This is a genomic window from Paenibacillus glycanilyticus NBRC 16618 (assembly GCF_004000805.1).
In the GTDB taxonomy this organism is placed as follows: Bacteria; Bacillota; Bacilli; order Paenibacillales; family Paenibacillaceae; genus Pristimantibacillus; species Pristimantibacillus glycanilyticus.
The window spans coordinates 1-57,125 of the sequence record NZ_BILY01000041.1 but is presented as its reverse complement, the minus strand read 5'-3'; the positions used below and the strand labels follow the sequence as shown (position 1 = coordinate 57,125).

Sequence of the window (57,125 nt, the reverse complement as noted above, 5' to 3'; positions counted from 1 at the left end):
TGCAGGCTCCTTGCCGTAACTCCCGCTATCCTGCCCTTGGGAGTAGGTTTTCTGCGGACTGTCGCCCGTTGGGTAAGTATCCGATGAATGCTCGGCCAGCTGCACGCTTGAAGGGGCTTCCGAGTTCAACGCGTTCGAACAGCCTGTTGCCGCTATAAGGGAAAGGGCCATAACAGCCGTCCATTTTGCTGCATGGTAGGTTCTCTTTGTCTTGTTCATGCGATTGCGCTCCTTTTGGGTCGCTTTTTGTGCTGAAATCTTCTCTTTATTTACGTCCATATCTGGAAGAAGTTGCTTTGGATTATATATCTCTTCTATATAAAATGATTCCTCTCCTGCTTCGATAAAAAATTTGAAAGAGCCGGGTTGCGTTGTTTGCCTATCCTATGGTAAGTTATCGAAAAGAGATTTTGGTGGAGGGAAATGACGATGGATATTTTAAAAGAACGAATTTTAGAGCAAGCATCGGTACTTTCAAGCGATGTGTTGCGGCTGGATTCTATACTTAACCACCAGGTCGATCCTGCTCTTACGATGGAAATGGGACATGAATTCGCAAAACGGTTTGCTGACGAGAAAATTACGAAAGTTGTTACGATCGAATCCTCTGGTATTCCCGTTGCTTATGCTACGGCGTACGTACTAGGAGTACCACTTGTATTTGCACGTCGCAAGAAAACTTTAATCGCGGATCCGGATGCTTATTCGGAGCGTGTTCCGTCCTTTACAAAAGGGATGGTGACCGATATTATGGTGTCGAAGCAGTTTTTGTCGGCTGAAGATAAAGTGCTCTTCATCGACGATATTATCGCTAACGGCGATGCAGCCCGCGGACTGATCAAGATCATTGAGAGATCCGGCGCAGAGCTGGTGGGCATGGGGATTGTTCTCGAGAAATCGTTCCAGGCCGGTTCAAGAACGCTTCGCGAGCAAGGTGTACGGGTTGAGTCGCTAGTAAATGTTACTTCTTTGAAAAACGGGCAAATTCAGTTCGACTAAGTTATAATGAGGGTGAAGGAACCGAGGGGAGGCAGCGGCAATGATAACTTCTGAATTTTTGACTGCGAAACTGGGTGACGCGAAAGTTCACTTCGAACGCGCGTTAGATTGCAAGCATACGGAATTTGATGATTTGTATCCTTATATGATTGAGCATCCGCAATTTTTCTGGTACAAGCGTTATGTTGCATGGTCGGAGCTTCTTACGATTGTGAAGCTTTGCGAAGAGCTCGGTGAGGAATGGAAAGGTCAATTCACGGAACGTCAGGCAGAATATATCGCAAAGCGCGTCATGTCTTCAAGAGTGCTTGATGAATGGTATGAAACCAATGATTCCAAGGAGCATGTCGGTTAGTCCGCACGGAGGTATAAGCGGTGATTAGTGAAGAGCAGTTGGATCAGTTTCGCCAAAGCGGCGAGAAGATCCGTGTCGTTCGGGACGAGATGGAAGTAAACGACGTGATTGGAATCGTTGTTGCTTGGGATGACGCATCGGTTGTCATCCGTCGTCACAACAGACGGGTCGTCAAGCTGAGCCGCAATTACCGCTTTGAGCTTGCCTCAAGCGAACGCGGTTCTGCAGAATAGCAAGTACAGCATACAGCAGGAAACTCTGGTACGCAGGGTTTCCTGCTTTTATTGCGTCGAGGTATACAAAAAAGGTTTTGGTTGTCTATCGCTAGACTAACCAAAACCTTTGACTGTTTATGTATGGTGCGGTCGAGAGGACTCGAACCTCCACGGCTGTTACACCACTAGAACCTGAATCTAGCGCGTCTGCCAATTCCGCCACGACCGCAAATGTTGTTGCCAACGAAAGATATCATACCATTAAGTAAAGAGAAGAGTCAAGCTGTTTATTAAGAAATAGTTAAGACAAAAGAAAAAGGCTCCAGCTCATGCGCTGGAACCCTTTATGCATGGTGCGGTCGAGAGGACTCGAACCTCCACGGCTGTTACACCACTAGAACCTGAATCTAGCGCGTCTGCCAATTCCGCCACGACCGCATGCCTTATTACGTCCCTTATGGTAGCATGTACGGGTTTCATTCGTCAACCCATCCAATAAAGTTGCAAAATTCAGCATATTTTTCCTCCGTTGGACAAACAATGAAGGGGATAAAAGGGAAAGGGTGTATGACGTGAACAAACGAAAAAGAGCAGCTGTCATTTGGATCATTGCACTCGTGTTATTCATGCCGGCAGGCGCGGGACAAGCGATGGCCGCAGAGGAAGAACAAGCGAAGTCGGCAAGACAGTTTGCGATTGTAATCGATGATTTCGGCAACGGAATGAACGGCACGGAAGAGATGCTGCAGCTGCCCGTTAAATTTACGGTAGCGATTATGCCGTTTATGCCAACCACCAAGAAGGATGCCGAAGAAGCGCATCGCCTTGGACACGATGTTATTGTGCATATGCCGATGGAGCCTAATAAAGGGCAAAAAAATTGGCTGGGTCCAGGGGCAATTACCGCTGATCTCAGCGATGCCGAAATTAAGAAGCGGGTAGAGGATGCCATTGATAACGTTCCGTATGCGGTAGGCATGAACAATCACATGGGCTCCAAAATTACGGCTGACGAACGGATTATGCGTATCGTCCTTTCGGTCTGCAAGGAACGGGGATTATTTTTCCTCGACAGCCGTACGACTTTCAAAACGGTTGTACCCAAAGTAACGGAGGAGCTTGGCGTACCGGCACTCGCAAACAACGTATTTCTTGATGACGTCTATACGGAGCAGCATGTATCGAAACAAATGACGATTGCGAAGAAGCATCTGGAATCCCATGCTACTTGCATCGTTATCGGCCATGTTGGGCCTCCGGGCAAAAAAACGGCAGCCGTCCTTAAGGCATCCATTCCAGGGATGCAATCAGACGGCCAAGTTCAATTCGTCAAGCTGTCGGATCTGGTTCCTTCGTTATCGGGTGATCCATTTATACTGCCGAATCCCTGAGGCGATTGCCGAGGCAACGCGAAGCTGCTCGCGTGGGTCGGTGAGCATCGTACGGTCGCCTTCATGGCTGATAAAGCCCATCTCTACAATGACGGCCGGCTGGTCGACCTTGCGCAGCAAATAAAAAGGCTTGCCTTCTCTCGGGTAAAAAGCGGTTTGTTGTTGTCTATTCAGCGTGTCCTGTATGCAAAAAGCAAGAAGGGCGCTTTCCCCAGTAGACTGATGCAGTACAAGCGGACCATGCTTGGATCTGTCCTTGGTCCAGTTCACGTGAAGGCTGACCAGCATGGTTGTCTCGATCTCGTCGGTTAACTGGCGGCGTTGCGACAAATCGCGCTTGTGACGAGATCTGCTCACATGCCACCGGTTCTCTTCGCTAAGCGCATAATCACCGGTGCGATTCAGCACGGCCGGAATGCCTTGACTATTAAGCAGCAGGTACAGCTTTTGGGCGATGGCCAGATTTATATCCTTTTCCAAGGTATTTCCGGCTGTTGCGCCTCCGTCAATCCCGCCATGTCCGGCATCAATCAACACGATAGCCGAAGGCATCGTCCAACCGTCCTCGGGAGCGTGCGCAATTTGCTGTTTGTTTTCCGGAACGGCAGCTGACAGCTGGGGTGCAAGACTAAGCAATCCGATAAGCACAAAAACGGTAACCCGAATGACAAACAATTTGAATTCCTCCTTCAATATGCCAAGACTTGCGTGTAAAGCAGCTATCGATAGCGTGGCTAATTGAAGGAAAACTCATGCATGTTTACGATCTGGACAATCCGGGCAAACTTCTAGTAACAAATAAACCGAAGAGGTGATCGGGCAGTGGCAAATGGACATGATCTTATTAAATACGTGACCGTGGAATTTGTGAACTACATCGAGACGCCGAGGGATGAACGAAAAGCAGCCAAAGCGACAGCCAAGGCTGCAAGGGAGCATTGGCTGTCGCGCTGGTTCGGATGGGGCGGGGCAAGCGTATTGCTATGGTGGAAAGGCCGTACGGAACGTTAACGATAGAAATGACCGAGCTCGGCAAGAAGCTTGAGGGGAATGTACCTTGTGCTGCTGCCGAGCTCATCCGTTTCCAGAGCGGCATAGACATTGCCATCCCCCCAGCTGTGATACCCGGTTACCGACCATACATAGAGCATCTCTTTATTAAAGCGTTCTACCGTAAAACGGAGAGGCGTCTTGGAGCTTAACGCTTTGAGCACGATGCTGGTATCCTCGGCGGAAGCTGGTATAGGTTTCTTAGTCAGCCACGGCATTTCGCTGTACGGATCGAAAGAACGGCTTTTCACGGCTCTTTGAATCAAGGTGTTCCCTTGCAGGGCGTAACGTGCGGCAAGTCCTTCTTCCGCCTTGGCTGTCTTCTCCAACGTTGCTTTTTGCAGGGGCAGCCATTCACCGCTCATTCCGTCCAAATACGTATTTTCCGCTGAACCGTTCACGTCCCAGACGGCCAGTAACGGATGAATATATAAAGCTTGGTTCGTATTAGGCAGAGAGGAGAGAAGCTCCAGCTGCGCAAGGGATTGATGCAGCGTTGTCTGGTCAAACAAGTATTCCCCCGTTCCGTATTCCCCAAGCGCAAACCCGCCATTTTCCTTCGCCTGAACAACCAGATATCCGGCCGGTTGACCTTTATCCTTAACAATCGCTATCCAGCTATGCGTGCCGGGTCCAAGAGGCGACACGGTAAATTCGGCATGACTCCACGCTTTGAACTCCGGTAATTTCGCAAGCTCGTCCATCCAGCCTCGTACGGCGGATTGAAGCTCCGTTTCCTGTTGAGCCATTACGGACGGCATTGATTCCGCCTGAAGGCTTTGAGCCGTGACAAGGAATGTTGACACCACCAATGCGGCTATAACCGTTTGTCGAATCCACTTTTTCACCCTGGCACATCCTTTCTTTCTTTTGCATCTGTTTCTGACATGGTCTCATTATATTGGACAAGCCCGCAGAAGGCTGTTGGAACCTGTCGCGGGCGTACGTCAATCGGTTGTTCTATTTTTGGCGTATTGCTGCGAATGCCGTCTGATTGTCTCTATTCAATGCCTTCCAAGTGGAAAATACCGCAGTTAATGGCGGAAGCCGTCACCCGCGGCTCATACTGCCATTTGATCTCGGTCTGGCGTTGGTTGAATTGCTCCTCGATGGCTGCCTTGGCATCTTCCTCGGCGTGTTTGATCATCGGATCGTAATAATGCCGGATCCTATCGAGCTCTTCCTCCAGCCTTGCCGCGGCATCGGAAGCCCAGGTATAGTCGTAATTTCTGAGCTTGCGTTCAAGCGAAGTTTCGATAACGCCTAACGCCTTGGCATGGGAAAGACCGTTGCGGGTCAAATGGATATTCGATGGCAGCCGCGGCGTAAGCTTCATATTTTTAAGGCGGTCATAGAAATTCTCAATCACGAGTCCCGTTGCGAGAGAGACGCCGTAGCTGTGAATTTCCTCGCGTTTCCTGTCGCAGGCGAATTCGACACGCATATTGACCCCGAGCCATGCGGTGTAAGGTGTCGATTGGAACGGAGTGCTGGACCTCCGTTCCGGCTCCTGGAACAGGTTCACGTAGCTGCCGGAGTTTTTGGCTGCGCCAAACAGCTGCTCAAGCTTGCGGGAGCCGAAATAAAGATCTTCCCTTGGCGTGCGGATACCGCCGGCCATATTGTTGTTTACGAATCCGAATGAGCGGTTTAAAGCCGCATCCACGGCGTTTGTTACGGGGCCTGGTGTTGGCGGCGGGGCAGCAAGCTCCTCCTCGTATTTCTCCTTGTCCGTTACGAACAGGTAAGTCATCGTCTCCGGATCGGAGCCCGTGCGGTCAACAAAGCTCCAGTAGAAGGGACGGTTCGTAAGCTCACGGTCGGCAGCAGGGGAAAGCTTAACCGTGAAATGAGCAGGCGACTTCTCCAATATCGAGCATTGAGTGGCTTCAAGAAACCGTTGTACGTATTTGTGGACCTGCTTCGAATTCACGGTCTCACCTCGACTTTCTGGCCTAGCGCGGTCATTTGTGCCAGGATGGTTGGTCCTTGCGGCGTATCCGGCGTATCCGTCTCCTTCTCTTCACGAAGCTTGGATATCGTGGAGCCCAGATGATTCAGCCTTTGCTCCAGATGAACAGCGTCTCCTTCGGATTCGAGCAGCATCCGCGCCAGCTGCTGTTCGATGGAGCCGGCATCCGATTCGAACCGTTCGAGAATATGATCGAGTTCCCCGATGACAAGCTCGAACAGATTGATTTTTTCATGCAGCAGGTTCACGATATGCTCTTCGATGGTCCCGAGCGTACACAGATTATAGATCTTGACGTCTTCCTTCTGACCAAGCCGGTGAACGCGGCCGATCCGCTGCTCGACGCGCATGGGATTCCACGGGAGATCGAAGTTGATCATGTTGTGGCAGAACTGCAGGTTGATTCCTTCGCCGCCGGCTTCGGTTGCGATAAGCACTTGGGCGCGGCCGCGGAACAGATCCATCATCCAGTCCTTTTTCCCGCGGTTCATGCCGCCCCGGTAAGGTACGGCCAAAATGTTATGCGAGCGGAAGAACTGAAGCAGATATTCCTGCGATGCCCGGTACTCGGTGAAAATGATGACCTTGTCGTTAATCTGCTGAATAAGCTCCATCACTTTCTCGGCTTTGGTATTGGCTTTGATCTGTTTAATGAATTCAACCAGCTCCCAGATTTTCGGGCGGATCGGGGAATCCTCGGCCGTTTTCTTGAACAGATTAACAAGCGTAATAAATACCGCATCCCGGCTGCTGCATACTTCGCGCTGCAGCGTAACCAGCGGAAGCATACTCATCATATCGACGCCGTCTTCCTTGTAACGGTCCCTAACGAATGCCGTAACCGCGTCATAGAGAGCCTTTTCTTCGGAAGAAAGCTCCAGCGGGATATTTTTCACGACGCGCTTGGTGAACGATATGCCGCCATCTCCGCGCCGGTTGCGAATCATGACGGTGGACAGCGCATCCTGCAGCTGATCTTCGTTTTTCGGCAGACGCTTGTCGACAACGAAGTTGGCTGCGAACTCGCTTTGACCACCTAACTGGCCGGGCTTAAGCAGCGTAATAAGGTTATATAACTCGTCCAGATCGTTCTGAATCGGGGTAGCCGTAAGAAGAAGACAATATTTTTTGCGGAGCTGGAGCGCAAATTGGTAGTTTGTCGTCTTTTTGTTCTTGAGCTTATGCGCTTCGTCAATAATGATCATGTCGTAATCCTGGCCCAGAATAATCTCGCGGTGCGGATCGCGCTTGGCCGTATCTATAGAGGCAACCACAACGTCGTATTGCCAGGTATGCTCTTTCTTTTGAGCGACGGCCGAGATGCCAAACTTTGAATTCAGCTCTCTCACCCATTGCAAGACGAGGGAAGCGGGAACAAGAATCAGAGCCTTTCGGACGAGTCCGCGCACCATGTATTCCTTGATGACGAGTCCGGCTTCAATCGTTTTGCCAAGTCCAACTTCATCGGCGAGAATAGCGCGGCCGCCCATCTCGTGAACAACCTTGCGTGCCGTGTCCACTTGATGGGGCATCGGCTCGAAGGAGGGGAGCGTTCGCAAGCATTGCAGCTGTTCGAAGCTGTCGACCCGCTTGGCCTGCTCGGCTTCCATCGTCAGCTGATAGAGCGTCCAATCGTCCCAAGGACCATTTTTGGCGACCCGGTTCTGAAGCTCGTCGAACCAGGTGCGGTCGCATTGCAGGTCTACAAGCGGATGAAGCTTGCGCCGGACCATATTAGATTCCGTTGAGGCGGGTTTCACATTCGCCTGATCATTCATAGTATAGGTCACGATAGGCAGCTCCTTTTGCGAATAGAGATAGTTGACACTAGTATGGCCTTTTTCATCAAATCTTAGTAAATAAGCAGCAAAATTAGCGAAAGGACAAGCAATAGAAAGAGAATAGCCAATGTAAGCGGAGAAAAGCGGCGAAATAGGTAAAAACAACTGTGGATACCGATATGTAGTATAGTATAATAAGCAATACACACAATATATGGTGCCCGACACATGCGATAAGAGGTGTGTATGCGATATAAGGGACATGGGAGGAAGGACCAATCGGATGGCAATGACTCAGAAATTGGAAGGCCTTAGCGAAAAAATATTTTTGGACCGCTATGCTTGGAAAAACGCGGACACAAAGAATACCGCAGTAGGGGATGTCGTACTGGTCCTGACGAAAGATGATCCGAAATTCCCGGCCAAAGAGGTTGGGGAAGTCATCGGACGCAGCGGCGACGAAGTGACCGTCAAGCTTAGAAGCGGGGATACCGTGACATCCAGCGTGGAGAAACTCACGCTTACTATAGAAAAGACTCCGGAAGAGATGTGGGACCGTCTGGCCGGTGCGATGGCTGGCGTCGAGCAAGGCGAAGAGAAGCGGCGTGCCTGGACGGAAAGATTCCGTTACATTCTGGATGACTGGAAGCTGGTTCCTGGCGGCCGCATTGCTGCCGGCGCCGGCGCGAGCGAAGAATTGACGTTGTTCAACTGCTACGTTATTCCTTCGCCAAAGGACAGTCGCGGCGGCATTATGACGACTCTGTCGGAGATGACGGAAATTATGGCGCGCGGCGGCGGCGTGGGGATCAACCTGTCTTCGCTGCGTCCTAGACGCGCCATTGTCGCTGGCGTTAACGGATCCTCCAGTGGTGCCGTATCCTGGGGGGGCTTATTCAGCTATACAACCGGCCTGATTGAACAGGGCGGAAGCCGTAGAGGCGCGCTTATGCTTATGATTAACGACTGGCATCCGGATGTGCTCGATTTCATTACCGTCAAGCAAACGATGGGGCAAGTGACGAATGCGAACCTGTCGGTATGCGTAAGCAATGCGTTTATGAAAGCCGTGAAGGAAGACCTGGATTGGGAGCTTGTATTCCCGGATACCAAGGAAACCGATTACGACGAGCTGTGGAACGGCGATCTGGAAGCATGGAAGAAGCTTGGCAAGAGGGTTATCCATTATAAAACGGTTCGGGCGCGCGACGTATGGCATACGATTATCGAATCGGCATGGAAGTCGGCGGAGCCTGGCGTCGTCTTTATGGAATACTACAACCAAATGTCGAACAGCTGGTATTTCAACCCGATTATTTGCACGAATCCTTGCGGCGAGCAAGGGCTGCCGGGCTGGGGCGTCTGCAACCTGTCCGCGATTAATCTGTCCAAATTTTACGATGAAAGCAAGCATGACGTGAACTGGGAAGAGCTGGCGAAGGTAACCCAATGGTCCGTTCGCTTCCTGGATAACGTTATCGATACAACTCCTTATCATTTCGAAGAGAATGAGAAGAATCAGAAGAAGGAGCGCCGCGTAGGCCTTGGCACGATGGGGCTTGCCGAGCTTATGATAAAGCTTGGCGTCCGTTACGGCAGCCCTGAATCTCTTCTGTTCCTCGATAAAATATACGGTTTTATGGCACGGGAGGCTTACCTCGCTTCGGCTGAGATCGCTTCGGAGAAAGGCTCGTTCGAAGCGTTCGACGCGGAGAAGTTTCTGCAAAGCGGCTTTATGAAAAACATGGTGACCGAATTCCCGGAGGTAGGCGAAGCGGTTCTGGCCAAAGGCATACGTAACGTGACTGTTATTACGCAGGCTCCGACGGGCAGCACCGGTACGATGGTTGGTACGTCGACCGGCATCGAGCCGTATTTTGCCTTCGAATACTTCCGTCAAAGCCGTCTAGGCTACGACAAACAGCTGGTGCCGATCGCGCAGGCATGGAAGGATGCGCATCCGGGTGAAGAATTGCCGGATTACTTCGTAACGGCAATGAATTTGTCGGCGAAGGATCATATCCGCGTGCAAGCGGCGATTCAGCGCTGGGTCGACAGCTCGATCTCGAAGACGGCGAACTGTCCGAGCGACTTTACGGTTGAAGAGACGAAAGAGCTGTACGAGATGGCGTTTGATCTGGGCTGTAAAGGCGTTACGATCTACCGCGACGGCAGCCGCGACGTTCAAGTATTGTCGACGAAGAAGGAAGATGCGAAGCCGGATGCGGCGGTCGAAGCGGCTGCAGCTGCGGAAGCGGTAAAAGAAGAAGATAAACTCGAGACGCTGAATACGGCGCTTAACGCGAAGGTATCGCCGCAGGCGGAGCAGGAATTCGACAAGCAGTACAAGCGCCGTCCGCAAATTCTTCGCGGGGCAACGTACAAAGTAAACACGCCGTTCGGCATGGCCTATATTACCATTAACGATCTGAACGGCATTCCGGGCGAGATCTTCCTGAATGTAGGCAAAGCCGGCTCCGACGTATTCGCGATGGCGGAAGCGCTTGGCCGCGTATGCTCTTTGTTCCTTCGTTACGGGGATCACGGCAACAAAGCGAAGCTGCTGATCAAGCATCTTAAAGGCATTGGCGGAACCGGTGCCATCGGCTTCGGAGCCAACCGCGTAGAATCCATCGCTGACGCGGTTGCGAAGGCGCTTGAAATTCATATCGAGAGCACGAATGAGCAGGCGGCTGCGTATGAACCTGTAAAAGAGGCTCCAGACTTGGCTTTCGCCGCAGCACCTGCCGTAGAGGATTCGCATAAGCACGGCGAGGTCACCTCGCGCGATTTATGCCCCTCCTGCGGATCGGCTTCGCTGATTAACGTCGAAGGCTGCAAGCAATGCAGCAACTGCGGCTATAGCAAGTGTAATTAATAGATAAAGAATTGAAGACCAGAAAGCGGGGGTTTGTCCGCTGTAATATCACTTGTCACATCCTGTAATACAAAATATCACTAAAAATTGATTATGATGTCAAAGTCCGAATCCCTAGTGGATTCGGGCTTTTTTGTATAATAGGCTTTGATTGCGCTCAATCGGGAACGGGGGAGACGGCCACATTTGCCGTACCGATTCTCCAACTGTATGAAGAAATACGAAGTTTGAGAAACGAAAAGACTCCTTGATATGATGTATACGGGTCCCAGTGCTGGCGAGCGACCGGATCCGAATACAAATCAAGGAGACTACAAGATGAATTTCTTCTATCTTAATTGTTGGTGTAGATATAGCTAAATTTAAACATGTGGCTAGAGCCCAAGACTACCGCGGAGTCGAGTTTGGGAAGTCAATCACGTTTGAAAACAACCACGAAGGATTTGGGCTGTTTGTCAGCTGGTGTTATTGTAGGCATGGAACAAACTCACGTCAAGAAAAGCAAAGAATGACCACCTAAGTAAGAAGATAGATAACAAGAAGCACGGATGATGATATTATCGATAATCCCTGGAATAAAGAAAAGCCGCTGCTCCTCCGCTCATCGTGCCGCATGTACTACAAGAGAGAACATGGAGAGATTTGCTACAGTTGTCGAAACTGACGGAAAAGCTGCGGGTTTGAAATTCGGGAATCCATCAAACAAGTCTAATCTGCGGGAACTTTCATGTGAAGACTTTCTTATATAATGTCGAGCGGAGCCTTTCTTGTCGGTGTAGGGAACGCCAAATCCAACATCCCCAAGTCTTCCTCGGTAAGCTTAATCCGTTCTGCCTCCGCATTCTCTTCGGCATGCGCTGCTGTCGACGCTTTAGGAATGGCAATCACGTCACCGCTTCTAATGCACCAAGCCAAGAGAATCTGAAGCGGGTTCACGCCATGTCGATCGGCAATCTCCTTAACCGCTGGATGCTCAACCAACCCTCTTCGTAAAGTGCCTCCCTGAGCGAGTGGACTGTAGGCCATCATCGGGATTTTTCGCTCTCTCAACCAAGGAAGCAGGTCGTATTCTACGCCGCGGGAACCGAGATGATACAGCACCTGATCGACCATGCAATGCGTCCCTCGTGCCGCGTCGAACAGTTCTTTCATATCGTCCGTGTCCAGGTTCGAGACGCCCCATCGCAAAATTTTCCCCGCTTCGACCAACTGCTCCATCGCTTCCACCGTTTCGCTTAGAGGAATGCTTCCTCTCCAGTGAAGAAGATAAAGGTCGAGGCGGTCTGTCTTTAACCGCTTCAAGCTTTGTTCGCAGCTGCCGGCGATGCGATTCAGTCCCGCGTTGTGCGGGTACACTTTGGATACTAGAAACACTTGATCTCGAATCCCTTCGATCGCTTCTCCAACCAAGGACTCGGATCTGCCGTCGCCATACATTTCAGCCGAATCGATCAGGTTCAATCCAAGCTCCACACCGCGTCTTAACGTGCGAAGCTCTTCATTTTTCTTGGACGGCTCATCCCCCATATACCACGTACCTTGACCGATTCTGGGCAAAGTCGTCCCATCAGGAAGGGTTACCACGCGCCCACCCCCTTGTTTTTTACAATATTTTACCCGAAGCGCCCCATCCTATTCTACAAAGAGAATATATTAGGCGATATTTTTGCAGTGGTCTCCCAAAAGTTTTAAGTTGTTAAGTATATCCAAGTAAATTGAAAAGTTTGGCGATACAATTGATTCCGCAATGAAAAAGTTGTTAAATGATTGAACAAACGGGAAACGAATAGTTCAGGACCGCATGACGGCAGCTAATCACATGATGACAGAATAATGCAATAATTAAAACTTTAAAATTCCATATCGTGGTAATGTAATTGTGTAACTAGATAGAGGAGGGATATCAAATGGAAGCCCTAATTAAAGAAGCCCAATTAGATGAACTACATATCGTTCACGATGTTATGTGTAAAGCATTTGAGGAATACCGAGGCAAGTTAATTCCACCATCTGGAGCACTTTCAGAATCTGTTGATGATATTATTAAAAAAATATCTAAAACCGGTGGGGCAATTATCGCCCAAGTAGATGGAATCCCAATAGGATCGGCGCATTTTGTATTTCGAGAAAATTATGTTTACATAGGACGGGTTGCCGTTCTCCCTTCACTCCGTGGATGGGGGATTGGAAAAAAGCTTGTGAAATACATTGAAAATTACGCAAGAAATAGAGGCATATGCGAGGCAAGACTAGAGGTACGTTTATCTATTCCTAGTAATGTAGCTTTTTACAAAAAACTAAATTATGAAATTATCGAGAAGCACGCATACCCTGAAGAGACGGATTATTGGTATATAATGAAAAGCACTTTACCAAACTAGCTTCGACAATTACGCTATCGAAACATTAGTTGAACTATCCAGGGAGCAGCCCCCAAAAGCTGCTTCCTGTTCCATTGCAGTAACGTGAAAAAATGCAACCTGAATTGATTCCGCAGCGTCTAATGTATAGAAGTAATTTCCCTGTTTTTAGGAGGCGTGGATTATACGGTATTTTATCAGACTAAATGCTCTGAGCGCTATAATTGCATTGATACCATTTATTATCAGTGAACTATTAGTCAATGTGTATAGAATAAATCGAATAACTGGAATTGAAATAAACGTTATAAATAGGGTTACTTCAATTATCAGTTTTGTAAGCCTAATTATCATATTTGTTATTTTTGTTCCCTTAGTTCTTCTGATTTTACCATCAAAATTAACAAACTTTTTGACATCCATTATATGGTTCCCATATTACTGCTTGTATGTGTATGTCTTCTTTTCCTATTTTCCTGCAAATAATCCGGCTGATGATCCTAATCCTGTTTCAGGGTTAATCATTTTTGCAATTTTATTTATATATCCGTTTTTAATAGCAGGAATTAATGGTATTGCTCTATTTCTCAAATATTTTAAGGGACGCAAGGTGTTAAACTAAACGGAGAACGATAGTTAAATGAGTAACGGACGAAGCTGCCGAGCAATCGGTGGCTTCATTGTGTTAACGGGCAGATTGTTGTGTGCCCATTCGAATGAGCGGTAGCAGGTTGGGGCACCTGATCATCTATACGTCTCTGGAAGTGGAGTAGGGGATAACAGGGAGGGGCAATTGCCCAAGCCAACGCCAGCACGCTGACATATACATGTTAGAGAAGCACCCATATGAAAATGCAGAAACGAGTCTATTATACAAAAGAGGATGAAGCATATGGCGAAGATCCCTAACTTCCCCCAAAGGCTTATGGATGAGCATGCCCGATGGCATATGAGCCATATGAATCGGGACGTGCGTTCGGGCGACGGCATTTCGTTCCTACGGTTTCATCGAAGGTTTTTAAGAAAAGCCCTGCGATGGTATAAGGGTCAAGGGCTCGATCGCCAAAGAGTGACGGCGTGGACCCGGATCCCATCGGCTATCAAAGCCACTCCCGGCTGGGACAGCCAGCTGCAGGAAGCCGAGAATCATATGGTGAAGCGTCTGGGCTCGTTCAAGTCCTCGGATGAACTGGGCCGTTTTCTTCTGACGTCTTCTCTCCACGACTCCATTCATGTCCTCGGCTCGGAGGTTTACGGAGACCCAGATTTCGGAGTGATCCTTAGATCCCCTCGAAGTACCCTATTCTATCGCTGGCATGGCCTGATCGACCGATGGTGGAGGAAGTACCAGCAGTTGAACAAGAGCAAAGAGACAAAGACAAAGACAAAGACCGTGAATCCCGCTCGGTGAGCGGGATTCACGGTCTTTTTAAGCTGATTTGAGGAGGCAATTCCGCTTCACAAGGAGTTGGTAAGATCTAGTTACGTTTGATGAATTTGCTCAAGGCAGTTTATTCAGGGCCGTTGGTCACTCGGCATATGCTGGTATTATCTCAGGTGATTATCTGCATCGGATTTATGGACGTGTTAATCATTGTTCCCATTTTTACTTAAATAGGCATTAAATGAGGTCGTTTAAAGTTCAAATGAATAAAATATTTCAACTCCATTTTGGTAAAAGGCAGAAAAGTTGATTTCTGTCTTTCTTTGTCTAAGCGATTACTAAAAAGCCAAAGCCATATTAAGATAATTATTTTTCCAAAGTAGCAGGTATTATCTAATATGGATCATATCACTCGAAATCGATTGAATTAGAACATATTGCAAAAAACACTAAAAATGAACTGGGGGAGGTTAAGTGAAGATCCTTATGGTTGCTCCGGAGCAATTACCGGTTCCGGGCAATGGATCGGTTGAAATATGTATGCTGGCAATTGCTAAGCAGCTTGCTGTAAGTCATAAGGTTACGATTGTCAGCAGACAAAGTTCAGGTTTACCTAATGTTAGTAACCATGGAAACTTAACTATTGTTCGAGTGCCTTCGGGAAGTCCACAGAAATACATCGCATCGGTCCTGCGTTATATCAGAGGAAAGTATTATGATATTATACAAGTGGATAATCGTCCCCACTATATGGCTAAAGTGAAGCATGCCTTCCCGTTAACTCCGGTTTCGCTTTTCCTTCATTCTCTCACTTTTGTTCCACGTACTAAAGCTGTGGCAACCAGCATGGATAAGGCCGATTTGATTATTGCGAACAGTGTCTCATTAAAAAGTAATTTATCCCGCTTGTTTCCAAAGCAATCCTCTAAGATAAGAACAGTATATCTAGGTGTGGACACCATTCGGTTCAAGCCTAATGACTCAAAAAAGAAGTCTGATACCTTCCAGGTCCTGTTTGCAGGACGAATTATTCCACGTAAAGGTGTACCGGTTATTATCCAGGCAATTGGAATTATGAAAAGAAAATATCCCAAAGTAAGATTGATCATCGTCGGGGGAGGTAAAGCGAATTATATCAATAGCCTTAGATTATTAGTACGAAAATATCGTATAAATGCGCGCTTTACTGGAATGATTCCTCATAATAGAGTCCACCAGCTATACAAGAACGCAGATTGCTTCGTGTGTCCTTCACAGCGACATGAGGCATTTGGGCTTGTCAATGTGGAAGCTATGGCCTCTGGACTTCCCGTCGTTGCATCCAGTATCGGAGGGATTAAAGAAATAGTGAGCCATGGGGCGAACGGGTATCTCGTTAAACAATACAAAAGTCCTCATTCACATGCCGAGTGGATTGGGAAGCTAGCGGGTGACAAAAATCTAGCTTCGAAATTGGGCAAACAAGCAAGAAAAGATGCGGTCGAGCGGTTCAGCTGGAGCAAAATGGCCTATAAGCTAATGACCGTATATAAGCATGCATCATCTAATTCTAAGAAAAAGAGGACTTCATAAACCATAAAGAAGCTTAGCAGCATTGTTGCAAGTGCTCTTGGATACGATTTGAATATCATATAAAAAATCGCCTTCACCTTATGACTTAATATAATCCGCCTTTATTAATCTACTGCACGACTCACTGCCTCTATTGCTATGGTTATTGCTGGTACGATGAGAGTATTGCGGAGGTGATCGTTTGATATGCAAATCCAAAAAAAATATATAGCTAAAAATACACCCTATAAAACCCCATATTACTTGATTAGTGGAAATGATAAAGGTGACACGGTTATTATCACTGCCGGGGTACATGGTAATGAACGTGCAAGTATTCGTGCAGCTTTTTGGCTGCTGAATAGTATACAAAAGAGATCTATTATCGTGCGTTGTGGTCAGCTTATTATCGTGCCAGTAGTCAATCAGATGGCTTATGAACGTAGGATCCGAGGTGTACCGGATTTGAATCGAACATTTCCCCGAGGAGTTACCCAAGAAGCCAAACATCCGCTCTCGTCAGCGTTATTTCAATTAGCAAAAGAGATGAAGCCGCTATGGTACATTGATCTACATGAAGCGAATGGCATAGCTGTACTAAATCCCAAAATGTTAGGTCAGACTCTTATCGCTCACCCTGGAAGTAAAGCAGTTCCTCCTGTAGATCGGATTATCCGCCGTATTAACCGTACAATTCCTATGAAAACCAGACATTTCAAGATGCGATTGAGCTCTTTGCCAGGTTCAGGAAGGAATGCTGCGAAGCAGCTTATTAAGGCCAAGGCGATTACAGTTGAAACCAGCTTGGAATTACCAATATCCACTCGTATTCAATATCAGAAGCAAATACTGCAGTACTTATTAAAGGAAGCGAATATAACTTAATTTAATGACAATATGAATTAGAAACACGAAACACTAACAGCAAAAAGACGAAATTAATACCGTTTTTTGTTGTTAGTGTATTGTGTATGATATGCGATTAACCATTATTGCTGAATCTCTTTTTATTTCCATACATTTATGGGTGAAACGTTTTTACTATTACCAAGAGCCGGTAATCCATAGAAGTCTTCGATAGTTCGCAGCATATTATAATGGTTTGTTTTGGTCATGTACGCTTGATGTTTAATTTTTTGTCCAACCATAATAGTGGGAATTTTATTCTTAGCACTCATATCGTCTTCGTCCCACGTTAGAATAAAGATACTATTATGTTTATTAGCCCATTCTATATATCCTGCCATGTTAGTCTTTAACCAATCGTCTGCTTCTTTAATTGTCCCGTCATGAATATCGTGTTTTAGATTTGGAATAACAAAGGAAACAGTTGGCAGCTTACTATAGTCTTTTGGAAAAGATGTAAACGGCATATTTACTTTTGCGGGAACGTTAGTGAAATCAACCCAAGGGTTATGTTTTCGAGCATACAGAGTTTTCAGGTCATAGGGTCCGGTAAATCCTACAATTGGCAATCCGTCAGAATAACCTCCAAATGAGTAGCCGTGCTTTACAAGTTCATTAGCTAAATTGTCCGACTTAAAAGTATGGGATGGTTTATCATCGGTGACACCTTGATTTGAGCCGGAAAAAAGATCAATGTAGTTCGGCTGGCTGGGGTGTTCAATTGCATAATGGTTAGTTAAATTGGCACCGGTTTTTACAAGCTGATTAATATAAGGGGCATTTTTATTCCCTATAATCTCTTTGTAGGAATGGTTCTCTTCTACTACGATGACGATATGATCTGGTGCTAGTCTGGTTTGCGATGTGGGTTTAGAAGCATGAACCGTTTTAGGGTTTTGTTTTGTAAATGGACCCATTGTTAAATACAGGACAAGTACAACAAATATAACGCTAACTATTCCAATTTTCATTTTTAGCCCTCTCTTTTTTATTTTCCCGGAGTTTTACTATCATAGCTCGTATTTCTCCAAAATGATGCACCATATGATCGAGTTAATATTTATTTAAGATTTATTTCACATTGGCTTAATGGGATGTGCAAGGGTCGGACTAAAGTCCGGCTTTTTTTATTTTTTACCTGTTATTTTGATATTAATATCCAGTTAATAAAATTTTCATTTTTTTACGCTATCCTACAGAAGCAAAATAATTGATAAATTCTCGTTATCACTTGAGAGGGGTATGTGAATGGCTGTGTTACAAAAAGAACAAAATCAGCTTTTAAGCAAGGTGCCGCAAGTTACCATTTTTTTCTGGTTAATCAAAGTATTATGCACCACAGTAGGCGAAACATTTTCGGACTTTCTAAGCATTAATGTAGGCTTGGGACTTCCGGTCACTACTTTAGTTATGGGTGTTGCATTTGTTATTGTGTTGTATATTCAGTTTAAATCATCGAAATACAACCCGTTTATTTATTGGCTTACCGTTGTTCTCATCAGTGTATTTGGTACTTTAATAACCGACAATATGACAGACGGATGGGGAGTGCCGCTTGAACAAAGTACAATCCTCTTCACTCTTTTGTTGGCAGTAACATTTCTATCCTGGTACGCTAGCGAAAAAACGTTATCGATCCACTCCATTTATACGTTTAAAAGAGAAGTTTTTTATTGGCTAACCATTCTTTTTACTTTTGCATTAGGCACGGCGGTAGGAGATCTTTATTCAGAGCAGCTCGGCCTCGGGTATTTAAAAACAGGCATTATCGTTATCGTCATCATTGCTTGTATTTTCGTGGCATGGAAATTAAAGCTGAATGAGATATTGGCATTTTGGATAGCCTATATTTTGACTAGACCGCTTGGGGCTTCGTTAGGAGATTATTTGTCCCAGTCGAAGAAAAATGGCGGCTTGGAGTTAGGCGCTACAATAACAAGCGTCATTTTTCTAATAGCTATATTGGCAGTGATTCTTTTACTATCCGTAACCAAGCTTGATTTAATCCCGAGAACTGATGGAGTTAAGAGTGAAAATCAACATGTAAGTGTAAGAAAGGTATGGATGCAGTCCATCACGACAATCGTTATATTGTTAGCCGTAGGAATTGGCGGGTATAGTTGGTCGAATCATCATCTTGTACCAAACGTGAATTCGTCTCAAACCACCTTGAGCGGACAATTAAATGATTTCATACAGACTGAAAAAAACATTCAGAATAGCATTAGCAGCAAGGACTGGAAGTCTGCAAAGTCTGGAGCCGACGACCTGGAACATAACTGGGACAAGTCAGAGCCTATGCTAAGAAAAATGGATCGAAAAGCATGGACCCAAATTGATGGGACTATCGATAGTGTTCTTGCTGCTGTTCGCAGTAAAAACCCCGATCCTGCAAAGTGTAATTCGGTACTAACTGATTCATTGAATGTATTAAATTCATCTAATCAATAAGATATTGAACATACAGCCTAAGGAATCTAGCATTCCTTGGGCTTTTGTTGTTCTTTTTATCTGTGAGGACACTTCTAGGAAAGATTAATTAAGAAACTGTTAATAAGGCTTTCACAGTCACTTTAGATTTAGTCCTTATATTTGATCTAAAAGAAGGAGTCGGAGATATGAAACCAAACTCGAAAATTATGATTATTTATGCTTCATTTGGTGATGGTCATATCAAAGCGGCAAGAGCGTTGTTAGAGTCATTTACAGCTTTAGGGTATAACAATATAAAAATGATTGACTTATTAGCCTTAACGCATCCTCGTATTAATTTTGCTTCAAAGTGGCTGTACTTAAAAAGCAGCAGCTATGCACCTAAAGGGTATGGATGGTTTTATACTCTAACCAATAGCACGAAGGCAAGTCGAGTTTCAAATCATATTTATCATTCCTTCGGTAAGAAGAAGATGCTCGAAGAATGGCATTCAGAAAAACCGGAATTAATCATTCATACCTTTCCTTATCTGACAGCAGACGAGCTAAAATTTCAGTCTGGTCAAGGTGTTCCAACTCTTACGGTAATAACGGACTATGTACTGCACAGTCGCTGGTTGCATGAGAATACAACTCATTACTGCGTGGGGAGCGATACAGTTAAAGCGCAAATGATGGCAGCAGGCGTTTCTGAACATAAGATTTCTGTTACAGGAATTCCTGTTCATTCACAATTTTTCGACAAAGAGGATAAAGCTGCTATCTGCGATTTATGGGGATTCGAACCAGACCGTTCTCGCGTACTGCTTATGGCAGGAGCATATGGGGTTCAGCGATCTTTAAAATTAATGATAAGTACTGTGCGGGAAGAGACAACAAGTGACCTCATAGTTGTTTGTGGTAAAAACAAAAAGCTAAGAAAACGATTAGAGAGAGAGTACTTTAATGAGAAAAGAATCCATGTTATCGGTTATACAGATAAAGTTCATGAGCTCATGACCATATCCGACTGCTTAATCTCTAAAGCAGGCGGAATTACGTTAACGGAAGCATTAGTTAAGAATCTTCCAACCATTGTTTTTCAACCTATACCTGGACAAGAAGAAGGAAACGCGCAATTTTTATCAAGTCTAGGTGTATTAGGTATTGCCAATGACAAATGTTCCTTAACAAGAGAGTTATACAATGCATTAAATCATAATAGGAACATGAAACAAGTGTTTGCATCCGTATGCTTTAAACAATCCTCCATGCGTATTGTAGAAGAAGCATTAAAGTTAACCGGCTTAGTAGAAAAAGGAACGGAATGGACGGTAAACAAAAGAAAGGCAGCGCAAATCCATGCATAAGTCTGGGGATTCCCTATTTTCAATAGGACTAATGCTTTTGTTTACAGAATTTCTAAGGGGAGCGTATTTGATTGCTTTTCTTCCCAATCTGGTAGAAGAGAGGTTGGGAATTTCGATATCCTTAGTAGGGGTAGCTGTTTCGGTCCATTATCTTGTAGATAGCTTATGTAAAATTTATATCGGTTACATGATTGATCGATACGGATACCGGGCTATTTTACATGGTGGTTTCTTACTTGCCGCAGTTGGTATGTTTCTGATCATACTCGCAAAATCAGAAATGCAGATTTTTTTATCTTCCGCACTACTTGGGATAGGATTATCACCGGTTTGGTTGATTTGCATGAAGCAAGTAAAAGGGGAGAACAGAGCTAAACAGGCAGGGTTTATTTACGTATTCTGGATGGCAGGACTTGGATTAGGACCAATGTTATTTAATTTAGTTCTAGACTTGGGATGGAACTACAGTGTTCTGATGCTTATCCTTGCATTAGTTCTGGGATGGTTATCCGGTGCTTTCAATCAGCTGCATAAAAGGGGCGTGGGTAAGGGAGCATCCCCGCAGTCCTTAGTCCCTTATCTTAAACAGGTAACGGCATACATTAGAATGAATCCCTTTATCTTGCCGGCCATTATCTTACAAACGACTGGCGCTGGCATGGTTGCCCCTTTTCTGAATGTTTTTGCTGCAAACCGTCTTTCCCTGACTCATACGGAACTATCCATTATTATGGTATTTGGAGGAGCGAGTGCAATTCTCTTATTAGTCCCCATGGGGAAATGGTTTGATGCCTCGGGAAGCCGGTGGTTTTTGATTGGTGGGTTCGGATTATTTGCTATATCGCTTTTTGCATTAACAGGAGTCTACTCCTTCTATATGTCGTTGATTGTAGTTATAGTGATGGGTGCCTCCTATGCTATGCTGCTGCCCGCTTGGAATGCGCTAATGTCCAGGCATGTACCTATGGATGCTTCCGGAACGGGATGGGGATTGCTGTCAACCATTGAAGGCTTCGGTGTAGTGGTAGGACCACTAATAGGGAGCTTTTTGTATGTTTCCGGGAATATAGAAACGCCGTTTCTTGTTAGTGCTGTAATGTTTGGAATGATCAGCATCATGTATTTTTTTATGCCTTCAAAAATATTTAGTTATACGTCTCAAAATGCATGAAAGGTAAGTAAGCGATAAACCGGACTATAAGGAGAGTCGCCCATGTCCATACGTCTAAAATTATTATTGTCGTATTTAATTATGTTAGTTGTACCTTTGCTAACGTTAATAGTTACTTCTATTCTGCTCGTCATTATTTTTAAAGGCGATTTGCATGATATTCGGATGATTTATGAAACTAATATAGAAGGTTTTGAAGAAGAGGACTACCATCGTCTTATTAAACAGTCCATCGAGCAAAATCCTGATTTGTTGCTCGACCGGAATTATGTGAATCGATTGTCTTCTCAGCTTTCATCTAAGCAGACCTATTTATTGATTCGAACAGATGAACAAATGATTTATGTTTCGGATGAACTCCGAACGAAAGCCATTCTTTTATCCAAACTAACACCCATTCATAATAATGACCTAAGATCGGTTTCACGTACTAAGTCATATGGAAACAATGATTATTACCATTATGTTGGTTATGCGTTCCATATCCAGAACAAAGCTATAGATTTATATATAATCACAAAAGTAGACCCCATCGTTTATTTCTCTAAAAAATATGCCCCCTATCTTCTGGGAGCCGTTATCGTCGTATTAGTGTTAACTAATGTTCTACTGACTTTGTACATGTCTAGACGCATTATCAGGCCAATAATGTCACTGCGACGCTCAGCACTCTCTTTTACGAAAGGCAATCTTAACGATCCTGTCATCGTCCATGGCAAGGATGAAATCGGTCAATTAGGCGTGGTCTTTGAAAAATTAAGAACACAGCTTTTACATTCGTTTCGTGTGCAAGAGCAGTTTGAAAATAATCGTAAGGAATTAATCATTAATATATCTCATGACTTGAAAACTCCGATTACGTCTATTAGAGGATATGTGGATGGACTGATAGAGGGAGTTGCCTTTTCTTTGGAAAAAACGGAGAAGTATCTTCGGACAATCTCTACGAAAGCAGCAGAAATGGACAGGTTAATTGATGAGCTCTTTTTATATTCAAAGCTTGATCTTAATCGAATGACCTTTGTATTTGAAACGGTGAATGTGAAGGCCTTTTTGGCAGATTGGATTGAGGAGTTGGCATTTGAATTGGAAAAAGATAGGATTATTCTGCTTTTCAATATTCAAATCATCGATTCCATTGAAATGAAAGTAGACCGGAAGTCCTTTCGTAGAGTATTAGAGAATATTATTCAGAACAGCTTAAAGTATATGAACAAAGAAGAGAAAATCATTCAATTAGTTGCATCGATTAGCAACTCCAATTTGAACTTGACGATAGAGGACAATGGAAGTGGAATTCCTGATTCAGCTATGCCCTATATTTTTGATCGCTTTTACCGAGCTGATCTTTCTCGTAATTCTGAAAAAACAGGGAATGGATTGGGCTTAGCCATTGCCAAACGTATTGTCCTGGAGCATAACGGGAGTATTTCTGCAGAAAGCATGGAAGGTCTAGGCACGAAGATGACCATAAGTATCCCTATTAATGATTCAAAAGACCAAGCTGCCGTTACTTAACTTACAAGGTATGCCTATCCACTATGGGAAGGAGGAATAACGAATGAAAAGCATTCTTGTTATTGAGGACGATACGACTATCTCAGAACTACAGCGGGATTATTTGGAGATTAACGGGTACGAAGTCCAAATAGCTGCGGATGGCGAAACCGGTTTAGCGATGTGCCTCTCGGGTATTTATGACTTGGTCATTCTTGATTTGATGCTCCCAAAGATAAACGGGTTTGAAGTGTGCAAGAAAATTCGAGAGAAACAGGACATCCCCATTCTGATTGTAACTTCACGCCATGAAGATATCGATGTGATTAGAGGGCTCGGACTCGGCGCTGACGATTATATTACGAAACCGTTCAAACCTGCTGAACTAGTTGCTAGGGTAAAGGCACACCTGGAGAGATATAAGCGGCTAGTTGGACTTAAAAATATTAATAATATCATTCAGATCCGGGATTTAACCATTGATGCGGATACACGAAAGGTTTTCGTTAATAATGAGGAAGCCGTACTAACGACCAAGGAATTTGATTTGTTGTATTTCCTTGCGACCCATCCGAATAAGGTTTTCAGCAAAGAGCATCTTTTTGAGCGGATATGGGGAGTAGATGCTCTTGGTGATATACAGACGGTGACTGTGCATATCCGTAAAATTCGCGAGAAAATTGAAAAAGATTCTGCAAATCCCGGTTATATCGAGACACTATGGGGAGCAGGTTACCGCTGCAAAGGATGAAAGTCTGAGCCAATGATCAGACTTTTTTATTTTACTTCATAATAGTTAATAAAAATTTAATCGGATGTTCACAGCTCGTTGAGAATTGAATTTTAAAGTACAAGGAACTGATGCTTTCATTAATAGCTTGGAAAGGAGTTATAAGAGATATGCAAAGTATTATGGATTGGATCTCTAATTTAGCGGTCCAACTAATTGATGCGATTGGCCTCTACGGCATATTTATCGGTATGGTCCTGGAAAGTGCTTGTATACCTATTCCGAGTGAAGTCATTTTATTAAGCGGGGGTCTGGCTGCTGCTAACGGTACGATAACATGGCAGGAGGTGGTCATCGCAGGTGTACTCGGAAATGTTCTTGGGTCAATAATTGCTTACCAAGTTGGAGCTCTTGGCGGAAGGAAAATACTTAATAAGTACGGGAAATATGTGTTCTTTAGAAGCTCGCATCTTGATCAAGCGGAGAAGTGGTTTACCCGATATGGCGCAATGAGCGTATTCTTTACCAGAAACCTTCCTTTTATCCGAACTTTCATATCCTTGCCGGCGGGCATAGCTAAGATGAAGTTCTCTACATTTCTGCTATATACTTTTTTAGGCTGTATTCCATGGAATATTGCATTAGCCTATGCGGGTTATAAATGGGGAGCGAATGCGGATGTATTGGAGCGTTACATGCATCCGATCAGTTATGCTGTTGCGATAGTAGTTGTTGGACTATTTGCGTATTGGCTCCTTAGTAGGAAACGGACGAGAGTCTGATGGATACGGCGGCGATACATGCATCAGCCTCCAATCTGATCATGGAGCATTTTGAGTATGATTACTCGCCTAGTGGAGAGCCAGTTATTTATATCAAGGTATTGAATACGAGCTCCAAGGTATTGATCGGTGATCTTTCTGTCAAATTGGATCGAGCTTTTAATACCAGTCAAGATGATTATGGCTACAAGCATGTCGGCCATGCCATTGCCTTGCACAATGTTATTATTGGACCGGGAAAGGAACAAAATCTCGAATTCATGAAAGTTCCTAAACTAAGCGTTGGCGATTACAGAGCGGATATTCAGTTTAGTTATTTAACCGAATATAAGGAGGATCGGATTGATTTTACAATAAAGCAATCGGATTTAGTTCAACGGAGTGTGAAAGACCCGAGTTCTCCTAAGGGCAGCCTTTTTAGCCCGTTTAGGAATCTTAAGTGGGTAATCATCTCTCTATTAATTGCAGGGGCTATTGTTACGCTCATAAAGGGTCGTACTCAATCTGAAAAATAAGGGGATAGTCATGTACAATTATAAAACGGAATTTAACCCACAAGCTACAACGATGCTAGCAAAAGTACCTGAAATTACGTTGTATTTCTGGATAACGAAGCTAATTACAACTGGTCTTGGAGAAGTGGCATCAGATTTTTTATTTGAAAAATTAAATCCATTCCTCTCCGTGCCAATAAGTGTAGCGATTTTTGTTGCAGCTATGGTTCTCCAGTTCAAGTCGAAAAAGTATATCGCGAGTCTGTATTGGCTAGTTGTCATAATGGTAAGCATATTTGGCACTACAGCAGCTGATGTTATACGAGCTGGTTTGGGAAATACGGTTTCAACTCTCTTTTTTATTGCCTCGCTTGCAGCTATTTTCAGAATTTGGTATGTGAAGGAGAAGAGCTTATCGATTCATAGCATTAACACGCGCCGGAGAGAAGTGTTTTATTGGATGACGGTCCTGACCACATTCGCTCTCGGCACTTCTGCAGGCGATTTAACAGCCTCCAGTATGCATTTGGGATATTTAGATTCCGGAATAATGTTCTTTGCTTTGCTATTCATACCCGCATTATGTTATCGGCTGTTTCATTTGAAAGAAATTACAGCTTTCTGGATAGCTTATGTTTTGACTCGTCCTGTGGGCGCGTCCTTCGCGGATTGGCTTTCTGCGGCACCAGGCAATGGCGGAGTTGGTTACAGCAAAGGACTCGTTAGTCTGGTCCTCTTGATTGTGATTGTGCTTCTCGTTGTCTTTCGAGGCGGTACCCCTGCAAAGATGGAGGAGACTCAGCAGCTCGCTGTTAATCAGTAATGGGGGATATAACCGCGCACAGTGTTACTCGAATGGAGTTAAGATGGGGGCATTATCAATGGGCATTCCCTTGCGGGACATGCTCATGGTAATGCCTTCTTCTTTTGGCATTTTTCCTCCATAGGGTACTACGTTAGCAGGTTGACCTGTTTATGCCTATTAATGAAATTAACAGGAACAGACTCATCAGTCTAAAATGTGCTCTGGTTTATCTCCTTTCACTCAATTAAACATACATTAATTAAGTCAGAGTAGCGTAACTTTAAAAAAATTATAGAGTGAGGGATATATACGGAAAAATTTCTTACATGGAAACAAGTGTTGAAACAAGTGAAATATGCTTTGGACTATAGAAAACCTTTTTCATTGGTTAGAATCGGCGATGGGGAGAATATTTGCTTGGCGCAAAATTCTGTATGGCCTATACGCGATGTTCTGAAAGAGCCTTGGACAAAAAAAGCGAACCGTGGAGAAAAGGGTGTGCATTTACCTAATATTCGTCTAAGAAATGAGCTTGTTCAAGGGATTAGGAATGCAAATGTTGTAGGCGTTCTACTTCTTAACGATAACCGAATTCATGCTCCAAAGAGACTTAAAAGAATATTAACAAACAAAATTTTTACTCATTTTAATCTCTCGCCACGTTATACATGTGATGCCTGTATTAATCGCTATATTCCTAAATACAAAGCTTTTTGGGACGTTCTAAAAAACAGAAGAGTTTTACTCATTTCACAACACGCTAATGAAATGAAACAAGTACTCGTTAATAAATATGATTTAAATGTAACAGGAACCCTATTTTTTTCGGATTATAGACAGATTAATCGGGTATTAAAGGAAGTTGATATGCTGAAAAATAAATTTGATTTAGTACTCATTTCGGCAGGCGTGAATGCTGTTATTCTAGCACCAAAAATAGCTCGAAGGACTGGAAAAGTTGCAATAGATTTTGGTCAAGGACATAAAAATTTTATGAAATCCCGGACAGTTTGAATAATCGCGTATTGAGAAGCCTGAGTAAGGGAAAGGTCTTATCTCTGCAGAAAAAAGTGGTCAACCTAAGCTCTAATGGGTCAGTCACTCTCGAGAGATTGAGAGTAACTGGCCCATTTTTTCTACTACGTGTTGTGCAGGTTTTTTCCTACTCCTTTCTTCCTTTGCCGGGCTTTTCGAATGGTCATATGACCAGCCTTGCATACATACGTTCCTGCATCTTTGTTAGTAGACATTTCATGTTACAGCGGACAGGTCTTTTGTTATTCTTCTTCAAGGAATATGACATGTTTGCCAAGGGAAGCTTAAAACGGACTAACGAATAGAGAAGCATTTCAATGCGGAAATCAAAAGACGATGGAGGGTTGCGCATGAGAATGGATTGGCTGGTGGCCTTCCGTCAGACAGCGGAGATGAAGAGCTTAACAAAAGCGAGCGAATTGTTGCATATCAGCCAGCCTGCGTTAAGCAAGCAAATTCGCAACTTGGAAGTGGAATTGGGAGCCCCGTTATTGGTTCGTTCGACTACAGGAGTAACGCTAACACCGGCCGGGCACATTTTGCTTGAAGGAAGCAAGAACATTCTAAACGAAATGAATGCCATTCGGCGGGAGATTGCGCTTGCTCAAGACGAGGGGAAATCCGACCTCACAATAGGTTCTTGGCCAAGCATAGCGACGATCTTTCTTCCAGGCCAAATTGCGCGCAGTCAGCAGGCCATAGGACAGCTAGACATAAAATTCAGGGTATTTTATTGTTTCTACGACTTGCTGACGAGTCTGGAAAATGGCATCATCGATGCCGCTTTATTTGATGACAGAGGGGTCAATCACTCCTTTTTCTCCACTCCCGTTTTTTCGGAGAAATTTTTTATGTTCGTGAATGTCGACCATCCCGTCTATGGGAATAAAGACGAAGTATCTTTTGATGAGATAAAGCATGAGAATTTCGTAATGTTGACAGAAGGCTGCGATGCAAGGATGCTGATTGATCAAGAGTTTTCCAATAGGAACGAAAAAATGAACATAGCTCTTGAATTTGAACTGGGACAAAGCATTTTGGGCTATATTCACGCTAATTTGGGGATATCTATTTTGCCGGAAATCTTTATTATCCAAATGAAGAATACGACAAAAGCGATTCCCATTGCCGATTTCGGAACGGTACGCGAGATCTCGGTCATTACGCGGGAAAAATCCGTTAACAGGCAATTGGGATTTATTTTTGACTCCGTATAAAAAGCATTTGGTTGATATTGCAAAAAGATGTCTGCTTGTCAAAAGGAATCGGATATGCTATTTTAGATGTGTAAACGGTTCCACATTGAGGAGAGAAGACGATATGGCAACCATTAGAGACGTAGCGAAGCATGCGGGCGTTTCGGTCGCAACCGTGTCGCGGATGATCAACGATACGGGTTATGTGCACGAAGATACCCGCAAGAAAATTGAAACCGCTATCAAGGAGCTTCACTATACGCCAAACGAAGTCGCAAGATCTTTATATAAACGAAAGTCGCGATTGACCGGCTTGCTGCTGCCGGACATAGCCAACCCGTTCTTTCCTGAGCTTGCGCGCGGGGTGGAGGACGAGATGCAGCGCAACGAATTCCGAATCATCTTCGGCAACAGCGACGAGAATAAAGCGAAGGAGAAGGAATATCTCCAAACCTTCGTACAGAATAACGTGGTTGGAATCATCTCCTCTACGAACTTTCCGGACAGCGATATGTACCGGAAGCTGAACATTCCGGTTGTGTTTCTGGACCGGACAGCGGATAACCGCCCATCGGTTTATTCGGATGGACGGGAAGGCGGGAGAATGGCAGCCCGGGAAATTGCCGATCGCGGCAGCCGGCGGGTCACCGTGATGCGGGGACCAAGGCATATCCGGCCTGCTCAGGACCGTTACGAAGGTGCGGTTGAAGCTTTGGGAGAGCGGGGCATCGTGTTTAACGTCATTCAAACCTCTTCGTTTTCCTTTACGGATGCGGGAACTTGGGCAAGGGAGCTGTTCGAGCGGTATCCGGAGACTGACGGCGTCATCGCCAGCAACGACATTGTCGCGGCCGCCGTATTGCATGAAGCGCTAAGGCTGGGCAAGAAAGTCCCGGAGGACGTGCAGATTGTCGGCTTTGACGATATTCCGCTCAGCCGCTTGCTGACGCCGTCGCTGACGACTATTCGCCAGCCGGCTTACGATATGGGCAAAGCGGCGGCTAGCCTGCTCATTCGGCTGATCGAGAATGAAATAGTGGATGAACCAACGATACAGATGCCCGTAACGTTTGCGGAACGGGATACAACCAGAAAGGCGGAAATAGAATGGCAAAAATAATCGTAGTCGGAAGTTCATCGGTCGACCTCGTCGTTACGGCGGCGAGGCGTCCCGGAGCGGGGGAAACGGTTCTCGGCGAAGGGTTCGTGACCGTTCCGGGAGGCAAAGGGGCTAATCAGGCGGTTGCCGCTTCGCGTCTAGGCGCAGAGGTAACGATGATTGGACGGGTCGGCGACGATCTTTACGGTCAAGAAATTTTAAACAATTTTAAAAGGAATAAGGTTTCTATCGAATATGTGGAACCGGTTACACATATGGCGAGCGGAACGGCACATATTGTTCTAGCGGAAGGCGACAATAGTATCGTTGTTGTTCCGGCGGCGAACAATGAAGTGACGCCGGCTTACCTTGCAAAAAGCAAGGATGCGTTCCGCGAAGCGGACATCCTGTTAATCCAACAGGAAATCCCGGAGGATACCGTCGCTTACGTTGGTGAACTTTGCAGGGAAATGCAATTGCCGCTGCTGCTGAATCCCGCTCCGGCTCGTCCGCTCACTGAAGAGATGATTGCAAACGCGACGTATATGACGCCTAACGAGCATGAAGCAAAGGTTTTGTTTCCCAACCTTAGCTTATCCGAAGCGCTGCGCCGGTATCCGAACAAGCTGTTTATTACGGAAGGCAGCCGCGGAGTGCGATTCTTTGACGGGGAACAAGAGGTGCTGGTTCCTTCCTATAAGGTCGATGCCGTCGATACGACCGGCGCGGGAGATACCTTTAACGCCGCGTTCGCTGTCGCGCTCGCAGAGGGAAAACCGATTCGCGAATGCGTAAGGTTCGCAAACCGTGCAGCTTCCTTGTCCGTCACGAAGTTCGGCGCGCAGGGCGGCATGCCAATAAGGAGAGAAGTAGAGGAGCAGATGCAAGATGAAGAAGCAAGGCATATTGAATAGCCATATTGCCAAGGTGCTGGCCGATCTCGGACATACCGACACGCTGGTAATCGCGGACGTCGGCCTTCCCGTGCCGGAGGGTGTGCCAAAGATCGATCTGGCATTGACGCTAGGTACGCCGAGTTTTGAAGATACCGTAAACGCCGTAGTGGCGGACATGACAGTCGAGAAGGTTATTCTGGCGGAAGAGATTAGCGCGGCTAACCGGACTACGCTAGATTTTATAGAACGGAAATTTCATGGGCTTGAGATCGGGAAATGCTCGCACGAGGAGTTTAAGCAGCTAACGCGCGATGCGAAAGCGATCATCCGCACGGGAGAAGCGACCCCGTATGCGAATGTGATATTGCGAGCGGGAGTTAATTTTGGATAAGAGGAGGAGCCGTTATGCGCATTGAGATGAAAGGCATTCATAAAGCATTTGGCGGCAACCAAGTGCTCTCCGGGGTCGATTTCGATCTGGTGGCAGGCGAGGTTCATGCCCTTATGGGGGAGAACGGGGCAGGCAAGTCCACCTTGATGAATATATTGACGGGGCTGCATGCGAAAGACGAAGGAACGGTTCTGATCGAGGGGAAAGAGACGTATTTCGCCAATCCGAAGGAAGCGGAACGTAACGGCATAGCTTTTATCCATCAGGAGCTTCATGTGTGGCCGGATATGACGGTGCTGGAGAATCTGTTCATCGGCCGCGAGATGTCCGGCAACTGGGGGTTGTTGAAGGAAAGGAAAATGCGGGAGCTGGCGAAGGAGCAGTTCAAACGTTTAGCCGTGGATATTCCGTTAAGCGCCTTAGCCGGCTCTTGTTCGGTCGGCCAGCAGCAAATGATCGAAATCGCCAAAGCCTTGTTAACGGACACCAAAGTCATCATTATGGATGAGCCAACTTCGGCGCTGACCGAAAGAGAGATAAGAAAGCTGTTTGATGTCATTGAAGCGCTGAAGAAGGACGGCGTTTCCATCGTTTATATCTCGCACCGGATGGAAGAGATATTCGAAATCTGCGATCGCATTACCGTCATGCGGGATGGCCGTACCGTAGATACGAAGCCTATACCAGAAACGAATTTCGATGAGGTCGTAAGAAAAATGGTCGGCCGCGAGTTAACGGAACGATATCCGGCCCGGACGCCAAAGCTCGGCGAGGTTGTGCTGGAAGTGAAACAAGCCTCGCGAAAAGGCCTGTTCGACAATGTCAGCTTCCGGGTTCATGCGGGCGAGATCTTAGGTTTCTCCGGCTTAATGGGGGCAGGCCGAACGGAGATGATGAGAGCCTTGTTCGGCCTGGACCGGCTGGACGGCGGCGAGATCCGCGTCTTTGGGAAAAAAGCATCCATCCGGAAGCCGGTGGACGCGGTCAAGCTGGGAATCGGCTTTATTACGGAGGACCGAAAGGATGAAGGGCTTATTCTCGACTTCTCCGTCAGAGATAATATGGTGCTTCCTAGCCTTAGCAGCTTCACAACCAGGGGCTTGCTCTCTTCCAAAAAGGAGACAACGTTTGTTGAAGCCTTGATCAAAAGGCTGCAAATCAAAACCCATACGGCGGATACGGCTGTAGGCAATTTGTCCGGCGGCAACCAACAGAAGGTTGTAATCGCCAAATGGGTTGGTATCGGACCAAGGCTGCTTATTCTGGACGAACCGACCCGCGGAGTGGACGTGGGAGCTAAACGGGAAATTTACCAGCTGATGAACGAGCTGACGGCACACGGCGTCGCCATCATCATGGTATCGTCGGAATTGCCCGAGGTGCTTGGCATGAGCGACCGCATTGTGGTTGTGCATGAGGGCCGCATCGCGGGAGAGCTGGGCAAAGAAGAAGCGACGCAAGAAAACATTATGACGCTCGCGACAGGGGGACAGTAACATGACAACTAGAAACGAAGCGAAAAGCGGCTTTCCGCTTTCGCAAATTACGCAGAAATTAGGGCCTTTGCTTGGTTTGATTTTATTGATCGCGATCGTATCGATTATGAATCCGAGTTTTTTGGAACCGCTTAATATTTTGAATCTTCTAAGACAGGTGTCTATTAACGCTTTGATTGCGTTCGGGATGACCTTTGTTATTCTTACGGGCGGCATCGACCTGTCGGTCGGCTCCATCCTGGCCTTGTCCAGCGCGTTTGTGGCAAACATGATGCTGGCCGGCTTTGATCCGATTATCGCCATTCTGCTCGGCTGCATAGTCGGCGGCGTAATGGGGATGGTAAACGGTCTTATGATTACGAAAGGGAAGATGGCGCCCTTTATCGCGACTTTGGCGACAATGACGATTTTCAGAGGTCTTACTCTCGTATACACGAACGGTAATCCGATAACGGGCCTGGGAGACAGCATGGCGTTTCAGCTATTCGGGCGCGGGTATATGTTCGGCATTCCGGTTCCGGCCATTACCATGATTATTACATTTGCGGCATTGTGGATTATTCTTCAAAAGACCGCCTTCGGACGCAAAACTTACGCAATCGGCGGTAACGAGAAAGCGTCAATCGTATCCGGCATCAAAGTAACGCGCGTCAAAATCATGATCTATTCCTTGGCGGGTATGCTTTCCGCCTTGGCCGGCGCCATTCTTACTTCCCGATTAAATTCGGCGCAGCCAACGGCCGGCACCTCTTACGAGCTGGACGCGATTGCTGCCGTCGTTCTCGGGGGGACTAGCCTTTCCGGCGGCCGCGGGCGCATCGTTGGCACGCTTATCGGCGCGCTTATCATTGGTACCTTGAATAACGGACTAAATCTGCTTGGCGTATCTTCCTTCTATCAGATGGTAGTTAAGGGGATTGTCATACTGATCGCCGTACTCATTGACAGAAAGAAATCGGCATAAGGAGAGAATGTTTATGAAAAAGCTTTCTTTGTTACTGATGGCGTTGTTCCTCTTCCTCGTTACGGGATGTTCGATGGAGCCGCCAAGCTGGGCGAAGCCCGATACGGGCGGAGATTTGAAGAACATGAAAATTGGCCTCTCCGTCTCGACCTTAAACAATCCATTCTTCGTTTCGATGAAGGAGGGCGTTGTTGCGGAAGCGAAAAAGCATGGCATCGAGACCATAGTGGTCGATGCGCAGAACGATTCCGCCAAACAGAGCAACGACGTCGACGATTTGATGCAAAAAGGCGTCAATGTCCTTCTTATTAACCCAACCGATTCCGCGGCAATCTCGACTGTCGTTCAATCGGCCAACGAACTTGGCATCCCCGTTATTACGCTGGACCGTTCCGCGGACAGCGGGAACGTCGAAGCGCTTGTCGCTTCGGATAACGCGAAGGGCGGACGCATGGCGGCCGAGTATATCGAGAAGCTGCTCGGCAAGGGGGCGAAGGTAGTCGAACTCGAAGGCGTCGCCGGCGCTTCGGCCACCCGGGAACGCGGAAAAGGCTTCCACGAGCTTGCGGATACGGATTTGAAAGTAGTGGCGAAGCAGACGGCGGACTTCGACCGTACAAAGGGATTAAATGTCATGGAAAACCTTCTTCAGGCAAATCCCGACGTGCAAGCCGTATTCGCTCACAACGACGAAATGGCGCTTGGTGCCATTGAAGCGATTCGGAGCTCCGGCAAGGATATTCCGGTAATCGGCTTTGACGGCAACGAAGACGCGCTGAAGTCGATTGCGGAAGGAAAACTTACGGCAACCGTCGCGCAGCAGCCGGAGCTTATCGGCCAGCTTGCCGTGCAAGCCGCTTACGATGTGCTGCAGGGCAAGAAGGTAGAGAAATCGATTCCGGCACCGCTCAAGCTTGTAACCAAAAACGAAAACCAATAACAGCAAAACAGCCTCAAAGCGCGAGATTCGCGGCTTTGAGGCTGTTTTGCTGCTAGCCGAGATATTGATCATTGACCATCGCATCTTGATTTCCGAAAACAAACCGGGGGATAACTTTTCATTATCGCCTCCTAACATAACCGTAGTACAAACCGCCTTTCCGGAATGATAAAGTATGTTCACTGGCCGAATATTTTCGGAGGGTAATGATCATTTTACTACTAGTCAAGGAGGCTGTTATAGATGGCGAAACGTGTTCTAATGGTAGTTACAACCGCGGATAAATTGAGCGATACGGAGCGAACGGGCTTGTAGTTGTCCGAATTTGGCGAAGCATACTTGGCATTTAGCGGCGAGGGATACGAAATAACAATCGCAAGCCCATTGGGCGGACAAGCTCCTTTGGATCATAGAAGCTTGGAAGGGATATCGCAGGAGCTGCGGGATACCGCTAGTTACCTTACAGATACAATAAAGCTTAGCCTTGTCCATGATATTGATTCTTACGACGCCATTTTTCTTCCCGGCGGTCACGGTACCATGTTCGACATGCCTGGCAACGAGCTGCTGCAGTCGATCATCCGTACGTTGTACGAAACGGGAAAAGTAGTGGCTGCCGTGTGCCACGGACCTGCTGCTCTCGTTGGGGTCCAACTGTCGGACGGCCATCCGCTTGTTGCCGGAAAAACCGTTGCGGCCTTTACCGATGAGGAAGAAAGGGAAACGACCTTGGACCGGTACATGCCGTTTCTTTTGGAATCCAAGCTTCGTGAATTAGGAGCTAACGTCGTGCTGTCTCCAAACTGGACCGATAACGTACAGGTAGACGGGAATTTGATCACTGGCCAAAATCCACAGTCTACGGAAAGCGCGGCAAAAGAAGTTATTGCCCAATTAAACCGTTAAATCAAGAGGGGTCATGCTTATATGATTACCATAGTCGCGATACTGAAAGCCCGCCCAGGAACCGAGCGGCAGCTTCGGGATGAGCTGTTAAAAGTTGCCGCGCCTTCACGTGCCGAAGAAGGCTGCGTTGATTATATTTTGCACAATAGCCCGGAACATCCGGAGCAATACGTGCTGTATGAAAATTGGAAAGATGAAGACGCCCTGCAAGCGCATCTCGCTTCTTCGCATTATCAGGAATACCGCCGTTCAACCGAAGCCTGGTTAGCATCCAGGGAGGTATACCGGCTAAATAAAATCTAGGAGGAATATATATGGTTGCTACTGAACTGACTGCTGAACGTACCGCTGGACAACAAGCGCTGAAAAGCTGGAAGATGCACCGCAACGCATTGCTTGAACTTGCGGAAACGCTGCCGGAATCGGGTGGAGCATACAGCCCTTGGGAGGGCGCGATGACTACGCTCGAGCTCATCCATCATCTAGCTTGGACGCCGGATTTCTTCTTTGCGGGCATGGAGGAACGCGAGATGAATATTCCGCAGGTTCCTTCAACGGTGGCGGAAGCGCGCGTGCTTCTGAAGCAGCTGACGCATGAGCATGAGCAGAAGCTTGCTTCGTATTCGGAATCGGATTTAAAACAGATCAAAAGCGTTAAAGCGTTGAATATTACCGAGCCTGTATTGGAAATCCTGCATCGTTTAGTCGGGCATGAGGCGCATCACAAAGGCCAGCTTTATGTGTATGCCCGCATGCTTGGCGTGAAGCCGCCGTTTTACGTGGACTTAAGCTTATAATCATACGAATGGGAAGCCCCGCATTTCAAGTGAAATGCGGGGCTTTTTACTACTATGCTTAGTTAAACAACCGTGGCGTTTCTTCCCATAACTTGCGAGCGGCTGCTTTATCGACCGCCCATCCTTTTACGCCAGCGGTCATGCTGTCGTCCGTATGCAGAGGGGCGATATCGCAGTTCTCGCAATAAACGCCGCCGTATCCGTTTAATTGAGGGCTTACCGCGCACCATACGATGGTTGCCGCGCCTTCGGAAATCGTTTTTCTCTCGTTGTCGTATTGTTCGTAGCCGCGTTCTCCGTTTGCCTTGATGGCTCCAAACGCTGCGAGTTCATCCTCCGACAGAGCATGGGAAAGACCGGTGACAATACTGCCGGGATGGACGGTAAAAGCGCGAATGTTATCTGGTTTGAACAGCTCGTCTACCGCAACGCTGAGCAAGGCAGCAGCTGTCTTCGCTTGTCCGTAAGCCAACCATTTGTCGTATGGCGAATGAACAAAATTAGGGTCCTCGAAATGAAACGCCGAATACCAGTGGGCACGGGAGGATAGGGTGACAACCCGGGCTCCGTTCGCTTTTTTTAATTGAGGTAGAAGTTTATTAATTAAATGATAATGCCCCAAATAATTGGCCGAGATTTGCATTTCATTCCCACGGTCATCCCTGGCAAGCGGTATTGCCATCACTCCCGCGCTGTTAATCAGGATGTCCAGCTTGTCATGCCGCGACTGGAACCAACGGCCGAAGGCTTCAATCGTCTCGCTTTTGCTCAGATCCATTTCTTCCGGATATAACTCCACGTTAGGTATGCCTGCGAGTGCTTGGCTAGCTTTACTGACGTTTCTTGCAGGCACGATTACCTTCGCGCCAGCCGCGGCAAGCGCTTTTGCCGATTCCAAGCCAAGACCGGCGGATCCACCGGTGACGATGATTATTTTACCCTTTAAATTGATACCTTGTACGATATGGTTAGCCGTAGTTCTAGCTGAATAGCCGGATGGAATAGGTTGTTGCATTAAATACCGCCACCTCGAAGTTTACTGAAGTGAGACACCTTGTATCGTACCTTCTCCAGGATCCTTTGGCGCTTCTCAAGCTCAAGCTCCATCTTGACGGCATGCTCCCGGAGAATTTCGTGACACCGCAAGTAGTTCTTGGCCCGATAAGCGTCAACATAGCTTTTGATCAGCTCCAAGGACATATCCGTATCCTTCAAATTGACGATGAATTGCAAATATTCCACCGTCAATTCATCGTAGACTTTATATCCTCGTGCATTTTTGGCCGGCTCGTCGATCAATCCCAATTGCTCGTAGTAGCGAATGGTTGGGATGGGCAGGCCGATAAGCTTGGACACTTCGGAAATTTGATACATGGGATTCTCACCTCGCGAAATCAAGGTTACAACGTAAAGTTGACTTTATGTCAACAGCTGATCCGATGGAAGTTTTACTCTTCTTCAAGTTTGCCCGTGTCTTCCGTAAAGATTGCAAGATATTTCAGTAGGCTCGGCTTTGAATGGGAACAGCTTCCGTGCCGTCTCTATAAATGCTTTTACCGCGATGGTGCAGTCCTCCAGAGGACCGGATGCAATGTGAATATCCCGGTAGGCTGCGGGAGAGATTTGCTTCAGGACGATTCCCGGGGGAAGGTCCAGAAGGGACAGCTCGGACATGACGGCTACTCCTTCACCCGCCAGAATCATCTGAAGCGCGGTTCTGTAGTTGTAGAGAATGTATTTAATGGTTGGCGATTCTCCGGCGCTTTCAAACCACTTTAAGACCGGAGGCTCATAACCGGCTTTGCATATAAGCATGGGTTCGTCCCGTAAATCCTCGGGGCTAATAATCTCTTTCTCGTTAAGCGGATGATCTTCCCGCATAACCGCATAAATTCCCTCGCGGTAAAGAGGATAAGAATATGCGGTTTTGTCGGACGGGATAAGCAAACCAACGTCAATTTCGCGGTTATCCAGCCATTCCTGCACATCGGCGATCGTGCCTTCGATGATGCTGAACTCCAGGTTCGGATAATGCTGCTTCATTTGACGGATCAGCTTTGGTACCAGATAGGTCGCGGCCACCGGGAATGCTCCGATACGGACGCTGCCGGTTTCCATTCCTTTCTCGCTTGCGATTTCCTGGTCGATCTTATCATACCCTTGAAGAATTTCCCGGAAAGTCCGGACAATACGCTCTCCGACAGGAGTAAGAGCAACTCCGTGACGCCGGTCCCTGATCAGCAGCGTAACCCCAAGCTCGCGTTCCAAGGTCGTTACGGCACGGCTTACAGCCGGCTGCGTCATATTCATTTTCTCTCCGGCGGTCGTGAAGCTTCGGGTTTCCGAAATGGCGACAATCAGTTGAAGAAGCGATTTGTTCATACCGGATTTGATATCTCCCTCATGATTTATATTCATTTTATTTATGACCAGGTTTATTGTAACATGATTATAGACCAAGAGAAAGAAAGACCTGGAGGAGTTAGTCAGGGAGAGGAGAGTCTGATTATGAAAACAAAAGCATGGCTTTTTCTAGTATTAGCAAATCTGTTCTGGGCGGGGAATTTGATTTTCGGCAAGTCGGTTACGGCCGATTTTCCGCCAATCTGGGTGGCCTTCATACGTTGGGCAATTGCGGCTGCGGCCTTGATTCCGATGGCTCAGCTTATTGAAAAACCAAACTGGAGGAAGGTGTGGAGAGCCAATTGGGGGATGATGTTATTCCTGTCGCTGGTGGGCGTCGTATTGTACACGCTTCTTACCTACACCGCATTGCAGCACACCTCGTCAACAAACGGCAGCCTGATTAACAGCTTGACTCCGGCGGTTATGATCGTGTTGTCGGTTCTGTTCCTGAAGGAGAAAATGACGTTGATGCAGGGAGCGGGCTTGATATTATCCTTCCTGGGCGTGCTTACGGTATTAACGAAAGGGCATCTTCTAGGCGTATTCCGGACACCTTATAACGAAGGAGACGGCATCTTGCTGATCGCGGTGTTCTTGTGGGCGATTTACTCGATCATCAGCAAGCGGGCGCAGCATCTTCCTCCCATTACGTTTGTGGCCTTTACGGCTTTCATTGGCGTCATTTGCATGATTCCGTTGCTGTTTATCCAGCCATTACAGACTGAACATATAACAGCCCTCGGAGTAACGGGTGTTATTTATCTTGGCCTATTTCCTTCCATCGGCTCTTTCCTGTTCTGGAACCAAGGCGTCAAAGAGCTTGGACCCGGCAAAGCCAGCATTACGATGAATCTGATGCCGATCTTTACGGCTATCCTGTCCGTACTGACGGGCCAGCAGCTGCTGGCTTCCCAAATCGTAGGCGGAGTTATCGTTATCGCAGGGATGCTGCTATCGGCGAACCTTATCAAACGGTCGGATGGAGATAGGATCAAACGGGTGAATAAACAACAGACAGGCGTTATATAACAAGATAGCGGTTCTCAAAGCCTTTCGCTTTGGGGGCCGCTTTTTCATTTGGTCATGGAATGGACACGAATTTGTGATATTAGCAGAAACGAAGAACAGACGGAATACGTAATAGACTCGATTGAAGAAAAAGAGAAAGGAAGTGTAAGAATGAAGCAATCCGTCCGGACATGGTTTCGCTGGATCAGCTATTTGGAAGCGATTTCGTTTCTCGTTTTATTGGGAATAGCGATGCCTTTGAAATACATGTTCGATAGTCCGGAGGCTGTTGCGGTTACCGGCGGTATTCACGGGCTCTTATTTTCTGTTTATTTGGTAGCGATCGCGATGATGGCCGTTCTGTTCAAGTGGAGAATGATCCGTATAGCGGGAGCGATTCTGGCGGCCTTTTTACCGTTTGGTCCGTTTGTTCTGGAACGAAGATTAAAGGTTAATGCTTAGTATGGCGTAATTATCGTTCTTGTTCTCTACTCCCTGGTGTTTAATCTCATATCCTGGCTGATGTTCACGCGAAGAGACATGGCGGCTTAAAGCAAAAAAAGATCGAACGTCCGGATGTTCCGAGGTTCGATCTTTTTCTCTTTCCTAGTTAAGTTTAAAAGTTAACGCCTTAACCCCATCATATTGCCCGACGTATATCTTCTTAAGCCTCGATAAAAGAGCAGAATCCCTCCGGCGCACAAAAGGGCTGTCATGCCTAATGCGCCGTACAAGAAGGGAAGGTCAAGCTCGCGAATGAACGATACCGGCATGCTGCTGATGAAGCCGGCCGGAATAACGGTGAACAAGACAAGCCGGCCGAACCCTTTGAATATAGCCGTCGGGTATGTGGCAAAGACGAGCAGCGCGTTAAACAGCTGAAAGCTTAATCCATCCGTATTGCCAAGCCAGAAGGAGAGACAGCCGGCAATCACGCAGAAGAAAATAAAGATCATGCCGGAAATAAGCAGCGCTGCCGTAAATTTAACGATTCCAACCGGGGAGACATCGCCAAACCCTACAAAGATGAATATCGCAAACAGCAGATCGCCAATCGCGCTAACCGACATGCGGCTGATCAGCACGTTCAGAAGCACCGGCTTAGGCTGAGCCAGGTAGACGTCCAGCTGTCCGGTAGCGATCAGATTGGCAAGCCGGGTTGCGTTGCCGAAGAAAACGGACATGATTCCGAACCCGCCCGACGCGGCCGCCCACATCATCATGACATCCTGAAGCGTCCAGCCATTAAGCACGGGGAACCGTTTGAAGTACATGCCCCAGAATATAATCCACACGATATTATTTACGATCATGGAACCAACCGTCAGGAGGAAGCTGAATCGGAATTCCATGGCGCCCGCCAGGTTAAGCCTCCAGCTTGCCGCCGTAAACCGGAGCAGGCGCTTAAGCTTGCCCGGCTGGTCATGCTCGGATATGCCCGCATGACCTTTATGCAATTTGTCATCCGCCATTAACATTAAGCTTTCGCACCCCTTTCCGGTATAACAGCCATACCATCGCTCCAATAAGGATCACCCACAGCCACTGTATGGCAAGGGCGTGGGAAATTTCGCCAAGATGCATGCCAACCGCCGTACGGGCCGGAAAATAAACGACGGTCTGAAAAGGCAGCCAGTGTCCGATTCGCTGCAAGCTCTCCGGAAACAGCTCTAACGGCATCAGCATCCCGCCTATCGTAAACAAAATTTTGTTATACACGAACTCGAGCCCGCGAGTTTCCTCCACCCAAAAAGCGCTAAGGGCAACAAGCATGCCGAGCATGAAATTAACGGTGAACCCGCCAAGCGCCATAACCGGAAGCCAAGCGAGGCCGATGCCGACAGGCAGGGGACCAACAAGCAGCAAGCCAATCGCCGAGCCCAGTATCAGGTTTATAACGTAGCGGATAGCTACCTCGCTCATATATTCGGCATAATGGAACGCAATGAAGCTAACCGGCCGGATGAGCTTGAAGGCAACGTCGCCGCTCTTCACTTCCTCTTCGATCCGGGTACTGAGACTTGGAGTGGCGAGAACCATGGATTCGGTAAAGACGAGATACCACATCATCTGTTTAAAGGTATAGCCGTTAATCGTTGCTGTTCCTTCTCCCGCAAACGTCGTTTGCCATAACTGCATGAAAATATATAAGATCAACAGCAAAAACACGGACCGTATCAGAAAATCAACGACGTAAGCCAGCTGGCTGCGCAGCGTGATTTTACCGATAAACACATATTTCGCCGGCTTGGAGAGACTGATCACATAACCGCCTCCTTCGCGCGGAACGTCCCGTACATCCTTGTGATAATATCCTCCATCGGCGGATCCTGAACGGTCATATCGACAATACGGTGGCTTGCCATCAAGGCGGACAGGACGGATTCGATCGTTGTAAGTCCGGTGTCCACGCTAAGCGTCAAACGCGATCCGTCCCGGCTCAGCACCTCAACGCCTTCAAGCGCCATATGCCCCGGATCGTCCTCCAGGAGGAGTTGGACCGTCTTATGTGTCAGAAACTGCTGCTTCATGAAGTCGACCCGCCCGTCAAACACGAGTCCCCCATGATTAATTACAATCGCACGGTCGCATAGTTTCTCGACGTCGCCGGCATCATGGGAGGTAAGGAAGATCGTCGTGCCTTCTTCGCGGTTCATCTCCAGAATCAGCTCGCGGATTCTTTGCTTGACGACAGCGTCCAGTCCAATCGTTGGTTCATCGAGAAACAAAGCCTGCGGACGGTGAATGAGAGAAGCGGCAATCTCGCAGCGCATCCGTTCCCCCAGGGACAGCTTCCGTACGGGGGTGTGCAAGTAAGGGCCAAGCTCGAACCGTTCGATCAGATTGTCGCGCCGCTTCTTGTAATCCTCCCGGCGGAGCTCGTAAATCCGGCTCATCAGCTCAAAGGTATCAAGGGGCGGGAGATGGTACCACAGCTGCGACTTCTGTCCGAATACGGAGCCGATGCGGTAAGCCAGCTTTGACCGTTCCGTCCACGGACAACAGCCCAACACTTCCGCCTTTCCGGAGGTTGGATGAAGAATGCCGGTCAGCATTTTGATCGTTGTTGATTTGCCCGCTCCGTTTGGACCGAGGAAAGCGACCGTTTCTCCTTGATCGACGGAGAACGTAATGCCTTCAACGGCGGCTTTGCCGGTATAATGCGGCTTAATCAACGACTTGAGACTGCCCGCAAGACCGGCTTGCTTTTTCTTGACTTGAAAGATCTTCTCCAACTGCTCAACCTCGATAGACCTCACTTTACGCACCCCTTTGTTATTTTTCCTGCAAAAAAAGGAAAGACCCTCGCAAAGTCTCGCCCTAGTCTTGCAGGCGGAACTTTCCGAAGGTCTTTTATTCCTCACGGTGTAGCTTGGCGTCTACCCGCGCAAGCCGGCTTCGCTTGGTTCGCCATCCTAATGGAGTCGGATCCCTAGAAGCCCTTCCGAAAAACGTTTTCCACATATTAACATGATACGTCAGGTGTGGCAACAGCTATTTTGCTTGCGAATTTTTATCCAGCGAGAGCATTGCCACATGGCGGTTTCCTGTCTAAGATTAGAAGAATGGGAAGGGGACCGCTTACTTTATGTGGATTTTATTTGCAGGGCTTGCCGCCCTATGCTTTGGATTAAGAGGAATATTGTATCACTATACGAGCCAGCTTCCGTTAAGCCGGACCGTGCTGCTATGCGGCGCGTTCTCGATGGGGGCAGTAATATGCGGAATTACAGCCGTATGGTCCGGTCAGCCTTGGCCGACGACAGTTCTGGTGGGTATTCAGATGGGCGTGTTTTCCTTTGTCGCGAATGCCAGCATGTTCAAGGGCTTTGCCGTCGGAAAAGCCTCGCTTGTCGCGATTATTACGGCACTTCCTGCCGTGCTGGTTGTCATAGGGGCGTACCTGATGTGGGGAGAAGCGCTTAAATATACCCAGCTGGCCGCCTTTGTAGTTATCGTGGCGGGGATTTTGCTTGTCCGTTACTCCAATGATTTGTCGCTCAAAAATCTTCAAGGCGCGCAATGGGGACTTCTGTCTCTCGTCATGTTCGCCTGCAATGACTTGTCCGGCTCCTGGTCAACCAAGCTTGAGGCGCCGCTGTTCCCTACGTTGTTCTTTATGTTTGCCTCCGGCTCCATTTGCTATGGTATTTGGTGGCTGAAGGACCGCCTTGCGGCAAGGAGATACGGCTTGGCTGCAGCGGCTGAAGCACACGAGGTTACCGTGGCAGCTGCCGCAGTGGATGGACGGAATCCGGGCAAAACGTGGAGTGAACGCCGCACTTACCTGACCGGAATGCTGGTCGGCACAACCAACGCGGTAGGCATGATGATGATTGTCACGGCCTTTGATCATGGCAAGGCAGGGCTGGTCTCCGCAGTTACCGCTTTGAATGTATTAATCGTACTGCTCTATACCCGGTTCGTGGTGAAGGAAAGCTTCACGAGGCTTGAAATTACCGGAATGGCATGCGCGTTTGGTGGCATTTTATTTTTGCGGTTAATAGCTTAACGAAAGAAACAGCTTAGCGTCATCCGGGTTCTCGAACCTGGGTGGCGCTTTTTTTAATGCCGCAACGAATCAACTGTTAATTATTTGAAAATTATAACTTGACAGTCATTTATGATGTGTATACATTTGTATACATAAAGAGAAATGTATACGAACGTATACAACAACTGAAGGAGGCATAGATATTTGCGTAACGGGCAAGGACACAGAGGCAGGCATCCCTTCAAGGAGGATTGCAAGAATCGGGACGGAGGCAAGGCGCAGACGTTTCGCCGCGGCAGGGCGCTTGCTTTTCTCGAGAAGCTTACGATTACCCGCACAACGCTGCTGCGCCAGCTGAATGATCCGGCTTTCGAAGCGATTAAACCGGTAATCAGCGGCGAATTGAAGGCGACGGAAGCCATTATGGAAGAGTTTATTCACGTATTTCAGCTACACGAGCTGCCTGAGGAAGACGTTCCTTCCGAAGAGGCTACGGCTGGGGAAGAGAGCAGCTCCGAATCCACTAATGGAAGTGATGAGTCTTGAAGTCAGAAGGTGTGTTAAAGCCGTATTTCAGGCAGACCTGGCATATCTATCTCGGATCGTTCACCCTTCATGCGGCAGCGAGTATCGTATTCGCTTATTTCCCGAAGGTGCTTGGGGACTTTACGGATAAGCTGAAGGGCGGAGAGCTTGGCTCCCAGGATGTTGCGCACTTCAGCTTGATGCTGGTTCTGATTGGAGCGGGATATGCCCTGCTGGGAGGATACGGTCAATACCTGGTCATGTATGTCGGACGGTTGTTCGAGTACATGACCCGTCGTCGTCTATTTACTCATTTTTCCGGTCTTAGCGAGCACTATTATTCGAAGAACGGCGTCGGCAAAATGCTCAACTACTTCATGAACGACGTAACCGGCGTCCGGGAATCCATCTCGATGGGCATCAACCAGACGGCTATGGCCTCCATGCTTCTGGTCTCCTGCGTTGGAGCGATGATTCTTAGCGATATTCCGCTTTATCTCATCGCTGCTTCCGTGGGGCCGCTTATCTTCATTCCTTGGATCGTCATCAAGATTGGTCCGGTTATCCGTCAGCGTTCACGCAAAGTGCAGGAGGCGCTTGGCACGATGACGGAGTCGGCCGAGGAGCAGTTCGGCGGTATCCGTGTTACGAAAAAGTTTGCAGTGGAGCCTATTATGATTGAGCGGTTTGGCGCCAAGGTCGATCAGATCAAGACCAACCAGCTGTCGCTGGTACGGATCAGCTCTTTGTTCCAGGCAACGGTGCCTTTCCTCGGGAACCTGTCTCTTATTGTGTCGCTGGCTTACGGCGGTTACTTAACGATACAAGGAGATATTTCGCTTGGTAATTTCGTTGCGCTGACACTGTACGTACGGATGCTGATGAACCCGCTGCAGCAAATTGGCAACGTTATCAATACGGTTCAGCGGTCGCGCGCATCCTTGCAGCGGCTTAACGAATTAATCGCGGTTCAGCCGGATATCGTGGAGACCGACCATGCGGCAGCGGTTAATCTGTCCGCAAGTCCGATTCGCATGAAGGATTTGACGTTTACTTACCCCGGTGCTTCACAGCCTTCGCTGCAGCATATTGACCTTGTGATTCAACCCGGAATGACGCTTGGCATCGTAGGGCGTACGGGCAGCGGCAAAACAACGCTTGTCAAGCAGCTGCTCCGGGTATACGATCCGCCGGCAGGCGCCATTCATGTCGGATCCGAGGACATACGCGAAGTCACGCTTGAGAGCCTGCGCACGCAGATTGCTTACGTCCCTCAGGACGGCTTCCTGTTCAGCACAACGATTGGCGAGAATATTGCTTTTGCACGTCGGCAGGCCGGTCAGGGCGAGATTCATGCTGCAGCCAAGCAGGCACGTATTTACGACAATATTGCGGAGTTCCCGGAAGGCTTCGAGACGAAGCTGGGAGAGAGGGGCGTCACGTTATCCGGCGGGCAGCGTCAGCGAACAAGTCTGGCGCGCGGCTTTATCATGCAGGCACCTCTTATGATCCTGGATGACAGCGTCAGCGCCGTCGACGCGGTGACAGAATCCGAGATCGTGCACACGATTCAGAAGGAGCGTCAAGGAAAAACAACCATTATTATCGCGCACCGGCTCAGCGCTTTGAAGCATGCGGATCTCATCATCGTATTGGATGAAGGGAAGATCGTTCAGCGGGGCAAGCATGAGAAGCTGCTTGCGGAACCTGGACCTTATGCCGAGCTCCATGCGATTCAAGAGGAGGGAAGCCAATATGCCGACAGCCGTTAACAACTGGCAGATGGACCAGAAGTCCGGCAATGGCAATGGCAAGCAGCCTAAGCCGCAATACAAGTCCGCTTTTCGCATACTGAAATCTTATATTAGTCCGCACCGGAAGACGTTTACGCTGGTAGCCATTTGTACGATTATTGCGATTGCCTCCGAGCTGTTCCAGCCTTATTTGGTCAAAATCGCGATCGACGATAATCTGATGGTGGGCAAGAACGATTACGGCAGCTTGATTGCGATCTGCGCGATTTATCTCGGCTTATCCCTCTCAAGCTTGTTGTTTACGTATTTGCAAAATAACCTGCTGCAGGATGCCGGCCAGAGCATCGTAGCCCGCATCCGGAAACAGCTGTTTGAGCATATTACCAAGCTGTCGATGTCCTACTTCGATAAAACGTCCGGCGGCAGCCTCATTACGCATGTATCCAGCGATACCGAGGCGGTTAACCAGTTTTTCAACCAGGTATTGCTGACCCTGCTGAGGGATGGCCTGACGTTGGTTTCCATTCTGGTCATGATGTTTTATCTGGATACGACGCTAGGGCTGTACTGTCTGCTTTTGCTGCCGATAATTGCGCTTATCGCGATTGGTTTCCGCTCCTTCATGCGCACGACGTATCAGATGGCGAGGACGCGCTTGTCCCGCCTTGTGGCGTTTGTGGCGGAGAATCTGGCGGGCATGAGCCTCATTCAAGTCTTCCATCAGCAAAAGGCGCAGGGCGAATTGTACAAGGAGCGGAACGAGGATTATTTCAAGGCTAATGTCCGCGAGATCCGTACGGCGGTTACGTTTAACCGGACCTTCGATCTGCTCGGGAACCTGACCATTGCTTTCGTTGTCTGGACCGGGGGGAAGACTGTGCTAGGGCATACGATGGAGTTTGGCGTATTGTATGCATTTATTACGTACATCCGGCAGTTCTTCCAGCCGATCAATGCCATCACCCAGCAGTGGAACACGCTGCAGTCCGCTACGGTAGCGGTCAACCGGATTTGGGGCGTTCTCGATGTCGAGCCCGAAATCAAAGATGCGGCCAAACCTGTGAAAATAAACCATGACGCCGTTCAGGGTCGTGTAGATTATAACAATATCTCATTCAGCTACGGGAACGGCACTCCGATCTTCCGCGGACTTGATCTGCATATCCGTCCCGGCGAGATGGTCGGCATCGTGGGTACAACCGGCGCGGGCAAAAGCTCGCTTATGAGCTTGTTATGCCGGTTCTATGACGTGAACGAGGGCAGCGTCCAAATTGACGGGAACGATGTCAGGCATATCCCGCAGGCCGAGCTTCACCGGATTGTAGGTCTGGTTCAGCAGGAGCCTTATCTGTATGCGGGAAGCATTATCGACAACGTTCGGATGTTTGACGAGTCGATCTCCAGGGAAAACGTTATCCGCGCCTGCGAATTTGTCGGAGCAGATCAGCTGATTAACCGTATGCCTGGCGGCTACGAGACGAAGCTGTCCGAACGCGGAAGCGGATTATCCGCCGGCGAGCGGCAGCTAATCTCTTTTGCCCGGATTATCGTGTTCCGTCCTAAGATTCTGATTCTCGACGAAGCGACGGCGAACCTCGATTCTCAGACGGAGCAGCTAATTCAACGAGCGCTGCAGGTCGTATCCGAGGGCCGGACGACGATCGTGATCGCCCACCGCTTGTCCACCATAATGCATGCGGATCGGATTATCGTGCTTAGTCACGGAACAATCGTCGAATCGGGAACTCATGCCGAGCTGATTGAGCAGCAAGGCGTGTACGAGGAGCTGTACCGCCACTCGCAAGGCGAGGCGGCAGCAGCCTCGGAAGAAACCTCGCCGGAAGCGCAGACGATACCTTAATCGCCCGGAAATGAAAAAGCTGAAGCCTCTTAAGAAGAGGGCTTCAGCTTTTTTATGATTCACTAGTTTGTTCGAGGTGCCAAGCTCATCTCCACGCACATCAGGATAAAAGCGCCTGCGCCATGCAGATCGTTCTCGCTCGTTGGGCGGGCGATATAGTGGGCATAATCGCCAATGCCCGTGCCGATGCAGATTTGGCCGATAACGACATGACCGTTATCATCAAGCTTTAACGTATCAATAACTCCCTGGTAGCCTTTCCACGCATACTCCAAATATTTTGGTTCCAGATAGCCGAATCGCACGGCTTTGGCGATGGCATGCACGTATAGGGCGGTGCAGGAATTTTCAAGCCAGTTGTCCGGCAAATGTCCTTTGTCGACGACCTGATACCATAAGCCCGTAGCGGAATCCTGGTATTTGAGAAGCGAGACCAGCAAATCCTGCAGGATAGCGGCAAGCGCTTCTTTATCCTTGTGATCCTCCGGCAGGTGCTCGAACATTTCAAGCAGGGCAACCGGATACCAGCCGATCGCGCGTCCCCAGAATTCGGGAGCAAGCCCGGTTCCCGGATCGGCCCAGGCAGCTTCCTTGGTCTCGTCCCAGCCATGATACAGGAGACCGGTAACCGGGTCCTTTGTATGCTTTTCCATCAGGATCGCCTGATAGGTCATCAGGTCAAAATATTCGCTGTCCCCAAACGCCTTGCCGTACTGAACGGCAATCGGCCCGGCCATGTATAACCCGTCAAGCCACATCTGATTCGGATAATGCTCCTTATGCCAGAAGCCGCCGGAAGGATTCGTTTTCCACGATTTGATCAGCGGCACAAGGTAATGGAGGGCTTTTGCATACCGTTCGTCCCCGGTCTGCTCGTACAGATTAAATAAGAGAACGCCGGGTTGAATATCGTCAAGCTCATCCGGCTTATGCTTCTTAATGCGGCCATCCTCCAGCACCTGGCTGTCGACCCAGCGTTTCAAATATTCATAATACTTCGGATTTCGCGTCTCCTTCCAGCATTTCTCCATTCCCGATAAAAAGACGCCTTGATGATAATGGAACCGGTCCGGCGGCAGCTGTTCCGGTTCGAATCTGGCCATTAATGCCTCGCAGGCTTTCTCTGCCCATTGAATGGGGGAAAGTACGGTTTTAATCATTTGCATAAGCCTCCCTTTTGGTCATAGATTTATGCTAGCACGAGGAAATGTACATTTTTTGCAGAAAAGAATGAATTCTTCTTATATCTTGCTGTAAATGAACGGAGACGTATAATAATAGAAAAGGAACAGGGAGGGAGATGGCTAACGATGGGAGATTTCCAGTACGATAACGGGGAAGGAACCTTCTCGGTATCTTACCGCAAAGCCCGGAGCCATAATATGCCCGCCAGCCATTTTCATAGTACCTACGAAATCTTCTGCCTCATGTCCGGGATGCGGGAGTTTTTTATAAAGGACCGGACTCTTGTTATTCATGAAGGGGATATCGTGATCATCTCGCCGAATATTCTGCATCGGACAACCAATACGGAAACGCCGGAGCATGAGCGGCTTATTGTCAATATTCACGAGAAGCATATGGCTGCGATGAGCTATATGGAAGTCCTGCATCCGTTATTCGAGAAGGAGTATCTGATTGTTAAATGCACGCTGCAGGACCGGTTAGCTATGGAGACTATGCTGCAGACAATGATGACGGAGATGTCGGAGAAGAAGCCCGGCTTCGAGCTGTACGCGTTGACGCTAGCCTTGCAGATGCTTATGATTTGCTGCCGGCACGTGAAGTCAAGCAGAGCGGAGACTCTTGAATCGCCAAGCCCGATGCATGAGCGTATTTCGGAGGTTGTGCGGTACATGAACAGCCATTACATGAACGAGCTGTCGCTTCATTTGCTGGCGGAGAAGTTCTACGTAAGCCCTTATTATTTGAGCCGCTTTTTCAAGGAAGCAACAGGCTTTACGTTTGTGGAATATTTGAATAGCGTTAGAATCAAGGAAGCAAAAAAGCTGCTGGAGCAGTCCTCCATGAAGGTTAACCTGATTGCCAAGCGGGTCGGATTCGGCAGCGTAACGCATTTCGGCCGTGTGTTCAAATCGGTTACCGGATATGTTCCCCTGCACTATAGAAAAGGAAAATAGGATGTAACGAAGGCTGTCCTTATCCATAAAAGTTCACACACTTGTCACTTATGAAGAGGGGGATCGAATCTCTATAATGACAAGAAGAACAGAAAGGATGATGATAGTGCCGACGAATAAGAGAGAAGAGTTTTACTTTGGATTAATGATGGTGACGGGGATGGCGCTGGTTATGATTACGTATAATCTGATGCGTAATGATTTGTTCGGAACGCTTTCTCCCGGAGAAGTGATCATGCAATACGGATTAGGGTTTTTGGTTGCGTTTGCGGTGGAGATGTTTGTCGTAGGGCCCCTTGCGAAAAAAGCCGCCTTTGCGCTGCCGTACGATAAATCGAAGAAGTTGTATGTCATTTTGGCGCTTGCTTTCTGCATGGTGACGGGCATGGTACTGAGCATGTCGCTGTATGGACTGATCAGTTCTTCTGTGGCGGACAGCTTGGGAGAAGGTTCGTTAATCAAACATTATTTCACGATAGTCCTTCACAATTATATGCTGGCCTTCCCGCTTCAATTGGTGGTTATGGGACCGCTGGTGCGTTTCTTGTTCGGCAAATACGTTGCTAAAAATCCAGTGAAACTGGCTGATTAATAGAAATACCGTGAGTATCCGATTGGGATGGATCACGGTATTTTTTTGTAACCTATTAGAAATTTATGGTAGATTAATGTGAGAGGTGAAATGGATGAACCGTTATATAGAATCTATCAACGAGCTTAATGAATGGGAGCTTCGCATTATATTAAATGAATTAATTAATGAAGCAGAGGCAAGCTCCGATTCAGGCAAGCTTTTGCAAGTTATAGATGACCGGATTGCAGAAGCACGTTCGAAGCGCGAGGAGATTGAGCGGCTTCAACGTTATGTACATATTGTATTTAGTCTTTCGGATGCGGGTTCTTTGAAAGTCGCGCTTAGTGAAGCCGGCAGAAGGCATGAAAATAAAGTAGTCGCATTTAATGACCTGTTCTCGATTGGGCCAATCAAGCATTTGGAACAGCCGGAAGGACAACGGAACAGGCAGCGATGGATGCTGGACCGGTTTTCTCCGTTTCGAGTTTTGAATGATCGCAATAGAGAATCGCAATTGGACCACATGATAGAGGAAATAAAAGCCATTCCCGAGGAGAAATGCGTTATCGTATGGTGCTCCGATAATTCGCATGACCAGACGGGAATGCGGCTCGTTATGCACTTGTTAAGGGACCGGCAGCAGCCGGTTCAGCTCGTTAACTTTTCGGAGAGCCTTTGCGATATGACGGTCCCTCCAATTGCGCAAGCTTATGTTGATCCGGAAGTCTATCGCGATATGGTAAGTAATTATGAAAATGCGAGACTTCTATCTTCCCGGGAACGGCAGCAATATACGGCGGAGTGGGAAGAACTATCGAATTCAAATTACGAGCTTCGCCTTTGGCAGGGCGGAGAGATTAAAGGCAGCGAGATCGAAGCGATTGACGGGATTATTGTATCTGCCGCGGTATCAGCCGTTCAAGAAAGCGGAGACGAAGAAGGATTCGTGAAAGCCGGAACGGTTGTAGCGAAGGTATTCGAGCATTTTAACCAGGTCATTGGAGACGGCTTTATCGAATACAGGATGTGGAGCTTAATCAGCAATGGAGTCTTCGAATTCAGAGGACTGCCGGGTGCGTTATATCAGTATTCCATTCGGCTTGGATAACGAAGTGAGAGCATCATTAAAAAACGATAATGAATTCAGAGCTTCGGACGACAAGTGCCGGAGCTCTTTTTTTCGTGCCATGGAGCGCCATTATTTGAAGCGATTTTCGGAAGTCATTTAAATAGAGTTTTATGTCGCAATCTTATAGTCAAATCTTCCGATTTTCATCGAATAAAGGTGGAGGTAGATAAATATCTATGAACTATAACCGCATGGAAGCGCTTAACCAAGGGTGGTTGACTAATAGGGAGGGATTACGATGGGTCGCGGTAAAAGTTTCTGGTCGATTTCCACATCGCTTGTTCTCTGTTCGACGCTGCTGTTTGCCTGTTCGAATAACGCGAACAACACAAACACGCCAAGCAACAGTCCAAGCACTTCGGCTGACACAGGCACGAAAGAGACGAATGCCGGTCAAACAAACGACGGGGGCACAACGGGAAATACGGAGAAAAAAGTCATTACGATCACCTATCGCGATGACGGCATTGGCGAGCAAGGCGTCATGTACAAATGGATTCAACAGCTTGCCGAGAACTTCCCGGATAAAAGCATAGAGATTAAGGCTACTCCGATTCAGGCATCCGAAGGGGATTATTTCGCCAAGATTGCTCTCGCGCTCAAGTCGAAAGACACCGCGCCGGATATCGTAACGGAGGATACGTTTATTCTGAACTCCGACGCTAGTGCGGGATATCTGACGCCGCTCGACGATAAAGTAAGCGCATGGGAAGACTGGACGAACGGCTCCTTCATCGAAGCGCTGAAAAAAGGCGTTACCGCCAGCGACGGCAAAGTATACGGCGTCCCTTACAATACGGATTCGAGGGGTCTCTGGTATAACAAAGAGCTCTTCAAGAAAGCGGGATTGCCGGAAGAGTGGGCTCCAAAGAACTGGGATGAAGTGCTGGATGCGGCGAGAACCATTAAGAGCAAGCTTCCGGACGTCGTGCCGATCTGGATGAACATGGGCAAGGCAACTGGCGAGGCGACCTCCATGCAGACTTACGAAATGCTCCTCTACGGCACTGGCGAGAGACTCTACGATAACGATACCGGCAAATGGATTACGAAAAGCCAAGGCATTAACGATGCGCTCACGTTTATCCAAACGATAAACAAAGAAAAGCTTGGACCGCCGCTCTCGAAGGTTCTAAACGGTCAAGCGGGCAATACGTCTACCCGCGAATACTTGCCGCAAGGGAAGCTTGCGATCTCGCTCGACGGCTCCTGGATTACCGGCAACTATCTGGAAGGCGGCGCCGCTCCATGGCCGGAATACAAGGATGTCCTCGGCTTCGCGCCGATGCCAACAAGCAAAGGCCAGGCGCCTGGCTCCATCACGCTTGCCGGCGGCTGGGCATTGTCGATCCCTGCGAACGCGCAGCATAAAGACGAAGCATGGGAAGTTATCAAATTCGCCCTGAACAAAGAAAACTCGAAAAAGCTGGTTATCGCATCGGGCAATATTACCGTACGCGCGGACGTAGGCTCGGATCCGGAATATACCCAAATGCCGTTTAACCAAATCGCAACCGACTATTTGAAAAATGCCGAGTTCCGCCCGGCGCAGGATAAATATCCGGAAGTGTCGACGCAAATCCAGACGATGGTCGAGTCCGTTGCCTCCGGTACGTCCGCGAAGGATGCGGCGAACAAATACGCGCAGGATGTGACGCGTATCGTCGGCGCGGATAAGACGGTAGAAAAATAATGGAAAACGGCTTGCTCAAGCCTTTCACTCAGATGCGGATGCTTGAGCAAGCCTTTTTTTCTGAAGGCGGAGGAGGTAGACGAGAATGAGCAGTATAGCCTTAAATGGCGCGGCAAAGCGAAAGCGGACATGGACGTGGCTGTATTTTTTGCTGCCCTCCGTGGCCATTATGCTTGTGTTTTTTATTTACCCGATTCTGCTGACCGTATTCTATTCCTTTACCAACCTGGCTCTAACCGGGGAAGCGGCCAAGAATCTGAATTTTGTCGGCCTGGATAACTATTCGCGCATGTTCGAGGATCCTACGGTTCGGACGAGTATATGGAATACGCTTGTATTCCTGATTGGTTCGGCCGTTATCGGCCAGCAGGTCTTGGGATTCCTGATTGCGCTGCTGATGAAAAACAAAAACAAATGGTTTCGGAGAATTATCGGCACTATCGTATTGGCAGGCTGGGTTACGCCTGAAATCGTGTGCGCTTTATGCTTGTACAGCTTTTTCGCCGATGAAGGAACGCTTAACGCGATTATAACCTCATTTGGTTTCACCGAAGTTACCTGGCTGTACACGGTACCCATGATCACGATTATTCTCGCGAATATTTGGCATGGGACAGCCTTCTCGATGCTCGTATTCCAGGCAGCCCTCGATGATGTGCCCAGCGAAATCGAAGAGGCTGCCATTGTGGACGGGGCTTCGAAATGGCAGGTGCTGACGAGAGTAACCATTCCGTACATCAAGGACTCCATTACAACTAACGCGATGCTCGTTACGCTGCAGACGTTAGGCGTGTTTGGCCTCATTTACGCGATGACGGGCGGGGGACCGGGTACGTCTACAACTACGCTGCCGATCTTTATGTACAATCAGGCTTTCGTCAATTACCAGCTTGGTTACGGCACGGCTATCTCCTTATTGCTGCTGTTCATCGGCATTATCCTAAGCTTGTTCTATATCCGCTCCATGAAAGAGTAAACGGACAAGGAGAACAATTGTATGAGTGCAAAACAACGCAAATGGATTTTTCAATTGCTGCCCTATACCATATTGACGGTTATTGGGATTTGCTTTCTGCTGCCGCTCCTATGGGTGCTTGTGGCATCCGTAGATGCTAACGCGCTGCAGTCTCTTAAGACGCCTACTCATCTGACGGGGAACAATTATATTGATGTACTCACCAACAAAGAAAATCAGCGTGCCTTTCTGATCGGCCTCCTGATGTCCGGCAGCCAAGCCGTATTGGTCGTTATACTCGGACTTCTGGCGGCTTATCCGTTGTCGCGTTATCAACTTAGATACAAGAAGCCTTTTATGCTGACGATCCTGTTCATGACTTCCTTGCCGATTACTGCCGTAATGGTGCCGGTCTATCAGCTGTTTCTAACCTTGAAGCTGTACAACAATATTTTTGGCGTTATCCTGTTCTTCGTCGCTTCGGCGATGCCTTACGGCATATGGATGCTCAAAAACTTCATGGATTCCGTGCCCTCCGAGCTGGAAGAAGCGGCATGGATCGATGGAGCTTCCGTGTTTGTCGGCATTAGGAAGGTTGTTGCCCCGCTGATGATTCCCGGCATCTGCACGGTTGCGATCTTCACCTTCTCCGGCAGCTGGGGCAATTTCTTCGTGCCGTACATTTTGCTTCAATCGCCGGAGAATTTCCCGGCTTCGCTCAAGATTTATCAATTCTTTGGGCAGTACGGCATGGCGGATTACGGCAAATTAGCCGCTTTTTCCGTTATGTACGCTATACCGTCGGTCGTTCTGTATATCTTATCCCAGCGCTTTATGTCCAAGGGCTTCAGCATGCAGGGCGGTATGAAGGGGTAGTCTCTCGCTGGACGAAGTGGTTGACCTGATGAAGAAGGTTTATTAAATGCGGTAGTAACGGCTGCGCGAGTCTTTGTCCGCGCAGCCGTTTTTATCAGCCGTACACATACCAGACTCTTACGGACGCTTTAAACGTTAAGGTTCCGGGTTCAATGGTGGTACCGACATCGCCGGCGGGAACGGAAGCGGCTTTGAACATGACAGGCTCGAATCGGTTTCCCGGCGACTCCATAACCTTGCAAGGAATGGAGGAGAGGGAGACGCCAAGCGTAGCGGCAATCGCAAGCGCCTTCGCTTCGGCATCGCGGACGGCAAGCGTTAATGCCTTTCGCCGTGCTTCGTCCGCATGAGTGGATTGAAACGTTATGTCGGATACCATATTGGCGCCTTGAGCGACTGCCGCATCAATAACGCGCCCCGCATCCTTCGCTCCGTCTATCGTAATTCGCAGCAGATGTACGGCTCTGTATCCCCGGAAAACTTGCTTTCCGTCTATAAAATCGTATTGCGGCTCAATGGAGTATTGCGCGGTGGAGATAGATTCCCGCGGCACGCCAAGGGCAAGCATGGCTTGAATGATGGCATCTATGGTCTTGGCCTGATCGGTCTGAAGCGTTCCAAGGCTGTCGCTTTCTCCCGAAACCCCAAGAGTGACGATGGTTTCGTCCGGTACGGCTGTTGCCACCCCTTCACCCATAACCTCGATAGTAAAATCACAACAGGTCTGTGCTTGTTCCTTCATCTAGAACGACCTCCGTCTCTAAGCAATCTCTAATACTAATATAGACGGTTATCCATAGGGAGATGTTTCGTATTTTTTTAGATTGGTTTAGAACTAAACAACAATTCCAATTAGAGGAAATAGTTATTTCGGACTATTATTTTCCCAAATATTTCATGCTACAATTCGGAAAGTCATTCCCATTTAAGCGGACACAGCTAGTAGAGCACGATCACGTTTAAAGTGATGGTGCTTTTTTTATTTTACGGGTAAATATTTTGCTTCCAAAAAATTGAAACGTCCATTTGCGATCGTCGTATACAATGAACATCCAACTGAAAGGGGCACGTAAACAGATGCGGGTAGTCCTGTTTGTAAAAGATTCGGAGCGGGGGTTAAAGCTAGTGGATGAACGGGAGTGGGATGCAGCCATGATCGCGACGCTTGAGCATGTTAACTATCTGACCGTTCATGGGGAAGAGTATCAGACACTGGAAGGGAAGCTGAACCTGGACGCCGGGCAGCTGGAGCTTCTGGTTGTAAAGATGAATAACAAATAGACGGAAAGAGGGGATTCGATATGCAAGAAGATAAAAAAACGGATTCGTTAAAAACGATCAAGGAAGGGATTCCTCTCAAGGTCCTGTCCACTTCGCTTGGTATCGCTTTGCTGGCGAATCTGGCAGCCGTGCCGGCCCACGCCGGAACAACAAGCTCGGCTGAATCGCCAACCCCAACTCCAACGGTATCCAGCTCGGCATCAGGTCCCAAGTTGGTGGAATGGTCAAGCGAGGCCGTCAAGCGTTACTATGACCCTGCCGTTGACTGGAATCTGCCGCTGCCATCGGATAAAGAGCTAGACAAAGAAGCGGCGCAAGAGAGTCCTCAAGTGACGGCCGGCAGCGGTTCCGGCGGGAGTACAACGATTGTTCATCAATCGTCGGGCTTTGGCTGGGATGACCTGATGCTTTATCATCTGCTGTTCAATAACGGCAGTTCGTATTCTTCGCAAACCTGGGCTTCCTCCCATCGTTCCTACTATTACGGCAGCACACGTCCATATGAGCCCAAAAGCTATTCCAACGGGAAATTCCAGAACAAGCCGGTTGTAGGTTCAACGGTATCGCCGCCTAAGACTTCTAATTCCACCGGCTCGGTTACCCG

Annotated in this window: 57 protein-coding genes, 2 tRNA genes and 2 pseudogenes (1 of these 61 running past the window's edge); 44 read left to right on the top strand and 17 right to left on the bottom strand. The window is 47.8% G+C overall.

The features are described from left to right. On the bottom strand, window positions 1-219 hold the beginning of the coding sequence (locus PGL01S_RS25480; RefSeq protein ID WP_127497650.1) for a hypothetical protein. The gene continues 486 nt to the left of window position 1, outside the view; the window shows 219 of its 705 coding nt (coding positions 1-219); its start codon is at window positions 217-219; the stop codon falls past the left edge of the window. Window positions 220-429: 210 nt separating this feature from the next. On the opposite strand from PGL01S_RS25480, the gene PGL01S_RS25475 reads away from it, so the two are divergent. From PGL01S_RS25475 to PGL01S_RS25465, 3 genes are read left to right on the top strand one after another with little or no spacing between them, the layout of a single operon-like run. Then, complete coding sequence (locus tag PGL01S_RS25475; protein WP_015845569.1) at window positions 430-999, top strand: xanthine phosphoribosyltransferase; 570 nt, start codon at window positions 430-432, stop codon at window positions 997-999. 40 nt (window positions 1,000-1,039) lie between these two features. Next, a complete protein-coding gene (locus PGL01S_RS25470; RefSeq protein ID WP_127497648.1) occupies window positions 1,040-1,354 on the top strand; it encodes a hypothetical protein in 315 nt (104 codons plus the stop codon). Window positions 1,355-1,374: 20 nt separating this feature from the next. Next, the gene (locus tag PGL01S_RS25465; RefSeq protein ID WP_127497645.1) at window positions 1,375-1,587 is read left to right on the top strand and encodes a hypothetical protein; all 213 of its coding nucleotides are present in this window, start codon (window positions 1,375-1,377) and stop codon (window positions 1,585-1,587) included. Window positions 1,588-1,711: 124 nt separating this feature from the next. Here PGL01S_RS25465 and PGL01S_RS25460 read toward each other — a convergent pair. Both PGL01S_RS25460 and PGL01S_RS25455 read right to left on the bottom strand, forming a co-directional pair. Further along, window positions 1,712-1,798 (bottom strand) — tRNA-Leu (locus PGL01S_RS25460). Between the two features lie 122 nt (window positions 1,799-1,920). Further along, window positions 1,921-2,007 (bottom strand) — tRNA-Leu (locus PGL01S_RS25455). Between the two features lie 125 nt (window positions 2,008-2,132). On the opposite strand from PGL01S_RS25455, the gene PGL01S_RS25450 reads away from it, so the two are divergent. After that, a complete protein-coding gene (locus tag PGL01S_RS25450) occupies window positions 2,133-2,960 on the top strand; it encodes a divergent polysaccharide deacetylase family protein (protein ID WP_127497642.1) in 828 nt (275 codons plus the stop codon). Here the strand turns inward: PGL01S_RS25450 and PGL01S_RS25445 are convergent. Next, a complete protein-coding gene (locus tag PGL01S_RS25445; protein ID WP_127497639.1) occupies window positions 2,925-3,635 on the bottom strand; it encodes an N-acetylmuramoyl-L-alanine amidase family protein in 711 nt (236 codons plus the stop codon). The two genes, PGL01S_RS25450 and PGL01S_RS25445, sit on opposite strands and share 36 nt — an antisense overlap. A 147-nt stretch (window positions 3,636-3,782) precedes the next feature. On the opposite strand from PGL01S_RS25445, the gene PGL01S_RS25440 reads away from it, so the two are divergent. After that, entirely contained in the window at window positions 3,783-3,971 is a 189-nt protein-coding gene (locus tag PGL01S_RS25440; protein WP_015845564.1) for a YqzE family protein, read from the top strand. Here PGL01S_RS25440 and PGL01S_RS25435 read toward each other — a convergent pair. From PGL01S_RS25435 to PGL01S_RS25425, 3 genes are all read right to left on the bottom strand, one after another. Further along, complete coding sequence (locus PGL01S_RS25435) at window positions 3,968-4,858, bottom strand: hypothetical protein (protein WP_127497637.1); 891 nt, start codon at window positions 4,856-4,858, stop codon at window positions 3,968-3,970. The two genes, PGL01S_RS25440 and PGL01S_RS25435, sit on opposite strands and share 4 nt — an antisense overlap. A 152-nt stretch (window positions 4,859-5,010) precedes the next feature. Further along, a complete protein-coding gene (locus tag PGL01S_RS25430) occupies window positions 5,011-5,943 on the bottom strand; it encodes a YqhG family protein (protein ID WP_127497635.1) in 933 nt (310 codons plus the stop codon). Next, the gene (locus tag PGL01S_RS25425; RefSeq protein WP_127497657.1) at window positions 5,940-7,715 is read right to left on the bottom strand and encodes a DEAD/DEAH box helicase; all 1,776 of its coding nucleotides are present in this window, start codon (window positions 7,713-7,715) and stop codon (window positions 5,940-5,942) included. The genes PGL01S_RS25430 and PGL01S_RS25425 overlap by 4 nt, the downstream gene beginning before the upstream one ends. 331 nt (window positions 7,716-8,046) lie before the next feature. Here PGL01S_RS25425 and PGL01S_RS25420 point away from each other — a divergent pair, with 331 nt between their 5' ends. Together PGL01S_RS25420 and PGL01S_RS31625 are read left to right on the top strand one after the other, a co-directional pair. Continuing rightward, a complete protein-coding gene (locus PGL01S_RS25420; protein WP_127497633.1) occupies window positions 8,047-10,641 on the top strand; it encodes an adenosylcobalamin-dependent ribonucleoside-diphosphate reductase in 2,595 nt (864 codons plus the stop codon). 322 nt (window positions 10,642-10,963) lie between these two features. After that, window positions 10,964-11,104, top strand: a pseudogene (locus PGL01S_RS31625) (IS110 family transposase); the annotation flags it as partial. A 278-nt stretch (window positions 11,105-11,382) separates the two neighbouring features. Here the strand turns inward: PGL01S_RS31625 and PGL01S_RS25415 are convergent. Beyond that, window positions 11,383-12,225 carry an aldo/keto reductase gene (locus tag PGL01S_RS25415; protein WP_127497630.1) on the bottom strand — a complete coding sequence of 281 codons (843 nt, stop codon included), beginning with the start codon at window positions 12,223-12,225 and terminating at the stop codon, window positions 11,383-11,385. A 323-nt stretch (window positions 12,226-12,548) separates the two neighbouring features. Here PGL01S_RS25415 and PGL01S_RS25410 point away from each other — a divergent pair, with 323 nt between their 5' ends. From PGL01S_RS25410 to PGL01S_RS25395, 4 genes are all read left to right on the top strand, one after another. After that, the gene (locus PGL01S_RS25410; protein WP_127497628.1) at window positions 12,549-13,022 is read left to right on the top strand and encodes a GNAT family N-acetyltransferase; all 474 of its coding nucleotides are present in this window, start codon (window positions 12,549-12,551) and stop codon (window positions 13,020-13,022) included. Between the two features lie 871 nt (window positions 13,023-13,893). Beyond that, window positions 13,894-14,412 carry a hypothetical protein gene (locus PGL01S_RS25405; protein WP_244935757.1) on the top strand — a complete coding sequence of 173 codons (519 nt, stop codon included), beginning with the start codon at window positions 13,894-13,896 and terminating at the stop codon, window positions 14,410-14,412. 447 nt (window positions 14,413-14,859) lie between these two features. Then, window positions 14,860-15,957, top strand: coding sequence for a glycosyltransferase family 4 protein (locus PGL01S_RS25400; RefSeq protein ID WP_127497626.1), 1,098 nt, complete (start codon window positions 14,860-14,862; stop codon window positions 15,955-15,957). A 186-nt stretch (window positions 15,958-16,143) separates the two neighbouring features. Further along, window positions 16,144-16,821: a succinylglutamate desuccinylase/aspartoacylase family protein gene (locus PGL01S_RS25395; RefSeq protein WP_127497623.1), complete on the top strand. Its 678-nt coding sequence runs from the start codon at window positions 16,144-16,146 to the stop codon at window positions 16,819-16,821. Between the two features lie 122 nt (window positions 16,822-16,943). Here the strand turns inward: PGL01S_RS25395 and PGL01S_RS25390 are convergent, their stop codons facing one another. Continuing rightward, window positions 16,944-17,813 carry an alkaline phosphatase family protein gene (locus PGL01S_RS25390; RefSeq protein ID WP_127497622.1) on the bottom strand — a complete coding sequence of 290 codons (870 nt, stop codon included), beginning with the start codon at window positions 17,811-17,813 and terminating at the stop codon, window positions 16,944-16,946. Between the two features lie 277 nt (window positions 17,814-18,090). Here PGL01S_RS25390 and PGL01S_RS25385 point away from each other — a divergent pair, with 277 nt between their 5' ends. From PGL01S_RS25385 to PGL01S_RS25295, 19 genes and pseudogenes are all read left to right on the top strand, one after another. Then, the gene (locus PGL01S_RS25385) at window positions 18,091-19,293 is read left to right on the top strand and encodes a COG4705 family protein (RefSeq protein ID WP_127497615.1); all 1,203 of its coding nucleotides are present in this window, start codon (window positions 18,091-18,093) and stop codon (window positions 19,291-19,293) included. 167 nt (window positions 19,294-19,460) lie between these two features. After that, a complete protein-coding gene (locus tag PGL01S_RS25380; protein ID WP_127497613.1) occupies window positions 19,461-20,624 on the top strand; it encodes an MGDG synthase family glycosyltransferase in 1,164 nt (387 codons plus the stop codon). Beyond that, entirely contained in the window at window positions 20,617-21,795 is a 1,179-nt protein-coding gene (locus PGL01S_RS25375) for an MFS transporter (protein ID WP_127497611.1), read from the top strand. The genes PGL01S_RS25380 and PGL01S_RS25375 overlap by 8 nt, the downstream gene beginning before the upstream one ends. Window positions 21,796-21,837: 42 nt before the next feature. Beyond that, window positions 21,838-23,313: a sensor histidine kinase gene (locus tag PGL01S_RS25370; RefSeq protein ID WP_127497609.1), complete on the top strand. Its 1,476-nt coding sequence runs from the start codon at window positions 21,838-21,840 to the stop codon at window positions 23,311-23,313. Between the two features lie 43 nt (window positions 23,314-23,356). Continuing rightward, the gene (locus PGL01S_RS25365) at window positions 23,357-24,043 is read left to right on the top strand and encodes a response regulator transcription factor (protein WP_127497606.1); all 687 of its coding nucleotides are present in this window, start codon (window positions 23,357-23,359) and stop codon (window positions 24,041-24,043) included. Between the two features lie 149 nt (window positions 24,044-24,192). After that, window positions 24,193-24,804: a DedA family protein gene (locus PGL01S_RS25360; RefSeq protein ID WP_127497604.1), complete on the top strand. Its 612-nt coding sequence runs from the start codon at window positions 24,193-24,195 to the stop codon at window positions 24,802-24,804. After that, entirely contained in the window at window positions 24,804-25,319 is a 516-nt protein-coding gene (locus PGL01S_RS25355) for a hypothetical protein (protein WP_127497601.1), read from the top strand. Before PGL01S_RS25360 ends, PGL01S_RS25355 begins: the two co-directional genes overlap by 1 nt. A 10-nt stretch (window positions 25,320-25,329) precedes the next feature. Further along, window positions 25,330-26,121 (top strand): COG4705 family protein, encoded by a 792-nt coding sequence (locus PGL01S_RS25350; RefSeq protein WP_244935755.1) that lies wholly within the window; start codon window positions 25,330-25,332, stop codon window positions 26,119-26,121. 285 nt (window positions 26,122-26,406) lie between these two features. Then, window positions 26,407-27,117 carry a GT-D fold domain-containing glycosyltransferase gene (locus PGL01S_RS25345; RefSeq protein ID WP_127497599.1) on the top strand — a complete coding sequence of 237 codons (711 nt, stop codon included), beginning with the start codon at window positions 26,407-26,409 and terminating at the stop codon, window positions 27,115-27,117. 371 nt (window positions 27,118-27,488) lie between these two features. Continuing rightward, window positions 27,489-28,355, top strand: a complete 867-nt coding sequence (locus tag PGL01S_RS25340; RefSeq protein ID WP_164775590.1) for a LysR family transcriptional regulator — start codon at window positions 27,489-27,491, stop codon at window positions 28,353-28,355. Between the two features lie 103 nt (window positions 28,356-28,458). Next, window positions 28,459-29,454, top strand: coding sequence for a LacI family DNA-binding transcriptional regulator (locus PGL01S_RS25335; protein WP_127497594.1), 996 nt, complete (start codon window positions 28,459-28,461; stop codon window positions 29,452-29,454). Continuing rightward, window positions 29,442-30,347, top strand: a complete 906-nt coding sequence (gene rbsK, locus PGL01S_RS25330) for a ribokinase (RefSeq protein WP_127497592.1) — start codon at window positions 29,442-29,444, stop codon at window positions 30,345-30,347. The genes PGL01S_RS25335 and rbsK overlap by 13 nt, the downstream gene beginning before the upstream one ends. After that, window positions 30,322-30,720, top strand: coding sequence for a D-ribose pyranase (rbsD, locus tag PGL01S_RS25325; RefSeq protein ID WP_127497590.1), 399 nt, complete (start codon window positions 30,322-30,324; stop codon window positions 30,718-30,720). Before rbsK ends, rbsD begins: the two co-directional genes overlap by 26 nt. A 14-nt stretch (window positions 30,721-30,734) precedes the next feature. Next, window positions 30,735-32,216, top strand: coding sequence for a sugar ABC transporter ATP-binding protein (locus PGL01S_RS25320; protein ID WP_127497588.1), 1,482 nt, complete (start codon window positions 30,735-30,737; stop codon window positions 32,214-32,216). A 1-nt stretch (window position 32,217) separates the two neighbouring features. Further along, a complete protein-coding gene (rbsC, locus tag PGL01S_RS25315; protein WP_127497586.1) occupies window positions 32,218-33,180 on the top strand; it encodes a ribose ABC transporter permease RbsC in 963 nt (320 codons plus the stop codon). Between the two features lie 13 nt (window positions 33,181-33,193). Then, on the top strand, window positions 33,194-34,120 hold the full coding sequence (rbsB, locus tag PGL01S_RS25310; protein ID WP_127497584.1) for a ribose ABC transporter substrate-binding protein RbsB: 927 nt from the start codon (window positions 33,194-33,196) through the stop codon (window positions 34,118-34,120). Between the two features lie 243 nt (window positions 34,121-34,363). Then, window positions 34,364-35,026 (top strand): annotated as a pseudogene (locus PGL01S_RS25305) (type 1 glutamine amidotransferase domain-containing protein). Window positions 35,027-35,047: 21 nt separating this feature from the next. Continuing rightward, window positions 35,048-35,329, top strand: a complete 282-nt coding sequence (locus PGL01S_RS25300) for a putative quinol monooxygenase (RefSeq protein WP_127497582.1) — start codon at window positions 35,048-35,050, stop codon at window positions 35,327-35,329. Window positions 35,330-35,340: 11 nt separating this feature from the next. Continuing rightward, entirely contained in the window at window positions 35,341-35,823 is a 483-nt protein-coding gene (locus tag PGL01S_RS25295; protein WP_127497580.1) for a DinB family protein, read from the top strand. A gap of 58 nt (window positions 35,824-35,881) precedes the next feature. Here PGL01S_RS25295 and PGL01S_RS25290 read toward each other — a convergent pair whose 3' ends face one another. The 3 genes from PGL01S_RS25290 to PGL01S_RS25280 form a co-directional block, all read right to left on the bottom strand. Continuing rightward, window positions 35,882-36,838, bottom strand: coding sequence for an SDR family NAD(P)-dependent oxidoreductase (locus tag PGL01S_RS25290; RefSeq protein WP_127497578.1), 957 nt, complete (start codon window positions 36,836-36,838; stop codon window positions 35,882-35,884). Next, on the bottom strand, window positions 36,838-37,197 hold the full coding sequence (locus PGL01S_RS25285) for a MerR family transcriptional regulator (RefSeq protein ID WP_127497576.1): 360 nt from the start codon (window positions 37,195-37,197) through the stop codon (window positions 36,838-36,840). The genes PGL01S_RS25290 and PGL01S_RS25285 overlap by 1 nt, the downstream gene beginning before the upstream one ends. An 84-nt stretch (window positions 37,198-37,281) precedes the next feature. Continuing rightward, entirely contained in the window at window positions 37,282-38,205 is a 924-nt protein-coding gene (locus PGL01S_RS25280; protein WP_127497574.1) for a LysR family transcriptional regulator, read from the bottom strand. Window positions 38,206-38,331: 126 nt separating this feature from the next. Here PGL01S_RS25280 and PGL01S_RS25275 point away from each other — a divergent pair, with 126 nt between their 5' ends. Together PGL01S_RS25275 and PGL01S_RS25270 are read left to right on the top strand one after the other, a co-directional pair. Beyond that, complete coding sequence (locus PGL01S_RS25275; protein WP_127497572.1) at window positions 38,332-39,258, top strand: DMT family transporter; 927 nt, start codon at window positions 38,332-38,334, stop codon at window positions 39,256-39,258. A 150-nt stretch (window positions 39,259-39,408) separates the two neighbouring features. Further along, entirely contained in the window at window positions 39,409-39,699 is a 291-nt protein-coding gene (locus PGL01S_RS25270; RefSeq protein ID WP_127497570.1) for a DUF3817 domain-containing protein, read from the top strand. A 161-nt stretch (window positions 39,700-39,860) separates the two neighbouring features. Here the strand turns inward: PGL01S_RS25270 and PGL01S_RS25265 are convergent, their stop codons facing one another. Genes PGL01S_RS25265 through PGL01S_RS25255 form a run of 3 tightly spaced genes read right to left on the bottom strand, consistent with a single transcriptional unit; the run spans window position 39,861 to window position 42,497 of the window. Next, on the bottom strand, window positions 39,861-40,715 hold the full coding sequence (locus tag PGL01S_RS25265; RefSeq protein WP_174806599.1) for an ABC transporter permease: 855 nt from the start codon (window positions 40,713-40,715) through the stop codon (window positions 39,861-39,863). Continuing rightward, window positions 40,699-41,502 (bottom strand): ABC transporter permease, encoded by an 804-nt coding sequence (locus PGL01S_RS25260; RefSeq protein ID WP_127497568.1) that lies wholly within the window; start codon window positions 41,500-41,502, stop codon window positions 40,699-40,701. The genes PGL01S_RS25265 and PGL01S_RS25260 overlap by 17 nt, the downstream gene beginning before the upstream one ends. Continuing rightward, the gene (locus tag PGL01S_RS25255; RefSeq protein WP_127497566.1) at window positions 41,499-42,497 is read right to left on the bottom strand and encodes an ABC transporter ATP-binding protein; all 999 of its coding nucleotides are present in this window, start codon (window positions 42,495-42,497) and stop codon (window positions 41,499-41,501) included. The genes PGL01S_RS25260 and PGL01S_RS25255 overlap by 4 nt, the downstream gene beginning before the upstream one ends. Window positions 42,498-42,826: 329 nt before the next feature. On the opposite strand from PGL01S_RS25255, the gene PGL01S_RS25250 reads away from it, so the two are divergent. The 4 genes from PGL01S_RS25250 to PGL01S_RS25235 all read left to right on the top strand — a co-directional run bounded on the left by PGL01S_RS25250 (window position 42,827) and on the right by PGL01S_RS25235 (window position 47,872). After that, the gene (locus tag PGL01S_RS25250; protein WP_127497564.1) at window positions 42,827-43,750 is read left to right on the top strand and encodes an EamA family transporter; all 924 of its coding nucleotides are present in this window, start codon (window positions 42,827-42,829) and stop codon (window positions 43,748-43,750) included. Between the two features lie 186 nt (window positions 43,751-43,936). Continuing rightward, window positions 43,937-44,278 carry a hypothetical protein gene (locus PGL01S_RS25245; protein WP_127497562.1) on the top strand — a complete coding sequence of 114 codons (342 nt, stop codon included), beginning with the start codon at window positions 43,937-43,939 and terminating at the stop codon, window positions 44,276-44,278. Beyond that, window positions 44,275-46,029 (top strand): ABC transporter ATP-binding protein, encoded by a 1,755-nt coding sequence (locus PGL01S_RS25240; RefSeq protein WP_127497559.1) that lies wholly within the window; start codon window positions 44,275-44,277, stop codon window positions 46,027-46,029. The genes PGL01S_RS25245 and PGL01S_RS25240 overlap by 4 nt, the downstream gene beginning before the upstream one ends. Then, on the top strand, window positions 46,013-47,872 hold the full coding sequence (locus PGL01S_RS25235) for an ABC transporter ATP-binding protein (protein WP_127497557.1): 1,860 nt from the start codon (window positions 46,013-46,015) through the stop codon (window positions 47,870-47,872). Before PGL01S_RS25240 ends, PGL01S_RS25235 begins: the two co-directional genes overlap by 17 nt. Window positions 47,873-47,934: 62 nt before the next feature. Here the strand turns inward: PGL01S_RS25235 and PGL01S_RS25230 are convergent, their stop codons facing one another. Next, a complete protein-coding gene (locus PGL01S_RS25230; protein WP_127497555.1) occupies window positions 47,935-49,032 on the bottom strand; it encodes a glycoside hydrolase family 88/105 protein in 1,098 nt (365 codons plus the stop codon). Window positions 49,033-49,182: 150 nt separating this feature from the next. Here PGL01S_RS25230 and PGL01S_RS25225 point away from each other — a divergent pair, with 150 nt between their 5' ends. The 6 genes from PGL01S_RS25225 to PGL01S_RS25200 all read left to right on the top strand — a co-directional run bounded on the left by PGL01S_RS25225 (window position 49,183) and on the right by PGL01S_RS25200 (window position 55,240). Continuing rightward, window positions 49,183-50,013 (top strand): AraC family transcriptional regulator, encoded by an 831-nt coding sequence (locus PGL01S_RS25225; protein ID WP_127497553.1) that lies wholly within the window; start codon window positions 49,183-49,185, stop codon window positions 50,011-50,013. 97 nt (window positions 50,014-50,110) lie between these two features. Then, on the top strand, window positions 50,111-50,605 hold the full coding sequence (locus tag PGL01S_RS25220; protein ID WP_127497551.1) for a DUF2798 domain-containing protein: 495 nt from the start codon (window positions 50,111-50,113) through the stop codon (window positions 50,603-50,605). 94 nt (window positions 50,606-50,699) lie between these two features. Then, window positions 50,700-51,695, top strand: a complete 996-nt coding sequence (locus PGL01S_RS25215; protein ID WP_127497549.1) for a DUF1835 domain-containing protein — start codon at window positions 50,700-50,702, stop codon at window positions 51,693-51,695. A 259-nt stretch (window positions 51,696-51,954) separates the two neighbouring features. After that, entirely contained in the window at window positions 51,955-53,409 is a 1,455-nt protein-coding gene (locus PGL01S_RS25210; protein WP_127497547.1) for an ABC transporter substrate-binding protein, read from the top strand. A gap of 85 nt (window positions 53,410-53,494) precedes the next feature. Further along, window positions 53,495-54,385 (top strand): carbohydrate ABC transporter permease, encoded by an 891-nt coding sequence (locus PGL01S_RS25205; RefSeq protein WP_127497545.1) that lies wholly within the window; start codon window positions 53,495-53,497, stop codon window positions 54,383-54,385. 21 nt (window positions 54,386-54,406) lie between these two features. Further along, window positions 54,407-55,240, top strand: a complete 834-nt coding sequence (locus PGL01S_RS25200) for a carbohydrate ABC transporter permease (RefSeq protein WP_127497543.1) — start codon at window positions 54,407-54,409, stop codon at window positions 55,238-55,240. A gap of 94 nt (window positions 55,241-55,334) precedes the next feature. Here the strand turns inward: PGL01S_RS25200 and PGL01S_RS25195 are convergent, their stop codons facing one another. After that, the gene (locus tag PGL01S_RS25195; protein ID WP_127497541.1) at window positions 55,335-55,982 is read right to left on the bottom strand and encodes an SIMPL domain-containing protein; all 648 of its coding nucleotides are present in this window, start codon (window positions 55,980-55,982) and stop codon (window positions 55,335-55,337) included. Between the two features lie 335 nt (window positions 55,983-56,317). On the opposite strand from PGL01S_RS25195, the gene PGL01S_RS25190 reads away from it, so the two are divergent. Then, window positions 56,318-56,521, top strand: coding sequence for a hypothetical protein (locus PGL01S_RS25190; RefSeq protein ID WP_244935753.1), 204 nt, complete (start codon window positions 56,318-56,320; stop codon window positions 56,519-56,521). A 20-nt stretch (window positions 56,522-56,541) separates the two neighbouring features. After that, a partial coding sequence (locus tag PGL01S_RS25185; protein ID WP_127497537.1) for a hypothetical protein occupies window positions 56,542-57,125 on the top strand: 584 nt, incomplete at its 3' end.

Excerpts from the sequence above, each read along its gene's own strand:
- PGL01S_RS25265 (WP_174806599.1), bottom strand. The coding sequence starts at position 40,715 with ATGTTAATGGCGGATGACAAATTGCATAAAGGTCATGCGGGCATATCC.
- rbsB (WP_127497584.1), top strand. The coding sequence starts at position 33,194 with ATGAAAAAGCTTTCTTTGTTACTGATGGCGTTGTTCCTCTTCCTCGTT.
- PGL01S_RS25420 (WP_127497633.1), top strand. The coding sequence starts at position 8,047 with ATGGCAATGACTCAGAAATTGGAAGGCCTTAGCGAAAAAATATTTTTG.
- PGL01S_RS25285 (WP_127497576.1), bottom strand. The coding sequence starts at position 37,197 with ATGTATCAAATTTCCGAAGTGTCCAAGCTTATCGGCCTGCCCATCCCA.
- PGL01S_RS25280 (WP_127497574.1), bottom strand. The coding sequence starts at position 38,205 with ATGAACAAATCGCTTCTTCAACTGATTGTCGCCATTTCGGAAACCCGA.
- PGL01S_RS25370 (WP_127497609.1), top strand. The coding sequence starts at position 21,838 with ATGTCCATACGTCTAAAATTATTATTGTCGTATTTAATTATGTTAGTT.
- PGL01S_RS25195 (WP_127497541.1), bottom strand. The coding sequence starts at position 55,982 with ATGAAGGAACAAGCACAGACCTGTTGTGATTTTACTATCGAGGTTATG.
- PGL01S_RS25350 (WP_244935755.1), top strand. The coding sequence starts at position 25,330 with ATGTACAATTATAAAACGGAATTTAACCCACAAGCTACAACGATGCTA.
- PGL01S_RS25290 (WP_127497578.1), bottom strand. The coding sequence starts at position 36,838 with ATGCAACAACCTATTCCATCCGGCTATTCAGCTAGAACTACGGCTAAC.
- PGL01S_RS25360 (WP_127497604.1), top strand. The coding sequence starts at position 24,193 with ATGCAAAGTATTATGGATTGGATCTCTAATTTAGCGGTCCAACTAATT.
- PGL01S_RS25470 (WP_127497648.1), top strand. The coding sequence starts at position 1,040 with ATGATAACTTCTGAATTTTTGACTGCGAAACTGGGTGACGCGAAAGTT.
- PGL01S_RS25235 (WP_127497557.1), top strand. The coding sequence starts at position 46,013 with ATGCCGACAGCCGTTAACAACTGGCAGATGGACCAGAAGTCCGGCAAT.
- PGL01S_RS25320 (WP_127497588.1), top strand. The coding sequence starts at position 30,735 with ATGCGCATTGAGATGAAAGGCATTCATAAAGCATTTGGCGGCAACCAA.
- PGL01S_RS25365 (WP_127497606.1), top strand. The coding sequence starts at position 23,357 with ATGAAAAGCATTCTTGTTATTGAGGACGATACGACTATCTCAGAACTA.
- PGL01S_RS25250 (WP_127497564.1), top strand. The coding sequence starts at position 42,827 with ATGTGGATTTTATTTGCAGGGCTTGCCGCCCTATGCTTTGGATTAAGA.
- PGL01S_RS25335 (WP_127497594.1), top strand. The coding sequence starts at position 28,459 with ATGGCAACCATTAGAGACGTAGCGAAGCATGCGGGCGTTTCGGTCGCA.
- PGL01S_RS25475 (WP_015845569.1), top strand. The coding sequence starts at position 430 with ATGGATATTTTAAAAGAACGAATTTTAGAGCAAGCATCGGTACTTTCA.
- PGL01S_RS25215 (WP_127497549.1), top strand. The coding sequence starts at position 50,700 with ATGAACCGTTATATAGAATCTATCAACGAGCTTAATGAATGGGAGCTT.
- PGL01S_RS25395 (WP_127497623.1), top strand. The coding sequence starts at position 16,144 with ATGCAAATCCAAAAAAAATATATAGCTAAAAATACACCCTATAAAACC.
- PGL01S_RS25405 (WP_244935757.1), top strand. The coding sequence starts at position 13,894 with ATGGCGAAGATCCCTAACTTCCCCCAAAGGCTTATGGATGAGCATGCC.
- PGL01S_RS25210 (WP_127497547.1), top strand. The coding sequence starts at position 51,955 with ATGGGTCGCGGTAAAAGTTTCTGGTCGATTTCCACATCGCTTGTTCTC.
- PGL01S_RS25425 (WP_127497657.1), bottom strand. The coding sequence starts at position 7,715 with ATGGTCCGGCGCAAGCTTCATCCGCTTGTAGACCTGCAATGCGACCGC.
- PGL01S_RS25295 (WP_127497580.1), top strand. The coding sequence starts at position 35,341 with ATGGTTGCTACTGAACTGACTGCTGAACGTACCGCTGGACAACAAGCG.
- PGL01S_RS25385 (WP_127497615.1), top strand. The coding sequence starts at position 18,091 with ATGGCTGTGTTACAAAAAGAACAAAATCAGCTTTTAAGCAAGGTGCCG.
- PGL01S_RS25380 (WP_127497613.1), top strand. The coding sequence starts at position 19,461 with ATGAAACCAAACTCGAAAATTATGATTATTTATGCTTCATTTGGTGAT.
- PGL01S_RS25190 (WP_244935753.1), top strand. The coding sequence starts at position 56,318 with ATGCGGGTAGTCCTGTTTGTAAAAGATTCGGAGCGGGGGTTAAAGCTA.
- rbsC (WP_127497586.1), top strand. The coding sequence starts at position 32,218 with ATGACAACTAGAAACGAAGCGAAAAGCGGCTTTCCGCTTTCGCAAATT.
- PGL01S_RS25225 (WP_127497553.1), top strand. The coding sequence starts at position 49,183 with ATGGGAGATTTCCAGTACGATAACGGGGAAGGAACCTTCTCGGTATCT.
- PGL01S_RS25410 (WP_127497628.1), top strand. The coding sequence starts at position 12,549 with ATGGAAGCCCTAATTAAAGAAGCCCAATTAGATGAACTACATATCGTT.
- PGL01S_RS25375 (WP_127497611.1), top strand. The coding sequence starts at position 20,617 with ATGCATAAGTCTGGGGATTCCCTATTTTCAATAGGACTAATGCTTTTG.
- PGL01S_RS25270 (WP_127497570.1), top strand. The coding sequence starts at position 39,409 with ATGAAGCAATCCGTCCGGACATGGTTTCGCTGGATCAGCTATTTGGAA.
- PGL01S_RS25275 (WP_127497572.1), top strand. The coding sequence starts at position 38,332 with ATGAAAACAAAAGCATGGCTTTTTCTAGTATTAGCAAATCTGTTCTGG.
- rbsD (WP_127497590.1), top strand. The coding sequence starts at position 30,322 with ATGAAGAAGCAAGGCATATTGAATAGCCATATTGCCAAGGTGCTGGCC.
- PGL01S_RS25205 (WP_127497545.1), top strand. The coding sequence starts at position 53,495 with ATGAGCAGTATAGCCTTAAATGGCGCGGCAAAGCGAAAGCGGACATGG.
- PGL01S_RS25220 (WP_127497551.1), top strand. The coding sequence starts at position 50,111 with ATGATGATAGTGCCGACGAATAAGAGAGAAGAGTTTTACTTTGGATTA.
- PGL01S_RS25355 (WP_127497601.1), top strand. The coding sequence starts at position 24,804 with ATGGATACGGCGGCGATACATGCATCAGCCTCCAATCTGATCATGGAG.
- rbsK (WP_127497592.1), top strand. The coding sequence starts at position 29,442 with ATGGCAAAAATAATCGTAGTCGGAAGTTCATCGGTCGACCTCGTCGTT.
- PGL01S_RS25230 (WP_127497555.1), bottom strand. The coding sequence starts at position 49,032 with ATGATTAAAACCGTACTTTCCCCCATTCAATGGGCAGAGAAAGCCTGC.
- PGL01S_RS25200 (WP_127497543.1), top strand. The coding sequence starts at position 54,407 with ATGAGTGCAAAACAACGCAAATGGATTTTTCAATTGCTGCCCTATACC.
- PGL01S_RS25390 (WP_127497622.1), bottom strand. The coding sequence starts at position 17,813 with ATGAAAATTGGAATAGTTAGCGTTATATTTGTTGTACTTGTCCTGTAT.
- PGL01S_RS25300 (WP_127497582.1), top strand. The coding sequence starts at position 35,048 with ATGATTACCATAGTCGCGATACTGAAAGCCCGCCCAGGAACCGAGCGG.
- PGL01S_RS25340 (WP_164775590.1), top strand. The coding sequence starts at position 27,489 with ATGAGAATGGATTGGCTGGTGGCCTTCCGTCAGACAGCGGAGATGAAG.